The following is a 57,671-nucleotide window of genomic DNA, read 5'->3' as shown; positions in this document are numbered from 1 at the left end:
GCCGGGCGACGCTCAGGCGCGCAGCTGCGCCACGAAGGCCCGGATGAACGGCGGCAGCCCGTCGAGGTCGCGCAGGCACAGGGTCAGGTCGCGCCGCGCCCAGGAATCGGCGAGGGGCACCACCGCCAGGGCGAGGCCCTGGGCGGCGCGGGCGGCGGCGCTCTCGGGAAGGACCGCCAGCCCGACCCGTGCCTCGACGAGCCGGCAGACGGCGTCGAAGTCCCGCAGCTGCACCCGCAGGCGCATCGGCCGCCCCTCCCGCACCGCCTGGGCGACGAGGAACCGGCTGATGGCGCTGCGCCGGTCGAGGCCGACGAGGTCGTGGCCGAGCAGCTCGGCGAACGGGATCGTCCCGCGCGCCGCCAGGGGGTGATCCCGGGCCGCCACCAGCACGAACCGGTCCTCCCGGAACGGGAAGGTCCGCAGCGAGCCGGTATCCACCGTGCCGGACAGGATGCCGAGATCGGCCGCCCCCTCGGCCACCAGCCCGACGATCTCCTCGGAGGTGCGCTCGTCGATCTCGACGCCGATCCCGGGGTGATCGGCCAGGAAGGCCGAGAGCGCGTCCGGCAGGAACTCGGTCAGCGCGTTGGTGTTGGCCAGCACCCGGATCTGGCCGAAGGCGCTCCCCGAGAAGGCCGCCATCTCCTCGCGCAACCGCTCCACCCCGGCCAGGACCTCCCGGGCGTGGACGAGGAGGGCGCGCCCGGCCGGGGTCGGGCTGACGCCCTGCCGGCCCCGGGTCAGCAGCGCCGCGCCGAGGGACTCCTCCATCAGCCGGATCCGCGTCGAGGCGGCCGCCAGGGCGAGGTTCGCCCGCGCGGCCCCGTGGGTGATCGAACCGGCCTCGACCACGTGCCGGAACAGGCCGAGATCGGTGAGATCGAACCGCATCATCGCGCAGGCGCCTCCCGACACGCCATCTGCACCGGCGCGGCCCGGGCAGCCCGGAACCGGCCCTGGACCTGCCCTGCCCTGGCCCGGCTCTGGACGATTCCTGGCCCGGTCGCGCGTCGACGGCCCCGGCCGTCGCCGGGCCACGGTAGCGGGCGGCCGCCCGTCTGTCAGGAATTCCCACCGGCCGCGCCCCGGCATCGGCCCGAGCCCGAGCCCAGGGGGCGCTGCAGGAACGGCCGGGCGCGCCGGTCCCGGGCAGAGACGGACCAGTCCCGAGGTATCCGGCACGGTATAGCGCGCGATTTCACCGGTCTATCGACTTAGAAAATCCGGGTCAATTTCGGAACAATCCAAATATGGCCCTCGCAAAAGTCAATAATTCTGCAAATATCAGCAATCCTGTTTCAATTCAGATTTACCGGACGTTAACGCCGCATGTCTCAATGATCATCGAATAGTCTTGCAAGGCTTCGCGACGATGGCTTCTGCGTCAGAACATTGGATCGACCGGCCGTCCCGCGATCGCCTGCGGCGCTCCGGCTCCAATACGCCCGCGAACCGGTCCGGGCACCGCTGATGGACGCGCTCCTCGTCGACGACAGCGCCACCATGCGGATGCGCCTCCGCCGCCTGCTGGAGGCCAAGCCCGACATGTCCGTCACCGATCACGGCGACCCGGTCGCCGCGATGGTCGAGGCGCGGATGCGGGCCTTCGATATCGTCCTGGTCGACTGCCACATGCCCGGCATCGACGGGATCGCCTTCATCCGGCAGATGCGGACCATCCCGCATTACGCGCAGGTGCCGATCGTGATGATCACGAGCGACATCTCGGACGCGGTGCGGCTCGCCGCCCTGGAGGCGGGGGCGACCGATTTCCTCGACAAGTCCATGCAGGGCGTCGAACTCACCGTCCGGCTGCGCAACATGATCCGGCTCGCCCGGGCGGTGCGGCGGCTCGCCGAGCAGGCGGCTTGGCTCGACGGCGCGGTGGAGGCCGCCCTGCGCCACATGCGCGAGCGCGAGGAGGAGATCATCTTCCGCCTGGCGCTGGCGGTCGAGTACCGCGACAACGACACCGGCGATCACACATGGCGGGTGGCCCGCTACAGCCAGATCGTCGCCGAGGGGCTCGGGCTGGCGCCGGATTTCTGCCGCAACCTCTATCTCGCGGCGCCCCTGCACGATGTCGGCAAGGTCGGCATCCCGGACGGCGTCCTGCTCAAGCCCGGCCGGCTCGACCGGGACGAGTTCGACCTGATCAAGACGCATCCGGCGATCGGCCGGCGCATCCTGGGCGGGAGCGCCTCCGAACTGATCCGGCTGGCCGCCGAGATCGCCGAGTTTCACCATGAGAAATGGGACGGCGGCGGCTACCCGCACGGGCTCGTCGGCGCCGCGATTCCCCTCTCGGCCCGGATCGTCGCGGTGGCGGACGTGTTCGACGCCCTGACCACCGCGCGGCCCTACAAGGCTGCGCTGCCCTTCGACGCGGCCCTGGACTGCATCCGCGCCGACAGCGGCCGCCACTTCGACCCGGCCTGCGTGGAGGCCTTCTGCGCGCGCTTCCCGGACATCCGCATCGCCGGCGGGCAGAACCGGGCGGGGATGCGGCCGAATGCGGGGCCGGTCACCGAACCCTGGGCGCGGGTGCCGACCCTGCTCCGCGAGGTCGCCGCCCCGTCGCCGGCCCCGGCGGGATGGCGCGTCAGCAGCCCCGAGGCGCTCCTGACGCCATCGGTGAACCCGGGCTCGTCTGCGCCGTTGATCGCGGACTCGCACGGATCACGGACGGAGCCGCACCATGACCACGACCTGGAAGACGCTGCCGGAGATCGCCCTGGCCCGCCGGATCTCCCTGGACGCGGCCCGGCGCCTGGTCGACGGGGCGAAATGCCCCAAGGTGTTCCGCGCGGACGGCACCGTCTACCTCATCTGAGCGCGGGCCGGGCGGATGACGCATCCCCCGGGAGCCCCTAACCTTCCGGCATGCGCATCTTCCACACGCCCGATTCAGGCCGGCACGATCCCGAACGCTACCTGCGGCGCGGCACGCCGATCCCGCATCCCGAGCAGGCCGCCCGCTACGCGATCCTGCACGACGCGGCCCTGCGGGGCGGCCACGACCTCGGCGAACCGGCCGATCACGGCCTCGACCCGATCCGGGCGGTGCACGATCCGGACTACGTGGCGTTCCTGGCCGAGGCCTGGGCGCGCCGGGGCGAGATCCCCGACATCGGCGACGAGATCCTGACCGGATCCTTCGCCCGGCCGCAGATGCACCGGAGGCCCGCCGGCCTCCTCGGGCGGCTGGGCCTCTACACCGCCGACACCTCGACGCCGATCCGCGCCGGCACCTGGGCGGCGGTCTACGGGTCGGCGCAATGCGCGGTCGCGGCCGCCGACTCGGCCCTCGCGGCGGGACACGCCTACGCCCTGTGCCGCCCGCCCGGCCACCACGCCTATGCGGAGTCCGCCGGCGGCTTCTGCTTCCTCAACAACAGCGCCATCGCGGCCGAGCGGATGCGCGCCGCCACCGGCGGCCCGGTGGCGATCCTCGACATCGACGTCCATCACGGCAACGGCACGCAGGGGATCTTCTACGCCCGCGCCGACGTACTGACGGTCTCGGTCCATGCCGACCCGTCCGACTACTTCCCGTTCTTCGCCGGCTACGCCGACGAGACCGGGACCGGGGCGGGGGCGGGGTTCAACCGCAACCTGCCGCTGCCGCCGGGCTCGGGGGACGCGCCCTGGCTCGAGGCCCTGGAGGCGGGTCTCGCGGCTGTGGCCGCGCACCGGCCCCGGGCCCTCGTGGTGGCGCTGGGCCTCGACGCCGCCGCGGACGACCCGATCGGCGCCCTCGCGGTGACCCGGGCGGGATTCGTCGGGGCCGCGGAGCGGATCGCCCGGGCCGGGCTGCCCACGGCCCTGGTGCAGGAGGGCGGCTACCTCTGCGCGGCCCTGCCGGACAACCTCGCGGCCTTTCTCGCGGCCTTCGACGCCGCGCGCTGAGCCCCGCATCGCGTCCGCCCCCGCGGTGCAGGCGTGATGCGATCGTGATCGCCGGGGCGCCGGATCGGCTACCCGGATGTGGTCGACCCGATGCCACAACCGACCTATCAGGGCGGGGCGGGCGCCGCCGACGCGTCCCGGGCGGGAGGAACGGACGATGGGCGCGGGCGAGGTGGGCTTAGGCGAGGCGGCCAGCGCTCCGTGGTACGCGGGTCTCACCCGGCGCCACTGGCGGATCCTGTGGGGCAGCTATCTCGGCTGGATCTTCGACGGCTACGAGGCGGTGGCCCTGGTCTACGCCCTGCGTCCGGCGCTGGCCTCGATCCTCACCCCCGAGCAGGCCCAGGCGCCGGCCTCCTACGTGGGGCTCGCCATCGGCATCACGCTGCTCGGCTGGGGGATCGGCGGCCTCATGGGCGGGATCGCGGCCGACTATATCGGCCGCAAGCGCATGATGATGATCTCGATCCTCGGCTACGCGGTCTTCACCGGGCTGACCGCCTTCGCCGGGAGCTTCACGCAGCTCGCGATCCTGCGGTTCATCACGGGGCTCGCCATCGGCTCGGAATGGTCCACCGGCATCGCCCTGGTGGCCGAGACCTGGCCGAACCGGGCGCGGCCGAAGGGCTGCGGCTTCCTGCAATCGGGCTTCGGCGGCGGCGCGGTGCTGGCCGCCATCGTGTGGGCCGTGCTCGCGGCCACCGAGCCCCTGGGCCCGGAATCCTGGCGGATCCTGTTCGCGCTGGGTGCCCTGCCGGCCTTCGTCTGCCTGTACCTGCGGCGGGCGCTGGAGGAATCCGAGCAGTGGATGCAGGCGCTCAAGGCGCAGCGCTGGGCCGCCACCGCGGAGGATGCCGGCCACGCCCCGCGGGCCGCGCAACGCCCCTTCACCCTGGCGGAGATCTTTCGGGAGCCGGAGAGCCGGCGGCGGGTGCTGCTGGCCACCGCCATGTCGTTCGCCACCACGGTGGGCTGGTGGGCGGTCTCGTCCTGGCTGCCGGCCTACACGGAGGGGCTGGCCAAGGCCGCGGGCGAGCCGGCCAACCTCTGGGGCCCGCGCATGGGCATCATCTACAATGTCGGGGCGATCACCGCCTACGTGATCTCGGGCTTCGTGGCCGACGCGATCGGCCGCCGCGCCTTCCTGCTCGTCACCTATGTCGGCTGCATCGTCACGTCGCTCGCCTGCTACCTCTGGACCGGCGGGCTGGTGCCGTTCATGGGGCTCGCCTTCCTGAACGGGTTCTTCACCCTGGGCTTCGCCTTCTCGTGGATGGCGATCTACCTCGCGGAGCTGTTCACCCCGGCGGTGCGGGCGACGGCGGCGAGCGTGGTCTTCAACGGCGCGCGGCTGATCGCCTGGATCTTCCCGATCCTCGCCGGGCAGATCGTGACCGCCTTCGGGGGCGTCGCCGCGGCGGCTCTGACCCTGTCGAGCGTCTACGTGATCGGCCTCGTGGTGCCGTGGTTCATGCCGGAGACGCGGGGCCGGCCGCTGCCGGAATAGATCGATCCGCCGGGTCCCGCCCCGCCGGCGGCCGGCGGTCCCGGGCCCGGCCAGACGCAAAGCGGCCCCCGACTCCGGTGGAGCGGGGGCCGGATCCTGCGCAGGCCGCCTTGGGCCCGCCCGGCCCAGGGGGCAGGGCGGAGGCCGGTCCTAGTCCTCGTCGTCCTCGTCGTGGTGCCGGCCCTTGAGCTTGGCGAAGACCGAATCGGCATCGAGCCGCTCCTCGCGGCCGCCGTGATCGTCCGCGTGCTCCCGCTCGTCCGCCTCGCGGGCCGTGGAGACCTCCGTCGGCAGCAGCGAGGCGCCGGATTCGGCCGCCACCGCGGCCGGGCGGTCGGCCGCCGCGCGCTGGACCTCGAAGTCGAGGTTGATCTGGGTGGTGAGCCCGAGGGTCACCGGGTCCATCGGCTGGAGCGAGCCCGAGTTCCAGTGGGTGCGCTCGCGGATCTGCTGGATCGTCGACTTGGTGGTGCCCACCAGCCGGATGATCTGCGAATCCTTCAGCTCCGGGTGGTTGCGCAGCAGCCACAGGATGGCGTTCGGCCGGTCCTGGCGGCGGGAGAGGGGGGTGTAGCGCGGGCCCTTGGTGGTGCGCTTCACCTCCGGCAGCTTCACCTTCGAGACGGCCGGCTTCAGCTTGTAGTGCGGCGCCTTCTGGGCCTTCTCGATCTCGTCGCGGGTCAGCTGGCCGGTGGAGACCGGGTCGAGCCCCTTGATGCCGGCCGCGACCTCGCCGTCGGCGATGCCCTTCACCTCCAGCGGGTGCAGCTTGCAGAAATCGGCGATCTGCTCGAAGGCCAGCGAGGTGTTCTCGACCAGCCAGACGGCGGTCGCCTTGGGCATCAGCGGACCCTGGGACATGTCTCTCGTGCTCCGGCCTGGCGGGACGGGGGCCGGGCATCGGGCCGCGGGCTCCGGATGACCGATCCGGATGTCCCGTCTCACGCTGTCGAATGGGGATGAGGCACTATAGGCCCGGGCGGGGAGGGGCGCAATCACGGGTTCGGCGGTTCGGAGAGCCCGCCTGCGGATTCACCGGGGGCCGGGACGACCGGCCGCCCCTCAGCGCGGCCGCACCCCGTCGAGGAACAGCCGCACCGCCGCCTGCCGCCGCCGCTCCTGCGTCTCCGGATCGGTGGCGATGCCGTAGAGGGCCGCCTGGGACGACCGGCCCAGGACGAGGCTGAGGAACAGGTCGGCCGCGATCTCGGGATCCGCCACGGCGATCCGGCCGCGCCGGGCGAAGGCGTCGAGCAGCTGCGCCACGGCGCGCACGCCCCGCAGCCAGCCCTCCTCGTGGGCCAGCCGCGCCAGTTCGGGAAACTGCAGGGCCTGGGCCACGAGGTTGCGCTTGAGCATGGCCGCCCCCGGCGACTGCCCGTGGGCCAGCAGGGTGCGGCTGAGATCCTGCAGGGCGGTCTCGACGTCGTCGCTCCCGCCCTGCGCGGCCTGGGCCTCGGCGGCGGCGGAGAGCGGCGCCAGCCACGCGGCGATCCGCTCGCGCAGGACCGCCTCGAACAGGGCCCGCTTGTCGCGGTAGCGGGCATAGACCGTCGGCTTGCTCATCCCGGCGGCCTCGGCCACCGCGTCGATGGAGGTGGCGTCGAAGCCGCGCTCCAGGAACAGGGTGGTCGCCACGGCGATCAGGTGCGCCTCGCGCCGGACCGCCTCCGCGCGCGTCGGCCGGCCGCCCCGCCGCTGTCCCGCCTCCGCTCCCGCGATCTCCGTGACCGTCACCCGCGATTCTCCTTGCCCGAAGCCGTCCCGCGCATTATCAAAACGATACCGTACCGTTTTGATTCTGGCCAGACCCGATGGACGCACGTCGCAGCGACAGCTTCAAGAGTGCCGACCCGGTCGCGGGTGCCCCGGCGCTCGCCCCGGTCGCCGCCGCCGCGGTCCCGGCCCAGACCCAGACCCCGGCCCAGGTCCCTGCGCCGGCCTCCGCATCGGCACCGCGTCGCCGCCGCGCGCGGATCGTGCTGCCCCTCCTCGGAGTTCTCGCGCTGGGCGGCGCCGGAACCTACGGCTGGCACTGGTGGACCGTCGGCCGCTTCCTCGAGGTGACCGACGACGCCTATCTCCAGTCCGACAAGGTGACGGTGGCCCCGCGCATCGCCGGCACCGTCGCGGAGGTGCGGGTCGGCGACAACCAGCCGGTCAAGGCCGGGGACGTCATCGCCCGCCTCGACGATCGGTCCTACCGGGTCCAGCTCAAGCAGGCCGAGGCCGAGGTCGAGAAGGACAAGGCGCAGGTCCTGGGCGTCGCCGCCGCGATCATCCAGCAGCAGGCGCAGGTCGCCTCGTCGCGGGCCGACCTCGCCAATGCCGAGGCCGCGCTGACCTTCGCGCAGCAGGAATACACCCGCTACCAGAACCTGCTGCAGACCGGCTCCGGCACGGTGCAGCGCCAGCAGCAGGCGGATGCCGACCTGCGCCAGCGCCACGCCGCCCGCGACAAGTCCGCCGCCGCGCTCGACGCCGCGCAGAAGCAGATCGACAGCCTGAAGGCCCTGGAGGCCAGCACCCGGGCGAGCCTCGAAGGGGCGCGGGCGAAGGTCGAGGGGGTGAAGCTCGACCTCAGCTACGCCACCATCCTGGCGCCGATCGACGGCGTGGCCGGCGACCGGGCGCTGCGGATCGGGCAGGTGGTCTCCCCCGGCACCGGGCTCCTGACCCTCGTGCCGATGGGCCGCGACATCTACCTCGTGGCGAACTTCAAGGAGACCCAGACCGGGCACATGGTCGAGGGCCAGCGCGTCACCGTCACGGTCGACGCCTTCGGCGACCATGCATTCGAGGGCCGGATCGAGAGCTTCTCCCCGGGCACCGGCTCGCAATTCGCGCTGCTGCCCCCGGAGAACGCCACCGGCAACTTCACCAAGGTGGTGCAGCGCGTGCCCGTGCGCGTCGCCCTCGATCCCGCCGACCCGCTCGTCGGCCGCCTGCGCCCCGGCCTGTCGGTGGAGGCGACGGTCCACACCGCCGACCCGGTGGAGCCGGTGGATCCCGCCCGCCGCAGGCCGAAGCCCGCCCCGGCGCTGGTCAGCGAGGCCCTGCCCCGATGAGCCCCGTGCCGGCCGTGGCCGGGCCCGAGGCAAAGGCGAGCGCCCGGGACTGGCTCGCCGTGTTCGGCGCGATCCTCGGCGCCTTCACGGCGATCCTCGACATCCAGATCACCAACGCCTCGCTCGCCGACATCCAGGGGGCGCTCGGCGCCTCCACCGAGGAGGGGAGCTGGATCTCCACCGCCTACCTGATGGCCGAGATCATCGTGATCCCGCTCACCGGCTGGCTGTCCTCGGTGATCGGCCTGCGCCGCTACCTCGCGGTGAACACCCTGCTGTTCACCGCCTTCTCGCTGGCCTGCGCGCTCTCGACCAGCTTGAGCCAGATGATCCTGTTCCGGGCGGGCCAGGGCTTCACCGGCGGCGTGCTGATCCCCACCGCCATCGTGATCGTGCGCACGCGGCTGCCGAAGAGCCAGCAGGCGGTGGGCATCGCGCTGTTCGGCCTGACGGCGACCTTCGCGCCGGCCATTGGCCCGACGGTGGGCGGCTGGCTCACCGACAACCTGTCCTGGCACTACATCTTCTACCTGAACCTGATCTTCGGGCCGATCGCCGCGGCGATCCAGCTCGGCGCCTTCGAGGCCGCGCCCGCCCGCTGGGGCGAGTTGCTCAAGGGCGACTGGATCGGCATCGGCCTGATGGCGACCGGGCTGCCGGCCCTGACCTTCGTGCTGGAGGAGGGGCAGCGCAAGGACTGGTTCGGCTCGCCCGTGATCGTCGAGGCGAGCTGGCTGGCCGTCGCCGGGATCACCGGCTTCATCGTCCGCGAGCTGACGGCGGCCAAGCCCTTCATCAACCTGCGGGTCCTGGCCAACCGCTCGGTCGGGGGCGCCTGCGTGCTGATGACCGTGCTGGGCGCGGTGTCGTTCGGGTCGATCTACATCATCCCGGTCTATTGCGCGCAGATCCAGGGCTACAATGCCGAGCAGATCGGCACCGTGGTGATGTGGTCGGGCCTGCCGCAGCTGGTCCTGTTCCCGATGATGCCCCTGCTCATGCGCGCCGTCGACGCCCGGCTGCTCGTGGTCACCGGGACGCTGTTCTTCATCGCGAGCTGCTGGATCAATGTCGGCCTGACCCACGATGTCGGCGCCGACCAGCTGATCCTGCCGCAGCTCATGCGGGCCATCGGCCAGCCGCTTTTCACGATCCCGCTCTCGCAGCTCTCCACCGTGGGCCTCGGCCCGCGCGACACCGCCGACGCCTCGGCGCTGTCCAACATGATGCGCAACCTCGGCGGCTCGATCGGCATCGCCCTGCTGTCGACCATGATCGACCGGCGTGAGCACTTCCACTTCTCGGTGCTGGCGGAGGCGATCACCGTCAACGCGACCCGCACCCAGGACCGGCTCGCGGCGCTCGCCGCCGGGATGCACGCCCGCATCGCCGACCCGCTGGCCGCCAAGGGCGCGGCTCTGGGCATGCTGGCGCAACAGGTCCGCCGCGAGGCCACCGTCATGGCCTACGCGGACGGGTTCTGGCTGGTGGGGGTGAGCCTCGTGGCGAGCCTCGCCGTGGTGGCGATCCTCAAGAAGCCCCAGCGCGCCGCCGGGCCGGTGGAGGCGCATTGACGGGCCGATGCGACGCCGGGGGCTACTTCCCCGGCAGGTTGTGGACGATCGGGAAGAACGTGTCCTTCCAGTCCTTGGGCTCGGCCTTGATGGTCTTCATCGCGTAGAAGTGCCGGGCCTGGAGCATGATCCCGTAGGGGGTGGTGGAGAAGTTCGTGCCCGGCTCCTTCATGATCGCGACCAGGGTCTCGGGGGGCGTCTTCTCGTTGGTGGCCGCGACGTAATCCTTGGCGGCCTGGAGCGGGTCCCGGGCGATCGCGGCATTGGCCTCGTCGATCGCAGCCACGATGGCGGCGGCGAGCTTGGGGTTTCGGGTGTACCAGCCGGTCCGGGCGTAGAGGATCGCGTTGCTCACCGGCTCGCCGACGAGTTCGAAGGAGTTCAGCACCGTGTGGATCGCCGGATCCTGCAGCTCGCGCTGCTGGAACGGCGGCAGCGAGAAGTGGCTGTTGATCTCGTTGTGCGGGCTCGCCAGCGCCGCCACCGCGTCGGGATGGCCGAGCTGGACGGTGAGCGGGTCGAGCTTGGTGGCGTTCTCGGGCCCGAAGGCCTTCTTGGCGGCGATCTGGAGCAGCACCGCCTGCGAGGAGACCTTCACGGAGGGCAGGGCGATCTTGTCCTTGCCGGAGAAGTCGCCGAGGGTCTTCACGTCCGGGTTGCGGGTGAGCAGCAGCATCGGCGTGGTGCCGACGCCGCACAGGCCCTTCACGTCGCCCCGCGTCCGGTCGTTGAGCAGCAGCATGTTGGTGGAGCCGCTGTCGACGATGTCGATATTGCCCGAGAGCAGCGCGTCGTTGCCGGCGGCACCGCTCGTCAGGTTGACCCACTCCACCGCGACGTCCCCGAGGCCGGCGGCCTTGGCGTGCTTCTCGATCAGCTTGTGCTGCTCGGCGAGGACGGCGGGCAGGTAGACGAAGCCCGGCTGCCGGCTGATCCGCACCTTGGCGTCGTCGGCCCGGGCGGGGGAGGCGAGCGCCAGCCCGGCCAGCAGGAGGGCCGGTCCTGCCCGCAGGAGCCGGCGGCAGCCCAGCAGCAACGCGCCCGTCCGCGACGTACCCACCATGACGCATCTCCCTGTGACCCCGGCGGATTCGTGTCCGATCCGGATGTGTCGTTGGGCGCGAGTGGACAGGTTCGGGTCGGCGCGCGCAAGGCCCCGCCGCCCCGATCCGCCGATTCCGGCGCGGCAACGTCCCCCGATGCGCGACCGGCGCGGCCGACGATCGGGCAGGCTCCGCACCGCCGGACGCAGCGCCCGCGCCGGGGCCGCCACCGTCGCGGGCACTCAGCCCGCCGAGAAGCCCCGGACCGCCGCCCGCACCAGCGCGTCGATCATCGGCCGCACGTCGTCCACGCCGAGGGGCCCGAGGCTGCCGAGATCGGCGAGATAGGTCATGCCGTGGACGCTGGACCACAGCGCCCGCGCCATCACGGGGATCTCCGCCTCGGCGAGGCGGCCGCCGTCGCGCAGCACCCCCTCCAGGATCCCGAACAGGGCCGCGATGTCGGCCTGCACCGAATCCGGCGCCGCCACGGTGCGGCGCTCGAAGATCGCCGCCCAGGCGGCATGGTGCCCCGCCGCGAAGGCGAGATACGCATCGGCCAGGCACAGGAGCCGCGCCTCCGTCCCCCGCGACGGACAGGCCGCCAGCGCCTCCGTGAGGGCGTCCCGGAGCCGCCGCATGGTGACGGCGTTGGCCTCCAGCCGCAGCACTTCCAGGCTGTCGAACTGCGTGTAGACCGAGCCCACCGCCGTGCCGGCCTGCTCCGCGACGCCGCGGGCGGTCAGCGCCGCCGCGCCGCCCGCGTTCAAGATCGCCACCGCGGCTTCGATCAGGGCCCGGCGATCCGCCGCGCGGTCGCCCGGCTCCTTCCGCGGCCGTCCGCGCACTTTTTTATGAACCTCGTTCATTTTATCCCTTGCGACGCGGCGCGCCGCGTGTTTTACCTGTTTCATGAACGACGTTCAATAAATTACGGATGCGATCCGGCCCGTCGTTCTTCGCGAGGTGAACCGTGATGAGGACCCTCTCCTTCCTGATGCGCGGCGTAATCGCCGACAACGCCCAGGCGATCCACGACGCCCATGCCGTGACGATCCTGCGCCAGCAGATCCGGGAGGCCGCCGGAGCCCTGGCGGCCGCCCGGCGGGAACTGGCCGTCGCCCTGGCCTACCACGCCGCCGAGATGCGCGCCCTCGACGCCATCGGGACCCGCATCGACACCCTGTCGGACGGGGCGCGGCGGGCGCTGGCCGACGGCCGCGAGGATCTCGGGACCGGGGCGGCGATCCACATCGCCGCGCTGGAGGACGAGCGGGCCGACCGCCGGGCCGCCGCCGAACGCTTCGCCGCCGAGGTCGAGCGGCTGAAGCGCCTCGTCGCCCAGGGCGGCGAGCGGCTGCGGGATCTCGACCGCGGGCTCCAGACCGCCCGCACCACCGAGGCGCTGCGGCGGGCCGGCCTCGAGGGCCGCCGGGTCACGACCCTGTCGGCGGGGGCCCTCGGGGAGGCCGAGCGGACGCTGGCGCGCCTGCGCGAGCGGCAGGCGGCCGAGGCGGACGTCGCCGCCGCGCTGACCGAGCTCGAGGCCGATCTCGAGGCCGGGACCGCGGGCGGGATCGAGGCCGATCTCGAGGCGGCGGGCTACGGCCGCCCCCGCACGGACCCGCGGGCGGTGCTGGACCGCCTCAGGGCCGGGGCCTGACCGGCGCCGCACGAACCCCCGTCCGATCCTTCCTCAGGAGACCGCACCATGACACCGCAGATGCCCCATACCGGCGCCTGGAAGACCTTCACGCTGGTCAGCTTCGCCGCCGCCGCCGCCATGCTGACGATCGGCATCTTCTTCCTGCCCGCGGATATCTGGATCAAGGGCTACCTCGCCATGGCGTCGCTGTTCCTCACGGGCACGACCTTCACCCTGGCCAAGACCCTGCGCGACGAGCACGAGGCGAAACGGCTGATCAACAAGATCGAGGACGCCGCCACCGAGCGCGTCCTGCGGGAGGCGGTGCCGGGCCGGCTCTGAGCCGATCCCCGAGGTCGGCGCCGCTCAGTCCGCAGCCTCCAGGAACGCGGCGACCACCCGGGAGAATTCCGGGGTCCGCAGGTAGCCGTAGGATTTGTGCCGGTTCTCGGCGCCGTCCGGCCTCCGGTAGGCGTTGATCACCGGCACGTCCCGCACGCGCACGCCGGCGGCATTCGGCGCGTAGAGGGCCGCGAGGTCGTCGCCCACCGTGGCGATGTCCTGGCGGTCCATCAGGTTGGTCCAGGCGGTGAGCGCCGCCGGCACCCGGAGGTCGCCGTGCGCGTCGGCGAGCTTCAGCTTCAGCTCGGCGAGGCCGAGGGGCGCGCCGAGGGTGACCAGGGCGCAGCGGGGCATCGGCGTCCCCTCCGCCTCGGCGGCGCGCAGAACGTCGTAGGCGATCAGGCCGCCCATCGAGTGCGCGGCGATCAGCACGGTATCCGCCGCGGCCGCCGCCAGGACGTCGCGCAGGCGCGCCCGCGCCGCCGCCCGGAAGGCCGCGTCCTCGTGGTAGCCCCAGAGATCGTCGAGACGGTATTCCAGGATCAGGTCATCCACCGGCGTCAGCCCGGCGGCCTCCTGCAGGTGCGACAGGCCGCGATAGATCCGGTCGGTGAGGGTCGGCTCGGCGCGGTCCGGCTCCCCCGCCGGGGAGGGGAACGGCCCGAGGCCGTGATCGGGGCGGTAGGGCTCGCGGTTGCGGTCGCCCGCGAGCGGCTGCGGGTAGCGCAGGTCCGCCCAGTAGACGAAGGTGAAGGGCAGGTCGGCCTCCGCCACCCGGAGCCCGCGATTGCGGTCGAGCCCCTCGCGGATCGCGGCGCGCCACCAGGCGGCCTTCTCATCCCGGGGCGGCTTGTTGGCGAGCCCGTGGATGCCGATGATGTGCGCCCGACCCAGTGTCCGCTCCCAGACCGACGCGAATGCCAGCGGCTCAAGATAGGGCCGCCCCGCACGGACGGAACTGCGGCTTAGTTTCCGCGCGCCCGTCGCCCCCGCGCGTCAACCCGTTCGTCGACCCAGTCGTCGACCCATTGCCACCCGGCCGCTCCGCCATAGCTGCGCTGCGGGAACCGGATCGGGCCCGGGGCCTTCTCCCACGACAGATGATCCTGCCGCGCTTGCATCCCGGTGCGCGCGGCCAATGACGAGGACGGTGGCCCGATGCGGCGCGCCCACAGCATGGATTTCGGGGCCGAGATGGTCGAGGGCGGCGTCCGCTTCGCCCTCTGGGCACCCACCGCCAAGAGCGTCGCGCTCGTCGTCGACGGCGCCGATCACCCGCTGCCGGAATCCGGCGGCGGCTGGCGCCGCACCGTCCTGCCCGGGGTGAAGCCCGGCGCCCGCTACGGCTTCCGCATCGACGGCGACCTCGTGGTGCCCGATCCCGCCTCCCGCTTCCAGCCGGACGACGTCTCGGGCCTCAGCGAGGTGATCGACCCGCGGGCCTTCGCGTGGTCCGACGCGGACTGGACCGGGCGGCCCTTCGAGGAGGCGGTGATCTACGAGTGCCATGTCGGCACCGCGACGCCGGAGGGCACCTATGCCGGCCTGCAGGCCCGGCTGCCCGACCTCAAGGCGCTCGGCGTCACCGCCATCGAGCTGCTGCCGCTCGCCGACTTCAAGGGCGCGCGCAACTGGGGCTACGACGGCGTCCAGCCCTACGCCCCCGACGGCGCCTATGGCCGCCCGGACGACCTCAAGCGCCTGATCGACGCCGCCCACGGGCTCGGGCTGATGGTCTATCTCGACGCGGTCTACAATCACTTCGGTCCGGCCGGGAACTACCTCCACGCCTACGCCAAGACCTTCTTCACCGAGCGCCACCAGACCCCCTGGGGCGCGGGCATCAACTTCGACGGCAAGGAGAGCGGCGCCACCGTGCGCCAGTTCTTCATCCAGAACGCCCTCTACTGGCTGGAGGAATACCGCTTCGACGGCCTGCGCTTCGACGCCGTCCACGCGATCCTCGACGATTCGCCCCGTCATTTCCTGGCCGAGCTCGGCGAGACGGTCCGGAAGACCTTTCCGGACCGTCAGATCCACCTGATGCTGGAGAACGAGGCCAACCAGGCCCGCTGGCTGGAGCGGGACGCCGCCGGGCGCCCGAAGATGCACGATGCCCAGTGGGCCGACGACCTGCACCATTGCTGGCACGTCCTGCTCACGGGCGAGGACGCCGGCTACTATAAAAGCTTTGCCGACAAACCGGTCGCGCACCTCGCCCGCTGCCTCGCGGAGGGTTTCGCGTATCAGGGCGAACCGTTCGCCACGCTCGACAACCATCCGCGCGGCGAGCCCTCCGGGCACCTGCCGCCCTCGGCCTTCGTGACCTTCCTCCAGAACCACGATCAGGTCGGCAACCGGGCGCTGGGCGAGCGGTTGAACCACCTCGCGGATCCGAAGAAACTCGATCTCGCCCGGGCCGGGCTCCTGCTGGCGCCGCAGATCCCGATGCTCTGGATGGGCGAGGAATGGTCGGCCTCGGCGCCGTTCCTGTTCTTCGTCGACTTCGCGCCGGACGAGGACCTGAACAAGGCGGTCCGCGACGGCCGCCGCCGGGAGTTCAAGAGCTTCGCGGCGTTCGCGGACGACACCTCCAAGATCCCCGACCCGACCGAGCGCGAGACCTTCGCGGCCTCGAAGCTCGACTGGTCCGAGCGGGAGCGCTCGCCCCACCGCGAGGTGCTGGCGGAGACGACGCGCCTCCTGGGGCTGCGCCGCGACGTGGTCGTGGCGCTGGCGAAGTCCGGCTATGACGGCGCCGCCGCCACGATGCCGCGCGCCGACGTGGTCGACTGCACGTGGCGCTTCGGCGCCGGCACCCTGCGCTTCGTCGCCAATGTCGGGACCGAGGCCTTCGCGGTCGATCCGGGCGGTGCCCGGCCGGTCTGGACCAACGCCCCCGACGGGGCCGGACGCGATCTCCCGTCCTGGACGGGCGTGTTCCTGACGGAGTCCCACGCGTGAGCCCCCTCGAAAGACTCGCCGACCTCGTCGGCGTCGCCGCCGGCTACACCGACGCCTTCGGCAAGCCCGTCGAGACGCCGCTGGCGGTGCGCCGCGGCCTGCTGGCGGCCCTGGGCTTCGCGGTCCAGGACGAGGCGTCGATCGCCGGGAGCCTCGCCGAGGTCGAGCGCCTGCGCCGCGGCCTGATCCCGCCGCTCCTGCCGGTGGAGGCCCGCCGGGCCGCCCGCGTTCCGGTCCGGCTGCAGGACGGGGCGCCCCACACCCTGGTCTGGCGCCTCGTCGACGAGCGCGGCACCGCCCGGGAGGGACGGGCCAACCCGCAAGGGTCCGATCCCGGCTTCGAGCTGCCGCCGCTGACCCCGGGCTATCACCGCCTCATCGTGCAGGCCGGCCAGAGCCGCACCGAGGCCTGGGTGATCGCCGCGCCGCAGCGCTGCTGGCGCCCGCGCCCCTACACGGATGAGGGGGCCTCCGATTGGGGGCTCGCCGCCCAGCTCTACGGCCTGCGCTCGGCGACCAATATCGGCATCGGCACCTACGCGGATGCCGGCGAGGCCGCCCGCGAGGCGGCCCTGCGCGGGGCGGCGTTCTTAGGGCTCAGCCCGGTCCACGCCCTGTTCGGTTCCGACCGGACCAAGATCTCCCCCTACTCGCCCTCCTCGCGCCTGTTCCTGGAGACGCTGTTCATCGCCCCGCGCAGCCTGCCGGGGCTCGCCGGCTCCCGGGCCGAGGCGCTGCTCGATGCGCGCGCGGACGCGATCACGGCGCTCCGCGAGGCGGCGCTGGTCGACCACCAGGGCGTGCACGACGTGCTCGACCCGGTGCTCCGGACCCTCTGGGAGGACTCCCCCGCCCGGGCCGGCACGGACGCGGATTTCGCGCGCTTCCGGCAGGCGGGCGGCGAGGATCTCGAATCCCACGCCCTGTTCGAGGCCCTGTCGGAGCATTTCCGGGGGCAGGGCGCGCATTGGCTGGGCGACTGGCCGGACGCGTACCGCCGGGCCGGCACGGAGGCGGTGCGGGCCTTCGCGGCGGAGCATGCCGAGGCGGTCGGCTATCACGCCTGGCTGCAATACCTCGCCGACCGGCAGCTCGAAGAGGCCTCCGCGGCGGCTCTGGGCGCCGGCATGCGGGTCGGGCTGTACCGCGACCTCGCGGTCGGCGCCGACCGGGGCGGCTCCGAGATCTGGTCCCATCCCGAGCGGTTCGCCGACAAGGTGTCGATCGGCGCGCCGCCGGATCTGCTGGCGCCCAAGGGCCAGAACTGGGGCCTGCCGGCCTTCGACCCGCTGGAGATGGAGCGCGACGGGCTCGCCGCCTTCCGGACCCTGGTCCAGGCCAACATGCGCCATGCCGGCGCGATCCGGATCGACCACGCCTTCCAGCTCGCCCGCCTGTTCCTGATCCCGCTGGGCGCGGGCGCCCAGGCCGGGGCCTACGTGGCCATGCCGTTCGAGCCGATGCTGGCGGTGCTGCGGCTGGAGAGCCACCGCAACAAGTGCCTCGTCATCGCGGAGGATCTCGGCACCGCCCCGGAGGGCTTCTCGGACGCGCTGATGCGGGCCGGGGTGCTGAGCTACCGGATCCTCGCCTTCGAGCGGGAAGGCGACGGACGGTTCAAGGCGCCGTCGGCCTATCCGCGCGACGCGCTCACCGCCATCACCACCCACGACCTGCCGACCTTCGTGGGCTGGTGGCGCGGGGTCGACACCGACACCCGCCAGTCGCTCGGCCTCTACGACCAGGAGCGGGCCGAGAGCGAGCGGGCCGAGCGCGTCGTCGAGCGCCGCCGCCTCGCCGAGGCGCTGGCCGGCGAGCAGCTGCTCCCCTCGGCCGAGCCCCCGGATGCCGCGCCCTTCGAGGCCGCCGCCCGCTACCTCGCCCGGGCGCCCTCGATGCTGACCGCCGTGCAGTACGAGGACGTGGTCTCCGAACTCGCCCAGGCCAACGTGCCGGGCTCCACCGAGGGCTACCCGAACTGGCGGCGCAAGCTCGACCGGGAGCTGGCGGACATCGCCGCCCCCGGCGGGCCGCTGGCCAAGCTGGCCGCCGCCCTGTCGGCGGAGGCACGGGGACCGCGCTCGGGGGCCGCGCGGCTCGCCGCGCCGCCGCCGCGCTCGACCTACCGGCTGCAGTTCCACAAGGACTTCACCTTCGCGGATGCCGGCCGGATCGTCCCCTACCTGCATCGGCTCGGGATCAGCCACGTCTACGCCTCGCCGCTCCAGACGGCACGGCCCGGCTCGACCCACGGCTACGACATCGTCGATCACGGGGCGATCAACCCGGAACTCGGCGGCGAGGCGGGCTTCGTCCAGCTCTCCGAGACGCTCCACGCCCACGGGATCAAGCTGCTCCTCGACATCGTCCCGAACCACATGGGCGTCGGCGGGTCCGACAACCCGTGGTGGCTCTCGGTGCTCGAATGGGGCTCGCTCTCGCCCTTCGCCGACGCCTTCGACATCGACTGGCAGCGGCTCGGGGCCGGGCGCAACCTCGTGATCCCGTTCCTGGGCGAGCGCTACGGCGAGGCCCTGGAGCAGGGCACCCTGGTGCTCAAATTCGATCCCGAGAAGGGCGCCTTCAGCGTCTGGCACTACGAGCACCAGCTGCCGATCCGGCCGCTGAGCTACCCGACCATCCTCAACCGGGTGATCGCCGCCATCGGGGCGGTGGACGACGACACCACCGCGGAGCTGCTCGCCATCTCCGAGCGCCTGCGGGCTATGGCGATCGACACCGACGAGACCCGCCGCAAAGGCTTCCCCGAGGAGGCCGAGGGGCTGAAGCGCCGGCTCGCCGAGATCCACGGCGTCTCGCCGCTGATCCAGGAGGCCACCGCCAGCACGCTGGCCCTGCTCAACGGCTTCAAGGGCCGCCCGGACAGTTTCGGGCCGCTGCACCGGCTGCTGGAGGCGCAGGCCTACCGGCTCGCCCATTGGCGGGTGGCGTCGAGCGACATCAACTACCGCCGCTTCTTCGACGTGAACTCGCTCGCCGGCCTGCGGGTCGAGCTGTCCGACATCTTCCACCGCTCGCACGAAACCGTGTTCCGGCACATCCGCGAGGGCCGGATCGACGGCTTGCGCATCGACCATATCGACGGGCTGGCCGACCCGCTGGGCTACGCAAGGGCGCTCCAGGCGGCGGTCGGGCCGGGCTTCTACGTGGTCGTGGAGAAAATCCTGGAGCCCGGGGAGCGGCTGCGGCCCTGGCCGGTGGCCGGGACCACGGGCTACGACGTGCTCAACCAGCTCGACGGGATCCTGGTCGACAAGGGGAAGCGCGGCAAGGTCGAGCGCCTCTACACCTGGGCCACGGGCTTCGACGAGCCCTACGGCTTCCAGCTCCGTGCCGCCAAGGCCGAGATCCTGGAGATCAGCTTCGCGAGCGAGCTGGAGGTGCTGACCACCGACCTCAAGGAGGTGGCCGATTCCGACCGGCGGACCCGCGACTTCACCGTCAACGCGCTCCGCCGGGCGCTGATCGAGATCATCGCGCGCTTCCCGACCTACCGGAGCTACCTGCCGCCGGAGCTGGAGGAGGGCGAGGTCGAGCCCGAGGACGTGCGCCTGATCGAGGGCGCCGTCGCCAAGGCCAAGCGCTGGTCGAGCCTGCCGGACCGCTCGGTCCACGACTTCGCCGCCGACGTCCTGCTCGGCCGGATCGAGACCGCCGGGGCGGGCCGGCCGGATCCGCGGGTTGCCTTGCGCTTCCGCCGCCGGTTCCAGCAGCTCACCGGCCCGGTCATGGCCAAGAGCCTGGAGGACACGCTGTTCTACCGCTACGCGTGCCTGCTCGGCCTCAACGAGGTCGGGGGCGATCCGGGCGAGTACGGGATCGACGCGGAGCACTTCCACGACCTCCAGATCGCCCGCGCCCGGGACTGGCCGAGCGCCATGATCACCACGGCGACCCACGACACCAAGCGGGGCGAGGATGCCCGCACGCGGCTGCTCGCCCTCTCGGAGATCCCGGAGGAATGGGCCAAGGCCTGGGACCTGTGGCAGCGCACCGCCGGCCCGCACCTCGCCCGCATCGACGGCGAGCCGGCTCCCGACGCCAACGACCAGTGGATGTTCTTCCAGGCCATTCTGGGCGCCTGGCCGCTGGAGCTGCTGGAGCGGGACGAGGCCGGGGCGATCGAGGATTTCCGCGACCGGCTGATCGCCTACGGCGAGAAGGCCATGCGCGAGGGCAAGCGCCGGTCGAGCTGGGTCAATGTCGACGCGGTCTACGAGGGCGCGGTCAAGAAGCTGTTCACCGCGCTGATCGCCCCGGGCTCGGACTTCCTGGCGCAGCTCCGGCCCTTCGCCCGGCGGCTCGCCCATCTCGGCATGCTGGCGAGCCTCGGCCGGACGGTCCTGAAATGCACCCTGCCGGGCCTGCCCGACACCTACCAGGGCACGGAGATCTGGGACTTCTCCTTCGTCGATCCCGACAACCGCCGCCCGGTGGACTACCCGGCCCTGGGGCGGATGCTGGACCAGGGCGGCGTGCCCGCGGAGCTGCTGGCGCACTGGCCGGACGGGCGGGTCAAGCAGGCGACCCTCGCGGCGCTTCTGGCCGAGCGGGCCGAGCGACCGGACTTCTACGCGAGCGCCGCCTACGAACCCGTCCCGGCCACCGGCGCGCGGGCCGGGCACGTGATCGCCTACCGTCGGACCGACCCCGGCCAGGAGGGCGGCGACCTGTTCGTGGCGGTACCGCGGCTGGTGGCGGGCTTCGTCGGGGAGGCGGTCTGGCCGGGTGAGGCCTTTAATGGGACCCGGGTCGATCTCGGAGCGGGGACCCGCTGGCGCGACCTCGCCTCGGGGCGGATCGTGGCGGGGGAGGGGGCCGATCTCGGCGAACTCCTGCGGGATCTGCCCTACGCGGTGCTGCGGCGGGAGCCGTGAGGGGAGCGGCCGGATCCGTGGATCGTCCTCCCCCCTCCGCGGGGGAGGGTGGGCCGGCCGTCAGGCCGGGTCGGGAGCGGGGAACCCGGCTTCCGAAAAGGGCGGAGCCGGCATGAAGGCCGCCGCCTTCTCCGGCACCGTCGCGCCCCCGTCACGGGACTTCGGGGACCACCCTTCCCCGCAGCGGCGGGAGGGAGCGTGCGCGGGTCCGTCCCTGCCACGAAGACCATGTCGGCAGGTCCCTCGCGGTCCTGTCATGCGAATCTGCTGAGAGGCGGACGGCGCGGACCTGACAATCCCCGCCGTCCCACGCGAAGGCACGCCCGGGCGGTTCGGGCGTTACGACACAGGAACGGGAGCCAGAAGCCAGCATGAACGCACCGACCAAAGCCGCTGCGACGACCGGGGCCGAGGCCGTCCTGCCGGCCGCGCTGGCGCCCCGGGCCGAGGGGCCGCGGATCTACAACCTGTTCCCGCTCCTGGTCGGGCGCGTCGCGGACTGGACCGCCGAGCTGCCGCGGATCGCCGCGCTCGGCTTCGACTGGATCTACCTGAACCCGTTCCACCAGACCGGCGGCTCCCGGAGCCTCTACGCGGTGGCCGATCCCGAGCGGCTCGACGAGCGGTTCCGCGACCCGGACGGCACGCCGGACGACGCGCAGATCCAGCGCTTCTGCGCGGCCGCGCAGTCCCTCGGCCTGTCGGTGATGACCGACCTCGTGATCAACCACACCGCCGACAACGCCCGCCTTGCCACGGAGCGGCCCGACCTGTTCATGAAGGAGGCCGACGGCTCGATCATGCACCCGGCGGCGGTGGATCCGGACGATCCGTCGATCCGCACCGTCTGGGGCGACCTGGCCGAACTCGACTACCACACGCCGGCTGCCCGGGATGAGCTGACCCGGATCTGGGGCGCCTACGTGGCCCGGCTCCAGGACCTCGGCGTGGCGGGCTTCCGCTGTGATGCGGCCTACAAGGTGCCGCCGGAGACCTGGCGCGTCCTGATCGGGGAGGCCAAGGGGCGCGATCCCGCCTGTCTCTTCGCCGCCGAGACCCTGGGCTGCACCTTCGAGGAGGCCCGGGCCACGGCGGGCGCCGGCTTCGACTACCTGTTCAACTCCTTCGCGTGGTGGGACCTGAAGAAGCCCTGGGCCCTGGAGCAGTACGAGCGCCTGCGGGTGCTGGCGCCCTCCATCGCCTTCCCGGAGAACCACGACATGACGCGGCTCGCCGCCGGGATCGGCGGCGGCCCTGAGGCGGTGGCGGCCCATCTGCGCACCCGCTACGCGCTAGCCGCCTTCTTCTCGGCCGGCGTGCTGATGCCGATCGGCTACGAATGGGGCTACCGCCGGGCGCTGCACGTGGTCGAGACCACCCCGGGCGACCGCGAGCACGAGACCGGCATCGACATCTCCGGCTTCATCCGGGCGGTCAACGCCCTGCGGGCGGAGCTGCCCGCCGCCAATGTCGAGGGCGCGCAGATCCGGATCTCGTCCCCCGACAGCGACTGCGTGGCGCTCGCCCGCTTCGACACCGGCCACCCGGCCTCGGCCCGGCACGGGCTGATCGTGCTCTACAACCCGACCGACAAGCCGGTGCCGGTCGAGGCTGGGTCGCTCATCGCCCGCACCGGCGGCATGCTCGGCACCTTCGTCGACCGGACGCCCGACGCCGAGCCGATCGCGTTCCATCCCGGCAGCGCCATCGACCTGATGCCGGGCGAGCTGCGCATCCTGGCGGCCAGCGCCCAGGAGGTCGCCCGGCTCCCCGAGCGCGGCACCCCGGACGGGGAGGGGCGGGTGGTGATCGAAGCGGTCAGCCCTGAGCTCGACGGCGGCCGCTCGCCGGTGAAGCGGATCGTCGGCGAGTCCCTGCGGGTCGAGGCCGACATCTTCTCCGACGGCCACGAGATCATCGACGCCGCGATCCTGTCGCGGGTCGCCGGCAGCGACGCGTGGCGCGAGGACCCGATGGTCTTCGTCGACAACGACCGCTGGGCCGGGCACTTCCCCCTGGAGCGCAACGCCCGCTACGAGTTCACCCTGATCGCGTGGCGCGACGCCTTCTCGTCCTGGGTGCGCGACACCCTGAAGAAGCGCGCCGCCGGCGTCGATGTCCGCCTGGAGACGATCGAGGGCGTGGCCCTGGTCGGGACCGCGGCGTCGCTCGCCCGGACCCGCGGCGGCCGCGACGCCGAGCGCCTCGCCGCGCTCGTGGCGGCGCTCGCCGCCGAGGAGACCGGCTCGGCCGCCCAGCTCGACCGGATCCTCGACCCCGAGGCGTCGCGCCTCGTGCGCCGGAACGCCGAGCGGGTGAACCTCACCCGCTATCCCGTGACCCTGCCGGTGATCGCCGACCGCCTCGCGGCCCGGTTCTCCGCCTGGTACGAGATCTTCCCGCGCTCCCAGTCGATGGACGTGAACCGCCACGGCACCTTCGACGACGTCATCCGGCGCCTGCCCGAGATCCGCGAGCTCGGCTTCGACGTCCTCTACTTCACCCCGATCCACCCCGTGGGCCGGACCAACCGCAAGGGGAAGAACAACACCCTCACGGCCGAGCCCGGCGATGTCGGCTCGGTCTACGCGGTGGGCGCGGCGGAGGGCGGCCACGAGGCCGTGCATCCCGACCTCGGCACCCTTCAGGATTTCGAGCGGCTGGTTGCGGCGAGCCACGCCTACGGGATGGAGATCGCCCTCGACTTCGCGATCCAGTGCTCGCCCGACCATCCCTGGATCAAGAACCATCCGGAATGGTTCGAGTGGCGCCCCGACGGCACGCTGAAATTCGCCGAGAACCCCCCGAAGAAGTACGAGGACATCTCGAACGTCCACTTCTACGGCGGCGCCCTGCCCGGGCTGTGGATCGAGCTGCGCGACATCCTGCTCGGCTGGTGCGCCCGGGGCGTGCGCATCTTCCGGGTCGACAACCCCCACACCAAGCCGATCCCGTTCTGGGAATGGGTGATCGGCGAGGTCAACGGGCGCTATCCGGACGCGATCTTCCTCGCCGAGGCCTTCACCCGGCCGAAGATGATGAAGAAGCTCGCCAAGGCGGGCTACCAGCAGAGCTACACCTACTTCACGTGGCGCAACACCAAGCAGGAGCTGACCGACTACGCCCTGGAGCTGGCCGGCGAGATGGGCGAGTACTACCGCCCGAATTTCTTTGCGAATACGCCCGACATCAATCCCTACTTCCTTCAGACCAGCGGACGCGCCGGCTTCGTCATCCGCGGAACCCTGGCCGCGACCCTGTCGTCGGTCTACGGCATCTACAACGGCTTCGAGCTGTGCGAAGCCGCGCCGTATCCGGGCAAGGAGGAGTACCTGAACTCGGAAAAATACGAGCTGAAGGCCTGGGACTACGACCGGCCGGGCAACATCCGCGAGCACATCGTCAAGCTGAACACGATCCGGCGCGAGAACCCCGCCCTCTGGGATTTCCGCAACGTCGTCTTCACCGGGGCCTTCAACGACCAGATCATCGCCTACGCCAAGGCGACGCCGGAGCGCGACAACTGCATCTTCACCATGGTCAACCTCGACCCGAAGAACCGCCAGGAATGCACCTACGAGGTGCCGCTCTGGCTGTTCGGCCTGCCCGACGACGGCGCCGTCGAGGTCGAGGACCTGCTCCAGGGCTACACGTTCGAGTTGCGCGGCAAATCCCACCGCATCGCCCTCGATCCGGCCGAGCGATCCTGCGTCATCTGGCGCCTGCGGGCGCCGCGGCGGGTTGCGGGCTGAGGCCACCCGTGGCACCTGACCGTGGCACCTGACCCCGGCGGCGGGCCTCCCCGTCGCCGACCATTGCACCCGCGCGGCGGTCGTCCGCCCGCTCCCGGCCGGTTCCCACCGCCGGTCCCGTCAGATTCGACCGATGAGGCAGCGACGCGATGATCGATCGCAGCGACCCGCAATGGTACCGTGACGCCATCATCTACCAGATCCACGTCAAGTCGTTCTTCGACTCGAACAACGACGGGATCGGCGACTTCGAGGGCCTGACCCAGCGCCTCGACTACGTCCGCGATCTCGGCGTCACGGCGATCTGGCTGATGCCGTTCTATCCCTCGCCGCTCCGCGACGACGGCTACGACATCGCCGATTACCGGGACATCAACCCGTCCTACGGGACCATGGAGGCCTTCAAGGCCTTCGTGGAGGCGGCGCACGCCCGGGGCCTGCGGGTCATCACCGAACTCGTGATCAACCACACGAGCGACCAGCACCCCTGGTTCCAGGCCGCCCGCGAGGCGCCCCCCGGCTCGCCGGAGCGCAACTTCTACGTCTGGTCGGACACCGACGAGCCGTACCGGGACACGCGGATCATCTTCCTCGATACCGAGGCGTCCAACTGGACCTGGGACCCGGTGGCCAAGCAGTATTTCTGGCACCGGTTCTACAGCCACCAGCCGGACCTGAACTTCGACAACCCGGCGGTGCTCGAGGCCGTCATCGAGGTGATGCGCTACTGGCTCGACATGGGCGTCGACGGCCTGCGCCTCGACGCGATCCCCTACCTGATCGAGCGCGACGGCACGAACTGCGAGAACCTCGCCGAGACCCACGACGTCATCAAGAAGATCCGCGCCGCCCTCGATGCCAGCTACCCCGACCGGATGCTTCTGGCCGAGGCCAACCAATGGCCGGAGGAGACCGCCCAGTATTTCGGCGACGGCGACGAATGCCATATGGCGTTCCACTTCCCGCTGATGCCGCGGATGTACATGGCGATCGCCCGGGAGGACCGGCACCCGATCACCGACATCATGCGCCAGACCCCGGAGATCCCGGAGGGCTGCCAATGGGCGATCTTCCTGCGCAACCACGACGAGCTGACGCTCGAAATGGTCACCGCCGAGGAGCGTGACTACCTCTGGTCGTTCTACGCCGCAGAGCGCCGCGCCCGGATCAATCTCGGCATCCGCCGCCGCCTCGCGCCGCTCCTCGAGAACGACCGGCGCAAGATCGAATTGATGAAGTCCCTCGTCCTGTCGATGCCCGGCACGCCGGTGCTCTACTACGGCGACGAGATCGGCATGGGCGACAACATCTATCTGGGCGACCGCGACGGCGTGCGCACGCCCATGCAATGGTCCCCGGACCGCAACGGCGGCTTCTCCCGGGCGAACCCCCAGAAGTTGTTCCTGCCGGCGATCCAGGACCCGATCTACGGCTTCGACGCCATCAACGTCGAGGCGCAGACCCAGGCGCAGACGAGCCTGCTGAACTGGACGCGGCGCATGATCGCGATCCGCAACAACAGCGTCGCCCTCGGGCGCGGCACGATCCAGTTCCTCTATCCCAGCAACCGGAAGGTTCTGGCCTGGATCCGCGAGCACGAGGACGAGCGGATCCTGTGCGTGGCGAACCTGTCGCGGGCGCCCCAGGCGGTGCAGCTCGACCTGTCGGAACTGCGCACCGCGGTGCCGATCGAGCTCACCGGCGGCACCGAGTTCCCGCCGATCGGCGATCTGCCCTACCTGCTGACCCTGCCGTCCTACGGTTTCTACTGGTTCAGCTTGAGCGCCGCGCGCTCCGGGGTGGTCGGCCCGCAGCAGGAGCCGCCGGAGCTGTTCACCCTGGTGCTCACCGGCGGGATCGAGACCCTGATGAGCGGGCGCGAGCGCGTCGCCTTCGAGCGCACGGTGGTGCCGCCGTTCCTGACGAGCCGGCGCTGGTTCGGCGCCAAGGGCTCGCGGATCAAGGCCACGAAGGTGGTCGACTGCGCCGCCCTGAAGGACGTCGACGGGAGCGCGCGCTTCCTGCTGCCGCGGCTGCAGGTGCAGCTCGCCAACGGCGAGAGCCATGAGTACTTCATGCCGGTCGGCGTCGAGGAGGGCCGCGAGGACGAGGCGCTGATGCCCTTCGCGGTGGCGCGGGTGCGCCGCGGCCCGCGGACCGGGCTGCTCTACGGCGCGGCCGGCTCCAACGACTTCGCCGCCTGCCTCATCGACGACATGCGCCAGGGCCGTGTGATCCCCACGGAGAGCGGCCGCCTCGTCTTCGCCGTCACCTCGGCCTTCGACCCGGAGGTCACGGTCGACGTGGCCGATATCCGCCGGCTGTCGGCGGAGCAGAGCAACACCTCGATCGCCGTCGGCTCCAAGATGATGCTCAAGCTGCTGCGCCGCCTGCAGCCGGGGCTGCATCCCGAGATCGAGGTCGGGCGCTTCCTCACCGAGCAGGCGGGTTTCTCCAATACCCCCGCCCTGCTCGGCACGCTGGAGCACGTCGCCGAGGACGGGACCCGGACGGCCCTCGCGATCCTTCAGAAATTCGTCGTGAACCAGGGCGATGCCTGGACCCTGATGCTGGAGGGCCTGCGCCGGGACTTCGAGACCGTCGTGCTCACCCCCGAGAGCGAGGCCGCCAGCCCCGAGGAGGCGTTCCAGGCCCACCGGCCCTGGGCGGATCTGCTCGGGCGGCGCACCGCCGAGCTGCACGCGGCGCTGGCGATCGAGACCGACGATCCGGCCTTCGCGGCCGAGCCGTTCACCGGGGACGATCTCGCGGTGCTGGCGCGCGACGCCCGCCACCAGGCGGAGCGTGCCTTCCGGGCGCTCAAGGGCCTGGCCGACCGGGGGCTCGATGCCGGCAAGCCGGCCTGCGCGGAACTCGGCCAGCGCCGGGGCGAGGTCGAGGCCCTGATCGCCGCGCTCACCGCCGAGCCGGTCCGGGGCGCCCACAAGACCCGCATCCACGGTGACTACCACCTGGGACAGGTGCTGGTCGCCGAGAACGACCTGATCATCGTCGACTTCGAGGGCGAGCCCTCGCGTCCGGCCGACGAGCGCCGGGCCAAGTCGATGCCCCTGCGGGACGTCGCCGGGCTGATGCGCTCCTTCGCGTACGGCGCCGAGACGGTGATCCGGGAGATCACCGCCCGGTTCGCCGATTCCGAGGGGCGGGCGCGGGATGCCGCCACGGCGTGGCGCGGCATGATCGAGGCGGCGTTCCTCGCCGGCTACGAGTCCGCGGTGGAGGGCTCGCGCGCCGCCGTGACCGACCTGGGAAGCCGGGCGCGGCTGCTGCGCCTCTGCCTGCTGACCAAGGCCCTGTACGAGGTCGATTACGAGGCCAACAACCGGCCGGACTGGATCGAAATCCCCGCCCGTGGGGTTCTGACCATTCTGGACACGGACGGACACGAGCCCGGAGCATTGGAATGACGGCGATCGACGAGACCTTCGCACGACGGGCCGCCCCGGAAGCGGGGACGGCGCGGAACGCGGATGTCCCGGGCTCCGGCGTCGCGCAGCCGCCGAGCGTCCATCCGGACGCGATCGCGGCCCTGATGGCGGCCAATCACGGCGACCCGTTCTCGGTGCTGGGCCCCCACCGGGTCGGGCCCAAGGCCTGGGAGGTGCGCGCCGTGCTCCCCGAGGCGCGGGCCGCCACCCTGGTGATGGACGGTCGCACCGTGCCGTTCGAGAAGCGCCATCCGGACGGATTCTGGGTCGCGCGGGTCGAGGGCGAGCACCGGCCGCTCTACGAGATCGAGGTCGAGTCCTGGGACGGCACGAAGCGCCGCCGCTACGACCCCTACGGTTTCGGCTCCTCGATCGAGCAATACGACGTGGCGACGCTGCGCGAGGTCGGCACCAACCTCGTCTACCGGATGCTCGGTGCGCAGTCGGGCCAGCTCGACGGCATCGACGGCTTCCGCTTCGCCGTCTGGGCACCCAACGCCCGCAAGGTCAGCGTCGTCGGCGACTTCAATGACTGGGACGGGCGCCGCCACCCGATGCGCCTCTGGCAGGACGGCGGCATCTGGGAGCTGTTCGTGCCGGGCCTCAAGGCCGGCGTGCGCTACAAGTTCGAGATCCGCGGCCCCGACGGCGCCCTGGTGCCGCTCAAGGCCGACCCGGTCGCCTTCGCGGCCCAGCACCCGCCGGAGACCGCCTCGGTCACCCACGGGTCGGGCGAGTTCGACTGGCGCGATTCGGGCTGGATGAGCACCCGCGGCGCCAAGGACCCGCGCCACGCGGCGATCTCGGTCTACGAGGTCCATCTCGGCTCCTGGGCGCGGGTGCCCGAGGAGGGGAACCGCTACCTGACCTACCGGGAGCTCGCCGAACGGCTGATCCCCTACGTCAAGGATCTGGGCTTCACCCATATCGAGATGCTGCCGATCACCGAGTTCCCGTTCGACGGGTCCTGGGGCTATCAGCCGGTCTCGCTGTTCGCCCCGACGAGCCGCTTCGGCACGCCGGAGGATTTCGCCGCGTTCGTGGACGCCGCCCACGAGGCCGGGATCGGCGTGCTGCTCGACTGGGTGCCGGGCCACTTCCCCCTCGACGCCCACGGGCTCGGCCAGTTCGACGGCACCCACCTCTACGAGCACGCCGATCCCCGCCAGGGCTTCCACCAGGATTGGGGCACCTACATCTACAATTTCGGGCGCACCGAGGTCGCGACGTTCCTCGCCGCCAACGCCCGGTTCTGGCTGGAGCACTACCACCTCGACGGCCTGCGCGTGGATGCCGTCGCGTCGATGCTCTACCTCGACTATTCCCGCCGCCAGGGCGAGTGGATCCCGAACCGCTACGGCGGCAACGAGAACCTCGACGCCATCGACTTCCTGCGGAAGACCAACGAGGCGACCTACAGCCACGCCCCCGGGACGATCACGGTGGCGGAGGAATCGACCTCCTGGCCCGGCGTGTCGCACCCGACCTATACGGGCGGTCTGGGCTTCGGCTTCAAGTGGAACATGGGCTGGATGCACGACACCCTGCATTTCATGCAGGAGGATCCGATCCACCGCCGCTACCACCACCACAACCTGACCTTCGGGCTGCTCTACGCCTTCTCGGAGAATTTCGTCCTGCCGCTCTCCCACGACGAGGTCGTGCACGGGAAGGGCTCGCTGCTCGGCAAGATGCCGGGCGACCGCTGGCAGAAATTCGCGAACCTCCGGGCCTATTACGGCTTCATGTGGGGGCATCCCGGCAAGAAGCTGCTGTTCATGGGCGGCGAGTTCGGCCAGGAGCGGGAGTGGAACCACGACACCAGCCTGGACTGGCACCACCTCGACGACCCGCTGCACAAGGGCGTGCAGAGCGTGGTGCGCGATCTCAACCGGCTCTACGTCTCGACTCCGGCCCTCTACAGCCGTGATGTCGAGCATACCGGCTTCCAGTGGCTGGTGGCGGACGATCAGGACAACAGCGTCATCGCCTGGGCCCGCAAGGGCGCCAAGCCCGGCGAGGTGGCGATCGTGGTCTCGAACTTCACGCCCGTGCCGCGCGAGGGCTACCGGATCGGCGTGCCCGCGGCGGGGTTCTATCGCGAGGCGTTCAACTCGGATGCCGGCGTGTATGGCGGGTCCAACCTGGGCAACCAGGGTGGCCGCCGCACCGAGGATCAGGCGAGCCACGGCCAGGGGCAGAGCCTGTCGCTGACCCTGCCGCCGCTCGCCACGATGATCTTCCTGCTGGAAGGGTGAGGGGAGCCCCCCTCCCCCCTCTGGGGGAGGGGGTGAGGCGGCTGCGTCCGCGAGAAGGCTCTACGCGGCCCGCCAGCGCAGCGCGGTGCTGTTGCCGATGGCCCGGCCGTAGAGCCCGGCATAATTGTTGGCGGCCTGATCCCAGCCGAAGCGGGCCGCCATGGCCCGCCGCCGCATGGCGTTGAGGCGCTTCTTCTGGCCGAAGGCCTCCAGCGCCCGGCGGACCGCCGCCCCGAAGGACGCGGCCGAGGCCTCCGCGAAGGTGAAGCCCGTCACCCCGTCCTCGACCGTGTCGGCGAGGCCCCCGGTGCGGCGCACGATCGGCAGGGAGCCGAAGCGCTGCGCGTACATCTGGGCCAGCCCGCAGGGCTCGAAGCGCGAGGGCATCAGCAGGAAGTCGCTGCCCGCGAACATCCGCCGGGCCTGCGCCTCCTCGAAGCCGACATGCACGCCGACCGCCTCGGGATGGCGCTTGGCCAAGCCCCGGAGCGCCTGCTCGAACCGGCCCTCGCCCTGGCCGATCACCACGAGCTGGCCGCCCTCGGCCACGATCGCCTCGGCGGCCTGCAGGCTCAGGTCGATGCCCTTCTGGTGGACGAGGCGCGACACGATGGCGAAGAGCGGCCCGCGGGAAACCGCAAGGCCGAATTGCTGGCGTACCGCCTCGGCATTGGCCCGCTTGCCCTTCCAGTCGTCGATCTCGAAGCGCGTGGCGAGGTGCGGGTCGGTGCTCGGGTCCCAGGTCTCGTCGATGCCGTTGAGGATGCCGGCGAGCCGGCCCTGACCGGCGCGGGTGCGCAGCAGCCCGTCGAGGCCGCAGCCCAACTCGGGGGTCTGGATCTCCCGCGCGTAGGTCTCGCTCACCGTGGTGACCTGCGAGGCGTAGAAGATGCCGGCCTTCAGGAAGGACAGCTGCCCGTAGAATTCGGCGCCGTCGACCTGGAAGGCCGCCTCCGGCACGCCGAGCCGGGGCAGGGCGTCCCGGGGGAACAGGCCCTGATAGGCGAGGTTGTGGATCGTCAGCACGCTCGGCACCCGCCGGCCGCGCCAGGCGAGATAGGCCGGGGCCAGGGCCGCCTGCCAGTCGTTGAGGTGCAGGAGGTCGGCCGCCCAGTCGGGGTCGGCGCCGGCGGCGAGGTCCGCCGCCGCGAGGCTGAGGCGGGCGAAGCGCAGGTCGTTGTCGCCGAAATCGCCGTGCTGGTCGCCGTAGGGCGTGCCGTCGCGCTCGTAGAGGTCGGGGCTGAGCAGCACGTAGATCCGCAGGCCGTCGGCCGCCTCGACCAGGCCGAGGTCGCAGGCCGGAACCCCCGCGAAACCCTCGAGACGGGCGACCACCGGAATCTCGGGGAACGCCGCGCGGACCTGCCGGTAGCCCGGGATCAGCACGCGGATGTCGTAGTGCGGCACCAGCGCCCGGGGCAGGGCGGCCGAGACCTCGCCGAGGCCGCCGGTCTTCACGAAGTCGGCCATCTCGGGCGTGGCGTAGAGGATGCGGCGGCGCAGCGAGGCCGGACGGGCCGGCACCGGAACGGATACGACGCCGTCCCCCTCGCCGGACGACCACTCGGCGAAGGAACCACCACGGCGCGTATCGAGCATCAGCATTGATCCTGGCCGGGCGGAATGCCCCGGTCTGGCAGACGATCGGGCAGGCACGGCTGTCGCGATCTCAACCACGGCTAATACTCCTCCGTCGCGACGGTTCCGCTGCGACGCACAAAATAGGCCACCGTGAGAATTAAGCTTCACTTACCTATGTGGCGTCGCAGCACGAAATCGTGGCGGCGCGGCAAGTTTCGGCGGGCCGGGCGGCTTCCGGGATGGGGCGGCATCGGCCCGACGTCGATGCACAGGGCCGCGCCGCAGCGGCACCGCCCTATCCCGAATCACGTTCTGCGCGCCTGGACCGTGTCCGGCTGGGGGCTTCGGCCCTGCCGTCTCTGCGAGCGGAGCGAGGCCATCCACCCCGCGCCCGACGGCCGACGGCGCGCAGCCCTGAGGCACCGCACCGCCGCGCGCGCGTGATGACGGTCGAGGGCCGCAGCAGCCAAAGGCTCCGGCCGCAAGCCATGTCGTGCCCCCGGCTCGGACCATGAGGCGCCGCCGGGCCGTTGGACCGGCGCCCGCGCCGAGGCGCCGCGCCCGGATGGGCGGATCCGGTCCGGCTCACCCGCCGCGGCGCAGGATCACCCCCTCGGCGGGTCCGAGCGCCAGGGTGAGGCCGACCGTCTCGCCCGCCCGCCCCGCACGGGTCGAGAGCAGCACGGTCCAGTCGCCCTCGGGCAGCGGCAGATCCTGCGACGCCGCGCCGAAGTTCAGGAGCACGCGCAGAACGGCATCGTCGGCGAAGCGCTCGTAGGCGAACACCGCGGCGATCCCCAGCGGCACCTCCCGGTAGCCGCCCACGGCGAGCGCCGCGTGGTCGCGGCGCAGGGCGAGCAGCCGCCGGTACAGGGTGAGCATCGAGCCCGGATCCGAGCGCTGGCTCTCGACGTTGCAGGCTGCCCAATCCTCCGCCAGCGGCAGCCAGGGTTCGGCCGTGGAGAAGCCGGCCTGGGGATTGTCGTCCCACTGCATCGGGGTGCGCGCCGGGTCGCGGCCGTGCCCGGGCTCGTTGTACTCCCAGGGATCGCGGGCGCGCTCCGGCGGGATCGGAACATGGCCGAGCCCGATCTCGTCGCCGTAATAGAGGGTCGGCGTGCCCCGCAGGGTCAGCAGCAGCATCGCGGCGATGCGGGCCTGCGCCTGCCCGACCCGGGCGGCGATGCGCGGCTGGTCGTGGTTGCCCAGCACCCAGTTGGGCCAGCCGCCCTCGGGCAGGGCCGCCTCGTAATCGGCCACGAGTTCGGCCACGGCGTCGGCCCGCCACGGGGTCTGGATCAGCTGGAAATTGAACGGCAGGTCGGCGCCGGTGAGGTCGGGGCCGTAATAGGCGACCAGCCGCTCCACCGGCAGGTAGATCTCCCCGATCAGGACGCGCTCGCCGTAGTCGCGCAGCACCGCCCGCATGCCGGCGATCACGTCGAAGATCTCGGGCCGGTCGGCGGAGTAGACCTGGGTGAAGCGGTTGATCTCCGGGGAGCCCGGCGCGTAGTCGGGATTGGCCGGGTTGTCGCGGAACCCCGCATCCTTCATCAGGTGCCAGATCACGTCGACCCGGAACCCGTCGACCCCGCGCTCCAGCCAGAAGCGGAGCACGTCGTGCATGGCCGCCCGCACGGCGGGGTTGCGCCAGTTCAGGTCCGGCTGCTCCGCCAGGAAGGCGTGGTAGTAGTACTGGCCGGTGGCCTCGTCGCGCGTCCAGGCCGGGCCGCCGAAATTCGACAGCCAGTTGTTGGGCGGCCCGCCGTCGGGGGCGGGATCGCGCCAGATGTACCAGTCGCGCTTCGGGCTCGTGCGCGACGACCGGCTCTCGGCGAACCACGGATGCGCGATCGAGGAATGGTTCGGCACGAAGTCGAGGATCACCTTCAGCCGGCGCCGATGGGCCTCCGCCACGAGGGCATCGAAGTCGGCCAGCGTGCCGAACAGCGGATCGATCCCGCAGTAATCGGCCACGTCGTAGCCGAAATCCGCCATGGGCGAGGGATAGACGGGCGAGATCCAGACGGCGTCGACCCCGAGCCAGGCGAGGTAGTCCAGCCGCGCCGTGATGCCGGGCAGGTCGCCGACCCCGTCGCCGTTCGTGTCGTGAAAGGAGCGGGGATAGACCTGGTAGACGGTCCCGCGCTTCCACCAGACAGTGTCGGTCATGCTGCCCCTCCCGTTGGCGGCCCACGCTTAACCGCTGACCGGCGTGCTGGCGACCGGCGACGGATGCGCTTCGGGCGCGCTCCGGGCGCGTGCCGGGCGGGCGCCGGCGGGCGCGGATCGGCGCGCCCGACACGGAGCGCCCGTCGAGAACCGCGTCCCGGGCATGACCGTGAGCCGCATCGCCGGCGTGCATGACCTTCGCGCAGCGCCGTCGCGCAGATCTGTGCCTGGAATGTCACGCCGCCGCGCCATATGTCTCTCAGCGTACCCGCGGGCTCCGATCGAGCGGCGCTGCCACGACTTCGCCGGAAGCCGACCGCATCGTCGGATGCTTCGGGGCACGGATCGTCCGTCCGTTCATGCGGCGGCAATCCATCAAAAGAGATAATCCGCCCACGATACCCCCGGCGCTAGAATCCGGGGCGACGACTTTGGGGGACCCGCACGTGTTGAACGATGTTCTGACCCGGCCTGTGCCACAAGATGTCGCGCGCGACGAGCGCGCTCCCGAGGCCCCGGCCGCAGGCTCCTGGACCGCCCCGGTGCTGTCCGCAAGTGGTGACGCGGGGGTCGACCTGCGGGAGTCGATCCGCGCCAAGCTCACCTTCGCGCTGGGCCGCACGCCCGAGACCGCACGCCCGCGCGACTGGTTCGCGGCGACCGCCCTGGCCCTGCGCGAGCGGATCGTGGCGGCCGCCCTGGCCGCCGAGCGCAGCGTGCCGAACAAGCGCGTCTACTATCTGTCGCTGGAATTCCTCATCGGCCGGCTGATGTCGGACGCGATGAACAACCTGGGCCTGACCGAGACCACCCGCGCCGCCCTGCGGGAACTCGGGGTCGACCTCGACGCCGTGCAGGAAGCCGAGCCCGACGCGGCTCTGGGCAATGGCGGCCTCGGGCGGCTGGCCGCCTGCTTCATGGAGAGCATGGCGAGCATCGGCATCCCGGCCATGGGCTACGGGATCCGCTACGACCACGGCCTGTTCCGCCAGTCCTTCGAGGACGGCTGGCAGCGCGAGGCGCCAGAGACCTGGCTCGCCGAGGGCAATCCCTGGGAATTCGCCCGGCCCGAGGCGACCTATGCCATCGGCTTCGGCGGCACCGTGACCATGTCCTCCGCGGAGGAGGGGGTGATCCGGCGGCACTGGCAGCCGGCCGAGACCGTGCGGGCGGTGGCCCACGACGTGCCGGTGGTCGGCTGGCGCGGGCGCCACGTCAACGCCCTGCGCCTGTGGAAGGCCGAGGCCGGCGAGCCCGTGGACCTCGCCCGGTTCAACGGCGGCGACCATGTCGGCGCGGTGGCGGCGCGGATGCGCGCCGAGGCGATCTCCCGGGTGCTCTATCCGAGCGATTCCTCGGCCGAGGGCCAGGAGTTGCGCCTGCGCCAGGAATACTTCTTCACCGCGGCCTCGATCCAGGATCTCGTGGCCCGCCACGTGGCCGAGCGCGGCGACGTCCGGTCCCTGCCGGACCACGCCGCGATCCAGCTCAACGACACGCACCCGGCCATCGCGGTGCCGGAGCTGATGCGCATCCTGATCGACGCGCACGGCCTCTCCTGGGAGGATGCGTGGCACGTCACCACGCACACGCTGCACTACACGAACCACACCCTCCTGCCCGAGGCGCTGGAGACCTGGCCGGTGGAGCTGATGGAGCGGCTGCTGCCGCGCCACATGCAGATCATCTACCTGATCAACTGGATGCATCTGGAGGAGCAGGCCAAGCACGCCCGCCAGGACACCGCCTCCGACAACGCCGCCTACCTCGCCTCGATCTCGCTGATCGATGAGTCGCACGGGCGGCGGGTGCGCATGGGGCATCTCGCCTTCCATGGCGCGCGCCGGGTCAACGGCGTCTCGGCGCTCCACACCGACCTGATGCGCTCGACGGTCTTCTCCGACCTGCACGCCCTCGACACGGACAAGATCGTCAACAAGACCAACGGCATCACCTTCCGCCGCTGGTTCCACAACGCCAATCCCGGCCTCACCCGGCTCGCCGTGGAGACGGTGGGCGCCGGCGTGCTGGACAATCCCGAGCTGCTGCGGGGCCTGGAAGCCCATGCCGAGGACCCGGTCTTCGTGGCGCGCTACGCGGCCGTGCGCCGGGAGCGCAAGGAGGCCCTGGCCGACCTCATCGCCGAGCGCACCGGCATCGACGTCGATCCGGCCGCGCTGTTCGACGTGCAGGTCAAGCGCATCCACGAGTACAAGCGCCAGCTTCTCAACATCCTCGAGACCGTGGCGCTCTATCAGGCGATCAAGGCCGAGCCGCACCGGGACTGGACGCCCCGGGTGAAGATCTTCGCCGGCAAGGCGGCGCCGAGCTACGTCCAGGCCAAGCTGATCATCAAGCTCGCCTGCGACGTCGCCAAGGCGGTCAACGACGATCCCGAGGTCGCGGGCCGGCTGAAGGTGGTGTTCCTGCCGAACTACTCGGTGAGCCTCGCCGAGGCGATCATCCCGGCCGCCGACCTGTCGGAGCAGATCTCCACCGCTGGGCTGGAAGCGTCGGGCACCGGCAACATGAAGTTCGCCCTCAACGGCGCGCTCACGGTGGGCACCCTCGACGGCGCCAACATCGAGATCCGCGACCATGTCGGGGCGGACAACATCTTCATCTTCGGCCTGGAGGCCGACAGGGTGAAGGCCCGGCAGGCCGAGCCGGACTACGCGGCCAAGGCGATCCAGGCCTCGCCGCGGCTGGCGGCGGCCCTCGACATGATCGCCGCGGGGCGGTTCTCGCCGGAGGAGCCGGGCCGGTTCCGGCCGCTCACCGACGACCTGCGCCGGCGCGACCAGTACCTGCTCACCGCCGATTTCGACGATTACTGGCGGGTACAGCGCGCCATCGACGCCGCATGGCGCGATCCGCGCGGCTGGTGGGCGAAGGCGATCCGCAACACCGCCCGCATGGCGTGGTTCTCCTCCGACCGGGCGATGCGCGAATACGCCGAGGAGATCTGGCGGGTCCGCCTGGGCTGAGCCGTCGGCCGCCCGACCCGCTCCCATGCGGAAGCGGGTCGGCGCGGGGCCTGCCCGCTCCGGAAGGCTCCGGCCCTCAGGCGGCGCGAACGCCGACCAGGAAGCGGTCCATCTCCGCCGACAGCCGCTCCGACTGGCGTGACAGGGCCGTGGCGGCCGCGAGCACGTGATCGGCCGCCACGCCCGTGCGCTCCGAGGCCTCGGCCACCCCGACGATGGTGCCGGTCACCGCCGTGGCACCCCGGGTCGCGTGGGCGATGTTGCGCACGATCTCCTGGGTCGCCGCGCCCTGCTCCTCCACGGCCGCCGCGATCGCGATCGCCACGCCGTTGATCTCGCGGATCCGGTCGATGATCCCGCCGATCGCGCCGACCGCGGAACCGGTCACGCCCTGGATCCGGCCGATCTGGGCGGCGATCCCGTCGGTCGCCTTGGCGGTCTTCTCGGCCAGGGCCTTCACCTCGGCCGCCACGACCGCGAAGCCGCGCCCGGCATCGCCGGCGCGCGCCGCCTCGATGGTCGCGTTGAGCGCGAGCAGGTTGGTCTGCTCGGCGACGGACGCGATCAGCCGCACCACGTCGCCGATCTCGGAGGCCGCCTGCTGCAGTTCGGCCACGAGGCCGGCGGTCTGGTCGGCCTCGCCGACCGCCTGCTGCGCGAGGTCGGACGAGCCGCTCGCCTGATGGCCGATCGCCTGGATGGCGCTGCCGAGCCGCTCGGTCGAGGCCGCCACCGCGTTGATGTTGGCCGCCGCCGCCTCGGCCGCCGCCGCAACCGCGCCGGACTGGCTGGCCGTCTCCTGGGCGGTCGTCGTCATCTGGTGGGCGGTGCCCTCCAGTTCTCCCGCGGCCGACGAGACCTGCTCGACGATCCTGGCCACCGCCTCCTCGAAGGTCCGAGCGAGGTCCATCGTGGCCTCCTTGCGCACGGCGGCGGCTTCGGCGTCCGCCCGCCGTCGGCGCTCGGCCTCCGCGGCGGCGTTGCGGGCGACCATGGTCCTGATCGCCTCGACCGCCCGCCCGACCATCCCGATCTCGTCGCCGCGCTGCGCCTCGACGATCGCGGCCTCGACGTCGCCCTGCGCCATGCGCCGCAGGACGGCGACGAGGCGCTGCAGCGGCCGCGTCGCGCCGAAGACGACGATCACCGCGGAGAGGCTCAAGGCGGCGAGCAGGCCCGCCAGGGCGGAGCCGATCAGGACCGTCCGCGCCTGCTCGGCCTCCTGCCGGGACGCGCGCCTCGCCTCGCGGAGGCGGGCCGTCGCCTGCGCCTCGTAATCCTGGGCCGCCCTGTCGAACTGCGCCCGGACCTCACGGCTCGCGACGACGCCGACCTGGATCGCCGCAGACCGGTCGTTCCGGAGGGCGAGGTAGTTGGAGCGGTCGAGCAGGTCGAAATAGTCCCGGGCGATCGTCCCGATCTGGCGCTGCATCGCCGCGATCTCCTCGCGCCGCGAGCCCTCGGCCAGCGTCTCGATGCCGTCGGCCACGGCCTTGACGTCCTCGTCGTAGCGCCTGCGAAAGAGCGGGAGGTCCCCTTCAGGGCGGCCGATGATCAAATTGCGATTCATAAGCGCGGCATCGACGAATTTTTCGCGAACTCTCGCGAATATCTCGAGCCTAGCAAAATAATAATCGACCAGATATATGTTTCTTTCCTCCATATATTTGAGACCAGAAATCGAATAAAATACGACCCCCGCAGTGACGATCACCATGAACACGATGGGAACGGACATTTTTACATGCAGGCTTGCATTCCGTAGAAACCGCATATCGTCCGATCCCTTCCCGAACTCCGAATGTCTCTTAGCATACATCCGCGACAGGGATACACGCGTCGCCACGATCGTCTGGCAAATGGACATCGCCAGAAGAACACGCCGAATATTTTCTCAGATGAAAATACTGATGACTTTGAAGAAATACATCAGCGCCATTGAACCGATCGAGCGGTGTGGGCGCGCGTCCGGGAGCGCTTGGCCGATCCGGGTCGGGGATGGAGCGGTCTCGCCGGCGGGCGCGGGCGGGCGCTGTGAGGCCCGGCGTCTCCTTCGCGCCCGGCCCGGGCCGGAATCTCAGGCCCCGCGGACGAGGCCGACCCGCGGCCCGAGGCGGCGCAGGCCGCGCCGCAGCCGGTGCAGCAGGCGCGCGGCGCGCTGGGCGAGGCTCAGCCTGCGCCGGCAGACGACATGCGACACGCGCCCGATCCGCGGGCCCGGATCCGGCGCGCCCTTACGCAGGGCGATGTCCGGCCGCTCCGCCGACTGCGCGATCGTCAGCGCGCGCGCCGCCGGGAGGGTGACGCTGCGGAACATCGAGCGCGTGTAGTAGGAGAACTCGTCGTAGGCGACGAGATCGTGCCCCCGTCCCTTCGCCGGGTCCTGGACCGTCAGCGTGCCCGCCTGGGGGCCGTAGGTCACGAGGAGACCGATCACGTCGCGGGGCCGCCCGAGGGGGACGGTGACGCGGGTGCCCTCGGGAATCTCCAGGAAGTCCAGCGGGATGCCGTTGCGGCGCAGGGCGAACCCGCAGGTCAGACCGGGGAGGGCGCGCAGCGGCACGGCCTCGAACCGGCCCGGCAGGGTCCGGAACCGGTCGATATAGGCGCGGCCCGGGGGCGGCGCGCGCAGGAAGCTGTAGACCAGGGTGCCGTAGAGGTCGGCGCCCACCGGCGTGACGTGGGTCGCATCCGTCAGGAGGTAGGTGATGTCGCCCGCGCCCGCGGCCGCCACCGGGGCGGCGATGTCGAGATAGGGGATCCCGTAGAGGGCGCGGTACTCCGCCAGCAGGCCGGCGACGGGCTCGGCCGCGTAGTCGACGCCGCCCTGGTGGAGGTTGAGGAAGGCGACGGGCAGGTCCCGCCGGGCGGTCGCCGCGAGGATGTCGTCGAGATAGGCCCGCATCGTCGCGCCGTCGAAGTAGCGGACGTTGCCGGTGAACAGCTCGAGGAGGACGCCGTCGCAGGGGAGCGCGTCCAGGATCTCGTCGATCAGGGCGGCGATGGAGGGCAGGGAATGGCCGCCCCAGCCGCTGCGGAGGAAGGTGACCGGACGCCCCTCGGCCTCGGCCAGGGCGTTGGCCCGCTCGACATAGCCCGGCAGCTCCGTGACGCTGTAGCCGAGGCAGAGGACGCGGACCATCGGGGCTCGGATCGGGCTCAGGATCGGCCCCGTGCGGCCGGCCCGGCGCCGGTAGCAGCCGGACGCCGCCGCGTCGAGGCGACGGCGGTCAGTCGATCACGATCGGGTAGCAGCGGGCGCCCACCGCGGCGGCGAGCACCTGCACGGCGCCGACCGTCGAGACGTCGCCCGCCACGTGGACCACGTCGGTGGCGCGCAGGCTCGGCAGGTGGGCGCTGAGCGGGCCGGAGCGCACGTCCGGCGGCCGCTGGCCGCCGCGATCGGCGCAGAGCACGATCCGGCCGACGCCGGTGCGGCGCAGCCAGTCCAGGCTCTCGCGCATGTAGAGGTCCAGGGCGTCGCGGGCGCCGACGGCCAGGGCCATCTCGCGGGCGGGCTCGACGTAGCGGGCCGCCCGGGCGATCGCCCAGATCGCGCCGAAGCCGGCGCCGGCCGCCACCAGCACGAGGCGCCCGCCCCCGGGGCGGTACTGCCCCCGGCCGACCGGCCCCTTGAGGCGCACCGGCTGGTCGAGGCGGAGCGCGTCGAGGGGATCGCCCTCGGGGTCGCGGGCGACGTGGAACACCACGTCGTTGATCTCGGTCGTGCCGTCGACCCGCAGGGTCGGGGACAGCGTCAGGGTGGGCAGCCCCGCGAAGGTCACCAGCGCTTGGTGGCCCGGCTCGCCGGTGGGGCGCCGGGTCAGGGTCGCGACGACCTCGAGGATTCCGGGGCTGAGCCGGCGGATTTCCGTGACCGTGCCCTTGCGGACGGCCACGGGCGGCGGCGCCGCCGCCTCCTGGCCCTGGATCGGGGCGCCGGGAAGGGCCGGGCGCAGGGCCTCGGCCCTGGCCCGGCGGGCCGGATGACGGCGACCGGACGGTGCGGCGCTGCCCTGAGCGAGGCCCTGGCCGGCGAGCAGGTTGCCGGGCTGCGCCTGGAGCGGGGCGATCATGCCCTCGGCCAGCGCGGCCTCCAGCGGCGTATCGCCGGTCGAGACACGCACCGACCGACCGTTGACGACGAGCGAGCAGCGCGCCCCCATGGCTCTCCCCCGCATGCGCTTGTGACGGATCAGCGGGCGCGGATCAGGAGCGAGTCGACCAGGGCCGCCCAGCGCTCGCGGGTCGCGCGGACATCGTCGGTCGGGGCCGAGTCGGTGAGGAGCTGGCGCTGCGCCCGCAGCGACTCGACCTCCTGCCGCTGGGCCCGGAGCACCGCCTTCATCACCTGCAGCTCGGTCTCGAGGCGGGCGATCTCGTCGGCCTCGTCCAGCGCATCCGACGGATCGTCGAAGGCCTCGGGGGATGGATCGGCATGGCGGGGATCGCGGAGCGGCATCCGGGTCCGGGCCTGCTGCTCCAGCCGGACCGGCCGGGCCATCAGGCGGCGCACGAGGTCGGAGCCCCCTGCCTGCTGGTAACGCCGTGCCGCCTCGGCCATCCGACCATCCCCTTCCCGGGCGCTGAAGGGCCCGTCCATCCACAGGAGCTTGGTCGAACATGGTTAAAGGTGGCTTAAGCCGATCGACGGCTTTCGCCGTTTCGGCCTTCAGGCCGCGTCCGCCTGCAGTATCGCGCGGGCGGCCAGCGCGTCGGTCTCGGTCCGGGCCTCCCGGACCTCCGGGGTGAAGTCCGCGCCGAGGTCCTGTTCCAGGGGCCACGGCAGGGCCGCGCCCACCGGCGCGCAGGGGGCGTCCTGCGTGTCGGCCACGGGCCTTGCGTCCGAAGCCTGGAGCGCCGGCGCCGCGGTCTCCGGATGGTTCGGGCTGGCCACCGCCGGCCCGAGCATGGCCGTCGGCGTCAGCGTCTGCTCGGTCCTGTCCGCGGGGAAGCGGGGATGCGATGCGCCGGCGGGGCGACCTCGAACAGGCGGCCTCAGGGCAGGTCGGCCGTCCCGGCCATGGGCCGCACCTTCGCGAAGCCGTCCCGCACGAGCCTGACGTGGTCCGGAGGCATCGCATCCCCGGCCGCGATGGTGTCGGTGGCCGGCAGCACACCTGTCGGCCCCGCAGGAGGGATCTCAGGCCGCCTCAGGCGCCGCGCCGACGATCTGGCGGGCCTGCAGCATGGTCATCGGCTCGCCGAAGGCGGGGCCCAGCGCGTATTCGCAGCCGAGCCCGGCCAGCGCCTGGGCGTCGGCTTCCGATTCGCAGCCCTCCGCCACGATGGCGAGGTTCAACTCGCTCGCCATGCGGACGATGGAGCGCAGGATCGCGGTCTGCCCGGTGCCGATCTGGCGCACGAAGGTCGCGTCGACCTTGATCGTGTCGAAGGGGAAGCGCTGGAGATAGGAGAGCGCCGAGTAGCCGGTGCCGAAATCCGACAGGCACAGGCCGGCGCCGAGGTCGTGGATCCGGGCCAGCATCTGCGCGGCGTATTCCGGATTCTCCATCACGAGGCTCTCGCTGAATTCCAGCTTGAGCGAGCCGGGCAGGGCCCCGGAGCGGGCCAGCACGGTCTTCACGTCGTGCAGGAGGTCGTGGCGCAGGAGCTGGCGCGAGGACAGGTTGCAAGCCGCGAAGATCGGCGGCTCGACCTCCAGGGAGCGCTGCCAGGCGGCGAGTTCCAGCGCGGTGCGCTCCAGGGCGAAGATGCCGAGATTGACCACGAAGCCGCTCTCCTCGGCGAGCGGCATGAAGGTCGAGGCCGGGATGCGGCCGAGCTTCGGATGGTCCCAGCGCAGGACGGTCTCGAACCCCGCCACCGTGCGGTCCTCGAGGCGGACCACCGGCAGGAACAGCACCCGCAATTCGTTGCGCTCGATCGCCTTGCGCAGATCGCTCTCCAGCATCAGCCGGTCGGAGCGGTCGGTGCGCATATGGGCGCGGAACACCTCGATGCGGTCGCCGCCGTTGCGCTTGGCCTGGATCATGGCGATCTCGGCGCTCTTGAACACCTCGTCGCGCTTCAGGTTGGCGCCGGCCTCGTAGAGAGCGAGCCCGATCGAGACGGTCAGAAAGATCTCCCGGTCCGCGTAGGTGATCGGCGTGGCGATCGCCCGGCGGATCATCTCGGCGAAGGCCAGGATCCGGTCGGGGTCGCGCTCCGACAGGAGGATCACCGCGAACTCGTCGCCCGCGACCCGGGCCAGGGTGTCCTGCGGCCGCAGCAGCCGGCCGAGCCGGCGCGACAGGGTCAGCAGGATCGAATCGCCGGCCGACAGGCCGATGGCGTCGTTGATGCCCTTGAACCGGTCGACGTCGAGCACGATCACGGTGGGCTTGAGGCGCTGGTCCTGGCCGGCGAAGGCGAGCGCCGCATCGAGCCGGTCGCCGAACAATTCGCGGTTCGGCAGGCCGGTGAGGCTGTCGTGCACGGCGTCGTGGAGCAGGCGCTCCTCGGCGGTCTTCACCTCGGTGACGTCCGCGATGGTGCCGACCACCCGAATCACCTCGCCGTCGGCGCCGATCACGGGCCGCGCCTTCAGCCGGTACCAGAAGAACGCGCCGGCCTCCGAGCGCAGGCGGAAATCGTGGACGATGCGGCCACGCCGCTCCTCGATCACCGTGTCGAGGGCCGCCGAGTAGCGCTCCACGTCGAAGGGGTGGAGCGCGCCGAGCCAGTTGGTGGCCGGTCCCTCCAGCGTCCCCCGGGCGAGGCCGAGCTGGCCCTCGATCTCGGGGCCCACGAAGACCCGGTCGGCGGGCACGTCCCAGTCGAACACCACGTCGCCGGCGCCGGTCAGCGCCAGCGCACGCCGCTCCGTGTCGGACACGAGGGCGTGGCTGAGCCCGCCCCCCGCGAAGGCGTGCTGGAGCACCGTGAAGCCGATCAGCATCACGATCAGCACGAGGCCGCCGATCAGCGCCGGCTGCACGAGGTCGCTGCCGATCTGGCCGGTGACCGCGAAGCCCGCCGCCGTCACCCAGACGACGAGGAGCAGCCAGGTCGGCACCAGCAGGATGGCGCGGTCGTAGCCGTTATGGGCGGCGAGGTAGACGATCAGCAGCAGGCCGATGCCGGCCACCGCCGCGATGGAGATCCGGGCCACGCCCGCCGCCACCGGCGGGTCGAACACCGCGAGCCCCACGAGGCCGGCCAGGAAGGCGAGCCAGAAGAACGCCACATGGCTGTAGCGCACGTGCCAGCGGGCGAGGTTGAGATAGGCGAACAGGAAGACCAGCAGCGTCGCCCCGAGCACCGCCTCCGCGGAGGCCCGGTAGACCCGCTCGGCCAGTTCGGTGACCGGGAAGACCCGCTGCAGGAAGCCGAAATCGATGCAGGCATAGGCGAGCACCGACCACGCGAGCGCGGCGGCGGCCGGGAAGATGATCGCGCCCTTGACCACGAACACGATGGTCAGGAACAGGGCCAGCAGGCCGCTGATCCCGATGATGATGCCCTTGTAGAGGGTCAGGCCTGCGGCCTTCCGGCGGTAGGCGTCCTGGTCCCAGAGGCGGAGCTGGGGGACGTTGGAGCCGCGCAGTTCGGCCACGTAGGTGACGGTGGCGCCGGGATCCAGCGTGATGGTGAACTGGTCGGCTTCCGGGTTCTCGTCGCGCTCCGGGCGGATGCCCTGGCTCGCCGTGATGGCGGCGATCCGCGAGCCGCCGAGATCGGGCCAGATCACCCCGGAATCCACCAGCCGGAAATGCGGGGCGACGAGGATGCGGTCGATCTGCTCGTCGGTGTCGTTGGTGAGCGCGAACACGATCCAGTCGGGCCGGGCGCCGGCGTCGCGGGCCTTCACGACGATGCGGCGGACGATGCCGTCCTTGCCGGGCGCCGTGGAGATCTGGATCAGGTCGCCGTCGGAGCGGTAGCGCTCGATCGCGGTGGTCAGGTCGATCACCGGCGCGTCGAGGGTGACGCGGACCGCTTCCACGGCCCGGGCCGGCCCCCCCAGCGCGAGGGCACCGACGAGACCGCCGACCAGAGACAGGAGGAGGGCGAGGATGCGCAAGGGTGTCTTGACTTCCGGCCGTGCGAGGTTCGGCGTCAGCCGCCCGGGCGGCCTTGATCGATAGGGGTGGGCCTCACCTGGGGCAAGGTCGCCCCGGGGCCGGTCCACCGCCCGCGGATCGCGCCCCTTTGCGGCCAAATCAAGTTGGGCGGGGCGGGGGGCGGCTCCGCGGCAAGATTCTGAGCATCTCGGAACCGGTCCATTCCACACGCCCCCGCAGCCTGCGGTGCCCGCGTCGGCGGGCGCCTCGGGATGCGGGGGAGCCGGATCCCTGTTCGCGGAGATCCGACCGCCTCTCAGGCCGCTCGGAGCGCACCTGCGATCTTGTCGAGGGCGGGCAGCTTGCGGATCGGGCCGATCGCCGCCAGCGTCGGCGTGCCCTGCAGCATCGCGGCCGCCGCGGCCCGGACATCCGCCACCGTGACGGCGTCGACCTTGTCGATCACCTCTCCGGCGGGGATCACCCGGCCCCAGGCCAGGATCTGGCGGGCGTTGCGCTCGATGCGCCCGCCCGGCGTCTCCAGCGCCGAGAGCAGCGAGACCTTGAGCTGCGCCTTGGCGCGGGCGATCTCGACGGCGTCGAGGTCGCGGGCCGCCCGGGCGGTGGCCGCCAGCGTCACGTCGACGAGTTCGGGCAGGTCCGCCCCGGCGGTGCCGGCGCCGATCCCGAACAGGCCGCAATCCGAGAAGGGCCAGTGGAAGGCCTGGATCTCGTAGGCGAGGCCGCGGGTCTCGCGCACCTCCTGCCAGAGCCGCGAGGTCAGGCCTCCGCCCAGCACCTGCGCGAACATGTGCAGCGCGTAGTAGCGGTCGTCCCGGAAGGAGAGGCCCGGCAGGCCGATCACCACGTTGGCCTGCTCGAGCTTGCGCGGCATCCGCCGCTCGCCGCCGCCGTAGACGCCCGGCACGGAGGCGGGGGCGGATTTGGCGGGCCGCCCCCCGAAATGGCGCTCGGCCGCCGCCACGATCGCCTCGTGGGTCACGGCCCCGGCGCCGGCGACGACGATGCGGTCCGGCGTGTATTCCCGGTCGAGATAGGCGCGGATGCCGGCCTCGTCGAAGCTCCGGATCGTCTCGGGCCGCCCGAGGATCGGCCGGCCGACCGGCTGGTCCGGGAAGGCGGCCTCCGTGAACGCGTCGTAGACCACGTCGTCGGGGGTGTCCTCGACGGCGGCGTATTCCTGCAGGATCACGCCCTTCTCCCGGGCGAGCTCGCCCGCGTCGAACACCGAATCGGTGAGGATGTCGCCGATCACGTCCAGGGCGAGGCCGGCATCCTCGCCCAGGACCCGGGCGGTGTAGCTCGTCCCCTCCGTGGAGGTGGCGGCGTTGATCTCGCCGCCGACATTCTCGATCTCCTCGGCGATCTTCTGCGCCGAGCGCGTCCGCGTCCCCTTGAACGCCATGTGCTCGATGAGGTGGGACAGGCCGGCCTCGTCGGCGCGCTCGTTGCGCGAGCCGGCCCCGACCCAGACGCCGAGGCTGGCGGTGGCGACCCCGGGCATCGGCTCGGTGACCACCGTGACGCCGTTGTCGAGCCGCGTGGTGCGCAGGGACGGCGAGGCGGCGTGCGTAGAGAAGTGCTGGTTCATCGACGGCTCGTCGCGAAGGGGGCCGGATCGGGCGCGGGTCCCCTCTCCCGTGCGGGAGAGGGGGCTCGTCGCGCGACTCGCGCCAAGCTCACGCCCCCCTCGTGATGCGGGCGCGCTCGCGGATGAGCGTCTCCAGAGCGGCCTGGTCGTTGGCCACCCGGGTCAGGCGCTCGGGCCGGTCCATCAGGTCGGCGAGGTGCGGGGGCAGGGCGGGGCGCAGGCCGCCCGTGGCCTTGGCGACCGCGTCCGGGAATTTGGCGGGATGCGCGGTGGCGAGCGCCACCACGGGGGTCGCCGGATCCTGCTCCAGGAGCCGCCGCCCGGCCCGCACGCCGATGGCGCTGTGGGGGTCGAGCACCACTCCGGTGGCGGCCTGGGTCAGGGCGATTTCTTCCATCACGTCAGGCTCCGGCACCGCGACGGCGTCGAAGTCCGAGCGGACCGTGGCGAGAACCTCGGGGCTCAGCGAGAACCCGCCGGACTGCTTCAGCCCCGCCATCAGCCGCGACAGGGAGGAGGAATCGCGCCCCAGCGCCTCGAACAGCAGCCGCTCGAAGTTCGACGAGATCTGGATGTCCATGGAGGGCGAGGTGGTGGGCACCACGCCGCGCAGCTCGTAGGCGCCGTGCTCCAGGGTGCGCACCAGGATGTCGTTGGCGTTGGTGCCGATCATCAGCCGCCCGACCGGCAGGCCCATCTGCTTGGCGACCCAGCCGGCGAGCACGTCGCCGAAATTACCGGTCGGCACCGCGAAGGAGACCGGGCGGTGCGGCGAGCCCAGCGCCACCGCGCTGGTGAAGTAGTAGACCGCCTGCGCGGCGACCCGGGCCCAGTTGATCGAGTTGACGCCCGACAGCCGCACCGCGTCGGCGAAATCGGCGTGCTGGAACAGGGCTTTGACGAGGTTCTGGCAATCGTCGAACGTGCCGTCGACGGCCAGCGCGTGGACGTTCTGCGCCGGCACCGAGGTCATCTGCCGCCGCTGGACCTCCGAGACCCGCCCGTGCGGGTAGAGGATGAACACGTCGACCCGGTCGAGTCCGCCGAAGGCCTCCACGGCGGCCGAGCCGGTATCGCCCGAGGTCGCGCCCACGATGGTGGCACGGGCGCCGCGCTGGGTCAGCACGTGGTCCATGAGCCGCCCGAGCAGCTGCATCGCCACGTCCTTGAAGGCGAGCGTCGGCCCGTGGAAGAGCTCCAGCAGGAACAGGTTGTCGTCGAGCTGGGTCAGCGGGCAGACCGCCGGGTGGCGGAACGTCGCGTAGGCCGCGTCGATCATCCGGTCGAGGTCCGGACCGGCGACGTCGCCGTCGATCAGCGGGCGCAGCACGCACTTGGCGGCCTCCGCGTAGGGGCGGCCCGCCAGGGCGGCGATCTCCGGACGGCCGATCTGCGGCCAGGTCTGCGGCACGTAGAGCCCGCCGTCGCGGGCCAAGCCCGCCAGGAGCGCGTCCGAGAAGGAGAGCGGCGCGGCCGCGCCGCGAGTCGAGACGTGGAGCACAGGGTCCTCCGAGGGAAGGCGCTCCCTCTACACGATGCGGGCGGGCCTGTCGAAAGCTCCGGACGACGCGGCCGGTCCGCCCGGGGGGCCCGGCCTTTAACCGGGGCTGAACGGGCCGGTTCAGGGCCGGTTTCCCGGGCACGCCCTAGAGCCGGCGCACCCCGCGGCGCCCCAGCCGGCGGGGCGGATCGAGCCTCGGAGAGAGCCGACATGACCCGACTCATCGCCCTCGCGGGTGCCGCGGCGCTGCTGTGCGGCACCGCCGCCTTCGCGCAGGCCCCACCGCCGCCGCCCGGCGGCCCGCGGCCCGGCCCCGAGGCCGGCGCGCCACCCCCGCCGCCGCCGCCCGGCGACCCGAGGCGCGGCCCCGGTCCCGACGGGCCCCCGCCGCCACCTCCGCCGCCGCCACCGCCGTCGCGGGCCGCCCATATCGTGCTGGAGCGCGGCGACGCGCGCCTCGACGTGAAATGCGCCGACGACGATTCGACGAAGGCCTGCGCCGACGTCGCCCTGCAGATGCTCGACAGGCTCGCGGCGTTCCGGCCCTGAGGCCGACAGGCCCGTGCCCGCCGCGACGGTGGCGGGCACCCCTCAGGCGCGCGCGCCGGGTGCCTTGACCAGGCGGCAGCCGGTGATGCGCCACTGCCCGTCCGCGTCCCGGGCGAGGCTGTACTCGGCCGTCCAGTCGATGCCGTACTCGTCCTGGATCGCCACCGACTGGACCACGCCCGCCTCGTCCGTGTCCCGCGCCTCGCCGAACACGAAGCTGCGGTGGCGGTAGACCGGACGATACTGGTTCCGGACCATGCCGATGAACAGGTCGGCATTCGGGAACAGGTCCCGGATCCCCGGCGCGGCTTGCTCGTAGGCGGTCTGCGCGTCGTCGCGGCCCAGCGCCTGCTCCTGCTTGGCGATCACCGCCCGGGCCGCCGCGCGCGCCGCCTCGTCGGCCACCGCCGGTCCCCCGAGGCCGAGGACGAGGAGCAGGACGGGCCACACGCGCATCGATGTCACTCCGGCAGGGTCGGATCGAGATTTATCATTGTCGTGTGAAGATGGTCTCCGCTCCGTCGACGGCAATCGATGCCCGACATCGCCGGTAATCTTGCCGCACGAAAGCTTGTCTCGGCGGGTCGGCGCGGCCGGACGGGACGCGCGCACGGGTTGAGCAGACATCGCGCCTCGGTTGTGCAAGCCGCTGGAAAGATAGGCATTTTCGCGCCGCACGGGCGCCGCGGGTTTGACCCTCCGCCGCGGTTTTGCGAGCCTCCGCGCGTCGACTCGGTTCCGGCGGAACCGACCGGACGGAGCGTGGGACGATGATGCAGAGCCATGCGGACGATCGCGCCGGCCCTCGAACCGGGCCGCCCTTGGACGCGATCCCGGACGCGATCCCGGACGCGGCCGCTCCGGACCGTGGAGCCGGGCCGGTGCCCGGAGCCGGGCTGGCGCCCGGAGCGGGGCCGGCGCCCGGAGCCGGGCCGGCCATGAGCGTCGGGGTGTTCATTCCGATCGGCAACAACGGCTGGCTGCTCTCGGAGAACGCCCCGCAGTACCGCCCGAGCTTCGCGCTCAACAAGGCGGTCACCCTGAAGGCGGAGGGCTACGGCCTCGACTTCGCCCTGTCGATGATCAAGCTGCGCGGCTTCGGCGGCAGGACCGAGTTCTGGGACCACAACCTCGAATCCTTCACCCTGATGGCGGGGCTCGCCGCCGTCACCACCCGGATCCGGCTGTTCGCCACCGCGGCGACCCTGTGCCTGCCGCCCGCCATCGTCGCCCGCATGGCCGCGACCATCGATTCGATCTCGGACGGGCGCTTCGGCCTGAACCTCATCACCGGCTGGCAGAAGCCGGAATACGACCAGATGGGCCTCTGGCCCGGGGATGAGTATTTTGCGAAGCGTTACGACTATTTAGCGGAGTATGCTCAGATTCTGCGCGATCTGTGGGAGACGGGTGTCAGCGACCGCAAGGGCGCGTTCTTCCAGATGAACGATTGCCGGCTGAGCCCCCGTCCGCAGGCCCCCATGAAGATCATCTGCGCCGGCCAGAGCGGCGCCGGCCTGGCCTTCACGGCCCAGTACGCGGACTACAATTTCTGCTTGGGGAAGGGGCTCAACACGCCGACCGCCTTCGCCCCCGTGGTGGAGAAGCTGGCGGAGGCCAGCGCGCGGACCGGGCGGCGGGTGACGGCCTTCGCCCTGTTCATGATCATCGCCGACGAGACCGACGAGGCGGCGATGGCCACCTGGGCGCACTACAAGGCGGGCGCGGATTCCGAGGCGATCGCGTGGCTCGGCCTCCAGGGCGCGGCCGACACCAAGTCCGGCGGCGACACCAACGTGCGCCAGCTCGCCGACCCGGCCTCGGCGGTGAACCTCAACATGGGCACCCTGGTGGGCAGCTACGCCGGCGTGGCCGCGATGCTCGACGCCGTCATGACCATCGACGGGGTGGAGGGCGTGCTGCTGGTCTTCGACGACTTCCTCAAGGGCCTCGACGCCTTCGGGACGCGGATCCAGCCGCTGATGCGGTCGCGCCGGCACGTGACGGCGGCGCCGCTGCCCGAGGTGGCCTGATGGACGCCCCCGCCGGATATCGCGACCCGAACGGCCGCCACGGCGGCGTCATCCTGCCGGCCCGCCCGGAGCCGATCGCCTTCGATCCCGCGACCACGGTCCTGATCGTCGTGGACGTCCAGAACGCCTATGCCAGCCCGGGCGGCTATCTCGACCGGGCCGGCTTCGACGTGTCAGGCACGGGCCCGGTGATCGCCCGGATCGCCCGGGCGGTGGCGGCGGCCCGGGCCGCCGGCATCCCGGTCCTGTGGTTCCAGAACGGCTGGGACCCGGCCTATGTCGAGGCCGGAGGCCCGGGCTCGCCGAACTGGCACAAATCCAACGCCCTCAAGACGATGCGCCGGAATCCTGAAGCGAACACGCAGCTTCTCGCCAAGGGATCCTGGGACTACGCGCTGGTGGACGCCCTGAGGCCGGAGCCCGGCGATATCGTGATGGGCAAGCCGCGCTACAGCGGTTTCTACAACACGCCCCTCGACAGCACCCTGCGGGCCCGGGGCGTGACCACGCTGGTCTTCACCGGCATCGCCACCAACGTCTGCGTCGAGTCGACCCTGCGGGACGGGTTCCACCGGGAGTATTTCGGGATCGTGCTGGCCGACGCCACGCACCAGGCCGGGCCGGAGAGCCTGCACCACGCGGCGCTCGCCAATATCGAGACCTTCTTCGGCTGGGTCTCGGACGTCCCCGCCTTCGAGAGAGCACTCGGGGCGCCTTCACCCGCTGCGGTTGACGCTGCCGGCGTCGACCTGGCCGGATAAGTGCATCGCGCATCCGGCCGGTGACCGGCAGGGTGCCCGAACGCCGCCGCGCTGCGGCCTCCCGCGCAGCCTGCAAGGGCCGGCCGACAGGTCGCGTGCGGGAGGCGCAGGGGAATGCCCAAGCAGGTCGTGATACCGCCGGGAACCGGCAAGCCGCTGGCCCCCTACGTGCCGGGCACGCTGGCCGACGGGGTCCTGTACGTCTCGGGCACGCTGCCGCTGGATGCGGATGCCCAGGTGGTCCATGTCGGCGATGCGGCGGCTCAGACCCGCCACGTGCTGGAGACCATCAAGGGTGTGGTGGAGGCCGCGGGCGGCACGATGGCCGACGTCACCTTCAACCACGTCTTCCTGGCGGACTGGGCCGACTATGCGGCGATCAACGCCGTCTACGCGGAGTATTTTTCGGGCGAGAAACCGGCGCGCTACTGCATTCAGTGCGGCCTCGTGAAGCCCGAGGCCCGCGTGGAGATCGCCTCCGTCGCCCATATCGGCCGCTGATGGCCAGGCGCGCGGCGGGGGCGGCCTCCCTCCATCACGCGGTGGCGGGCCCGGCGGACGGGCGGCCGGTGCTGCTCTCGCCGGGGCTCGGCGGCGGGGCCGGCTATTTCGCGCCGCAGATGGCGGCCCTGACCGCGCGGTTCCGGGTCGTCACCTACGACCATCGCGGCACCGGGCGCTCGCCCGGCCCCCTCGGGCCGGACCACGACATCCCCGCCATGGCGCGGGACGCGTGCGCGGTGCTGGACGAAGCCGGGATCGATCGGGCGGACGTGGTCGGCCACGCCCTGGGCGGCCTGATCGCCCTCCAGATGGCGCTGGACGCGCCCGACCGGGTCGGGCGGATCGTGGTGATCAACGGCTGGGACGCCCTGGACCCGGCCACGCGCCGCTGCTTCGCGGCCCGCCGGGCGATCCTGGCGGGGGGCGGCCCGGAGGCCTTCGTGCGGGCCCAGGCGATCTTCCTGTACCCGGCGCCCTGGCTCTCCGCGCAGGCCGAGCGCGTCGCCCGCGACGAGGCGCAGGCGCTGGCGCATTTCCCCGGCGCCGAGACCGTGCTGGCGCGCATCGCCGCCCTGGAGCGCTTCACGGTGGCGGAGCGTCTCGGATCGATCGGCCACGAGACCCTGGTGATGGCGGCCCGGGACGACGTGCTGGTGCCCTACACGCGGTCCGAGCGGCTGGCGGCGGCGCTGCCCAAGGCCCGGCTCGCCCTCGCCCCCGACGGCGGCCACGCCCACAGCGTCACCCGGCCCGAGGCGTTCAACCGGGCACTCTTGGACTTCCTCGACCGGGACTGAGCGTTTCTCCTACGGCCGCAGCGCGATCATCGGCAGCGCCACCGCGTCGAGAGCGGCGGCCAGCACCACGAGCAGGGCCGGCCAGCGCAGGGCCGCCGCGGTGCCGATCCGCCCCCGGGCGAAGGCCAGAATCGGCATCGGCGCCAGCGGCAGCAGGTCTCGGATCTGCAGCCCGCCGGGGCCGCCCGCCGGGGCGAGGGCCTGCGCCCCGACCATCAGCCAGAGGCCGAGCAGCGCGCCCCCCGAGAGCCACAGCCGCTCCGCCCGCGGGGGCAGGGGGCCGCGCCGCAGCGCGACCAGCGGCACCAGCAGCGCGACGGCCCAGAGCCCGAAGAGGAAACCGGGCAGCGGGACGGGCAGGGCCATGGGCCCGTGCCCGGCTCCGGCGGGGTGCGGCGTCCCGAGGCTCGCAGCCGAGAGGGCCGGCAGAAGGGCGGGCAAGAGGGCGATTGCGGCGAGGGGCAGCCGCTCCCGGCAGGTGCGGGCAAGCCGTCCCGGCGGCGGGAACGGCACCAGCAGCATCCCGGCGAGGGGGGCGCAGGCCGGCCGCGCCAGCACCACCAGGGCGATCGCCAGCGTCGCTCCGGCGAGGCGCGCAGGCCTGTACCGGCCCGTCATCGGCCGGGGGCTGAGCAGCGCGGCGGCGAGGGCCGCCAGCGCGAGGACGAGCCCGTCCGGACCGGAGGCGGCCGCGAGGGAGGCCGGCCAGCACAGCAGCGCGAACAGCGCGGCCCGTCCCCGGGTCGCCACGGCCAGGGCGGCGAGACCCAGGCTCAGGAACGCGGCGATGCGGGGGAGCCGGACGAAGGCATCGAGGGCGGACGGGGTCTCGCCGGGTAGATCGATCCAGGCCAGCGCGAGGCAGACCGGCAGGCCGAGGCCCAGGAAGGCGCAGGCCCAGAACCGGCCGTCCCCGGCGAAGGTCAGGTTCACGGCCGCATCCGGTGCGGCGCCGCGGCCCCGGCCCGGCCGATGAGGCGGCCGGCGGATGTGAGCGGGGATGCGCGGAGGGCGCTTCGGGTCGCGTGCGGCATCGCCATCCCGCTCAGCCGGCGGCCCGCGCGCGCGCGGACCCCAGGAGGTCCGGCACGAGCCCCGGCAGCGCCGCGGCCAGGAGGCCCGCCGCCCGCAGGACCTCCGCGGCCTCCCCGGGGGAGCGGCGGGCGAGGGCCAGGGCGAGCCGCAGGGGCACCTGCGCGCCGAAGCTCGCCGCCGTCAGGGCGAGGGCCGCGGCGACGCCGTGGTGCTTGCCGGCATAGAGGATCTGGCTGCGCAGGAAGTAGAACAGCCGCCGCGCCCGCACCTGCCGGGTCGTGCCCTGGCCGAGATGGCGGGCGACCGCCCCGGCCACGTGCCGCACGGAAAAGCCCGCCGCCCGGGTTCGGGCGCAGAGGTCGGCATCCTCCCAGTAGACGAAGAAGCGCGGGTCGAAGCCGCCGAGCATCCGGAACAGGTCGCGGCGGATCATCAGGAAGGCGCCCATCACCTGGTCGACGGCGCGGTCCGCGGCATGGTCCCATTCGAGGAGGAAGTGCGGCCGCAGGAGGCCGAGGCGGTCCAGCGCCAGGGCGCGGCCGAGGAGGCCCAGCGCCGAGGGGGTCCGGGCGCAGGAGCGCGCGGTCCGCCCGTCGGGTTCGACGAGGCGCGCGCCGACGATCCCGGTCCGCGGGTCGGCCATCAGCGCGGCCAGAGCCACGCTGAGCGCGTCGGGCGCGACCTGCGTGTCCGGGTTGAGGAACAGGATCGCGGGGGCGTCGCCGGCGGCGGCGCCCTGGTCGCAGGCCCGGCCGAAGCCGAGATTCGTGGCGTTCCGGATCAGCCGGAGCGGGCGGGGCAGGGCGGGCAGGGTCTCGATGGAGCCGTCCGTCGAGGCGTTGTCCACCACGGTGACCTGCACGGCCGCGGCGTCCTGCGCGGCCGCGAGGCTCGCGAGGCAGGCGCGCAGCAGCCCGCCGCCGTTCCAGTTGACGATCACCACGTCGAGGGCAGGGCGGTCGGTCACGGCAGATCTCTCGGCTCATCTCTGGGCAGATCCCGGGGCGGCCCGAGGCGCCCGAGGGCGCCGTCGCGGGCGGCCGCGAGGAGCCTGAGCAGCACGGCGGGCCGCCAGCCCGAATCCGCCCAGTACAGCCCGGCCTGGAGCGGCAGGTAGGCGGCCTGGGCGAGCTTCCAGCGCAGCGGCACGTGCGGCAGCCGCCACGCGTAGATCGCGTTGCGCAGATAGGTCCCCATGCGGAACAGGGGCTGGCGCGGCATCGCGATCCCGAAGGCCCGGATCGTCCCGCCGCCGACGCGGTGCGGGATCGCGACGGCGCGGGTCTGGTAGCAGCCGTAGCCGAGGCTCCAGGCGCGAAAGCACCATTCGAGCTCGACCCCGTCGATGAAGAAGTCGCCGCGGAAGGGCCCGACCCGGGCGAAGGCGGCGAGGTCGACGAGCGAGCCCGAAGTCGCCAGGAACTGCACCGGGGCGAGGTCGCCATGCCCCGGCGCGCCGGGACGGGGCGGGTAGGCGGGCGCCTTGTGGCCCGGCGCCGGGGCCGGGGCCGGGCCCACCACCGCCGCCGGGATCCCGGCCGCCCGCAGCCGGTCCTGGGCCGTCAGCAGCGCGGCGGCGAGATCTCCGGGCGGTTCGGCATCCTGGTCGAGGAGGAGGAGGGCCCCGGCGCCCGCGGCCTGGGCGGCCGCGGCGATCCGGTTGAGCGCCTCGGCGATGCCGAGATTCGTCCCCTCCGACAGCAGCGTGACGCCGGCCCGGGCGAGGCGCTCCGCCGCCCCGGCCGGGAGGCCGCCATTGTCGAAGGCGATCACCGCCGCGAAGCCGGCCGAGGCCAGGGCGCACAGGCGCTCCACCTGTTCCGGACCCGGCCGGAACAGGGTGACCCCGAGCATGAGGCGGCTGAGCCGCGGGTCAGGCACCGGTCGCGTCCCGGCGGCGATCGCGATCCCTCACGCCTGTTCCACCGCGGCGGTCGCCGCCTCCAGCGCGGCCGTGACGGCGGCGGCCTGCTCGGCGCTGAGCGGACCGCGGGCGAGCCGCATCTGCAGGGCGAGCTTCAGACCCTCCTGAGCGCGCACCACCGAGGGCGGCGGACCGTCGCCCCGGGCGGCCTCGGCCTCCGCCATCCGGGCGAGGATCGCGTCGAGGACCGGGCGGTTGCCGTCCAGGACGGACTGCCCTTCCGGCGTGATCGTGTGCAACCGCTTGGTGCCCTCCCCAGGGGTGACCGTGACGTGCCCGAGCTCCTCCAGCAGGGTGAGCGTCGGGTAGACCGTCCCGGGGCTCGGGCTGTAGGCGCCCCCGACCCGCTCCTCGATCGCCTTGATGATCTCGTAGCCGTGACGCGGCTTCTCGGCGATCAGGTGCAGGATGACGAGGCGCAGGTCGCCGTGGGCGAAGAAGCGCGCGAGGTCGCCCCGGCCGCCCCGGCCGAACATCCGGCGCTCCCCGGGTCCGCGACCGTGGTGGCCGTGCGGACCGTGCCGCCCGCGGGGATCGGCCCCCATCGGGCCGCGATGGGCACGGACGCGGAAGGCATCGAAGGGATCGGCGTGCAGGACATCCGGGCGGTGTGGGTGCATGATTTTCGACTCGATTTCGATATGTCTAAATATAAGATATATCGAAAACCGGATGCCCGCAAGGCGCCTGCCTCCGACCCGCGACGCCGCCATCCTGGGCGGACGGTGCCGGCGACCCACGGTTTACGGATTCCGCCGGTTCCGTTAGTGCGACAGGTGTCCGACAGGATGACCGCTCCCGCGCCGCCTTGCGCCCCCGACGCTGCCCGCCAGCTGCCGCCCATGACCCGATCAGAGCCCCGCGCCTCGACCGCGCCCGCCCGGCGGGCGGCCGATGGATGCCGCGCCTCGTGACGGCCCGCGGCGAACGCCCCTCCGCAGAGTCCTGAGATGCGCCGCGGCTCCGACGGGACCGGCCGGACCTCGGCCCTGACGCGGATGCGGCGCCGCCTCGGCCGGCTGCGCGATCCGCTGGCCAAGCCGGCGGCGCTGCACCGCCGCTGGGCCGGTGCGGCGACCGGTGCGGATCTCGAGGCGCGCCTGATCGGCGCCCTCGCCCCGCATGTCGACGCGGCCTTCTACGCGAGCTGGTACGGGATCACGGCCGATCCGGTGCGCGACTACCTCGTCCACGGCTGGCGTGAGGGCCGCGACCCGCGCCCCGACTTCGACTCCGCCGCCTACCTCGCCGACCGCCCCTACCTCGCCCGGGCCGGCATCAACCCGTTCCTGCACGCCCTCACGCGCCGGCGCGCCCGGGCCGGCGGCGAGGGCGGGGCGGCCGGCGCGGCCGGCGCGCCCCTGCCCAAGCCCGACACGGCCCAGGCCGAGCGCCTCGCCCGCCGCCTCGTGGACGGGGCCTTCTACCTGGCCAACAACCCCGACCTCGCCGCCGCCGGCGTCGATCCGGTCGACCACTACATGGCCTCCGGCTGGCGCGAGGGCCGCGAGCCGGCACCGCAGTTCGACACTCTGGCCTACTGCCTCACCCGCGGCCTCACCTTCGCCACCCAGAACCCGCTGGTGCACTACGTCCGCAACGGCGGACCCGCCCGGCCCGACCCGGACGCGGCGCTGGCCCTGCGGATGGAGACCCTCGCCCCCTACTTCGACGCCGCCCATTACCGGCAGCGCCTGCCCGGCCCCCAGGCCGAGGCGCTGGCCGGGGCCTCGGACGCCGCGCTGCTGCGCCACTACGTGGCGGAGGGCTGGCGGGCGCGGGTCAGCCCGCGGCCGG

Annotated in this window: 39 protein-coding genes and 1 pseudogene; 19 read left to right on the top strand and 21 right to left on the bottom strand. The window is 72.3% G+C overall.

Annotated elements, in window-relative coordinates:
- Positions 1–12: 12 nt before the first annotated feature.
- Complete coding sequence (locus BM396_RS00205) at positions 13–897, bottom strand: LysR family transcriptional regulator (protein ID WP_081948571.1); 885 nt, start codon at positions 895–897, stop codon at positions 13–15.
- A 576-nt stretch (positions 898–1,473) separates the two neighbouring features.
- On the opposite strand from BM396_RS00205, the gene BM396_RS00200 reads away from it, so the two are divergent.
- The 3 genes from BM396_RS00200 to BM396_RS00190 all read left to right on the top strand — a co-directional run bounded on the left by BM396_RS00200 (position 1,474) and on the right by BM396_RS00190 (position 5,419).
- The gene (locus tag BM396_RS00200) at positions 1,474–2,877 is read left to right on the top strand and encodes an HD domain-containing phosphohydrolase (RefSeq protein ID WP_051975948.1); all 1,404 of its coding nucleotides are present in this window, start codon (positions 1,474–1,476) and stop codon (positions 2,875–2,877) included.
- Positions 2,878–2,886: 9 nt separating this feature from the next.
- Positions 2,887–3,912, top strand: a complete 1,026-nt coding sequence (locus BM396_RS00195; protein ID WP_043379716.1) for a histone deacetylase family protein — start codon at positions 2,887–2,889, stop codon at positions 3,910–3,912.
- Between the two features lie 157 nt (positions 3,913–4,069).
- A complete protein-coding gene (locus BM396_RS00190; RefSeq protein ID WP_043379718.1) occupies positions 4,070–5,419 on the top strand; it encodes an MFS transporter in 1,350 nt (449 codons plus the stop codon).
- Positions 5,420–5,569: 150 nt separating this feature from the next.
- Here the strand turns inward: BM396_RS00190 and BM396_RS00185 are convergent, their stop codons facing one another.
- Together BM396_RS00185 and BM396_RS00180 are read right to left on the bottom strand one after the other, a co-directional pair.
- Entirely contained in the window at positions 5,570–6,280 is a 711-nt protein-coding gene (locus tag BM396_RS00185; RefSeq protein ID WP_043352024.1) for a DUF1013 domain-containing protein, read from the bottom strand.
- 201 nt (positions 6,281–6,481) lie between these two features.
- Positions 6,482–7,156 (bottom strand): TetR/AcrR family transcriptional regulator, encoded by a 675-nt coding sequence (locus BM396_RS00180; RefSeq protein WP_051044827.1) that lies wholly within the window; start codon positions 7,154–7,156, stop codon positions 6,482–6,484.
- Positions 7,157–7,233: 77 nt separating this feature from the next.
- Here BM396_RS00180 and BM396_RS00175 point away from each other — a divergent pair, with 77 nt between their 5' ends.
- Both BM396_RS00175 and BM396_RS00170 read left to right on the top strand, forming a co-directional pair.
- Positions 7,234–8,487: an HlyD family secretion protein gene (locus BM396_RS00175; protein ID WP_043379719.1), complete on the top strand. Its 1,254-nt coding sequence runs from the start codon at positions 7,234–7,236 to the stop codon at positions 8,485–8,487.
- Entirely contained in the window at positions 8,484–10,061 is a 1,578-nt protein-coding gene (locus BM396_RS00170; RefSeq protein ID WP_043357661.1) for a DHA2 family efflux MFS transporter permease subunit, read from the top strand. Before BM396_RS00175 ends, BM396_RS00170 begins: the two co-directional genes overlap by 4 nt.
- Before the next feature lie 22 nt (positions 10,062–10,083).
- Here BM396_RS00170 and BM396_RS00165 read toward each other — a convergent pair whose 3' ends face one another.
- The gene (locus BM396_RS00165; RefSeq protein WP_051975949.1) at positions 10,084–11,124 is read right to left on the bottom strand and encodes an ABC transporter substrate-binding protein; all 1,041 of its coding nucleotides are present in this window, start codon (positions 11,122–11,124) and stop codon (positions 10,084–10,086) included.
- A 222-nt stretch (positions 11,125–11,346) separates the two neighbouring features.
- Positions 11,347–11,973 carry a TetR/AcrR family transcriptional regulator gene (locus tag BM396_RS00160; protein WP_051975950.1) on the bottom strand — a complete coding sequence of 209 codons (627 nt, stop codon included), beginning with the start codon at positions 11,971–11,973 and terminating at the stop codon, positions 11,347–11,349.
- Positions 11,974–12,080: 107 nt separating this feature from the next.
- On the opposite strand from BM396_RS00160, the gene BM396_RS00155 reads away from it, so the two are divergent.
- On the top strand, positions 12,081–12,767 hold the full coding sequence (locus BM396_RS00155; RefSeq protein ID WP_043357652.1) for a PspA/IM30 family protein: 687 nt from the start codon (positions 12,081–12,083) through the stop codon (positions 12,765–12,767).
- 48 nt (positions 12,768–12,815) lie between these two features.
- Positions 12,816–13,091, top strand: a complete 276-nt coding sequence (locus BM396_RS00150; RefSeq protein WP_043357650.1) for a YiaA/YiaB family inner membrane protein — start codon at positions 12,816–12,818, stop codon at positions 13,089–13,091.
- A 24-nt stretch (positions 13,092–13,115) separates the two neighbouring features.
- On the opposite strand, the gene BM396_RS00145 is transcribed toward BM396_RS00150, so the two are convergent.
- Positions 13,116–14,015, bottom strand: coding sequence for a lipase family protein (locus tag BM396_RS00145; protein ID WP_078946935.1), 900 nt, complete (start codon positions 14,013–14,015; stop codon positions 13,116–13,118).
- A gap of 234 nt (positions 14,016–14,249) precedes the next feature.
- On the opposite strand from BM396_RS00145, the gene treZ reads away from it, so the two are divergent.
- The 5 genes from treZ (at position 14,250) to glgB (ending at position 30,412) form a co-directional block, all read left to right on the top strand.
- A complete protein-coding gene (treZ, locus tag BM396_RS00140) occupies positions 14,250–16,055 on the top strand; it encodes a malto-oligosyltrehalose trehalohydrolase (RefSeq protein WP_043379847.1) in 1,806 nt (601 codons plus the stop codon).
- On the top strand, positions 16,052–20,953 hold the full coding sequence (locus tag BM396_RS00135) for a malto-oligosyltrehalose synthase (protein ID WP_043379724.1): 4,902 nt from the start codon (positions 16,052–16,054) through the stop codon (positions 20,951–20,953). The genes treZ and BM396_RS00135 overlap by 4 nt, the downstream gene beginning before the upstream one ends.
- 371 nt (positions 20,954–21,324) lie before the next feature.
- Positions 21,325–24,705: a maltotransferase domain-containing protein gene (locus BM396_RS00130; protein WP_043379726.1), complete on the top strand. Its 3,381-nt coding sequence runs from the start codon at positions 21,325–21,327 to the stop codon at positions 24,703–24,705.
- A gap of 149 nt (positions 24,706–24,854) precedes the next feature.
- Complete coding sequence (treS, locus tag BM396_RS00125; RefSeq protein WP_043379728.1) at positions 24,855–28,133, top strand: maltose alpha-D-glucosyltransferase; 3,279 nt, start codon at positions 24,855–24,857, stop codon at positions 28,131–28,133.
- The gene (glgB, locus tag BM396_RS00120) at positions 28,130–30,412 is read left to right on the top strand and encodes a 1,4-alpha-glucan branching protein GlgB (RefSeq protein WP_043379730.1); all 2,283 of its coding nucleotides are present in this window, start codon (positions 28,130–28,132) and stop codon (positions 30,410–30,412) included. The genes treS and glgB overlap by 4 nt, the downstream gene beginning before the upstream one ends.
- Before the next feature lie 60 nt (positions 30,413–30,472).
- Here the strand turns inward: glgB and glgA are convergent, their stop codons facing one another.
- Positions 30,473–32,011, bottom strand: a complete 1,539-nt coding sequence (glgA, locus tag BM396_RS00115) for a glycogen synthase GlgA (protein WP_043379850.1) — start codon at positions 32,009–32,011, stop codon at positions 30,473–30,475.
- A gap of 567 nt (positions 32,012–32,578) precedes the next feature.
- The gene (locus BM396_RS00110) at positions 32,579–34,165 is read right to left on the bottom strand and encodes an alpha-amylase family glycosyl hydrolase (protein WP_043379732.1); all 1,587 of its coding nucleotides are present in this window, start codon (positions 34,163–34,165) and stop codon (positions 32,579–32,581) included.
- A gap of 359 nt (positions 34,166–34,524) precedes the next feature.
- Here BM396_RS00110 and BM396_RS00105 point away from each other — a divergent pair, with 359 nt between their 5' ends.
- Positions 34,525–37,152: a glycogen/starch/alpha-glucan phosphorylase gene (locus tag BM396_RS00105; RefSeq protein ID WP_244538776.1), complete on the top strand. Its 2,628-nt coding sequence runs from the start codon at positions 34,525–34,527 to the stop codon at positions 37,150–37,152.
- A 76-nt stretch (positions 37,153–37,228) separates the two neighbouring features.
- Here the strand turns inward: BM396_RS00105 and BM396_RS00100 are convergent, their stop codons facing one another.
- From BM396_RS00100 to thrC, 8 genes are all read right to left on the bottom strand, one after another.
- A complete protein-coding gene (locus BM396_RS00100) occupies positions 37,229–38,815 on the bottom strand; it encodes a methyl-accepting chemotaxis protein (protein WP_081948572.1) in 1,587 nt (528 codons plus the stop codon).
- 414 nt (positions 38,816–39,229) lie between these two features.
- Complete coding sequence (locus tag BM396_RS00095; protein WP_043379735.1) at positions 39,230–40,294, bottom strand: hypothetical protein; 1,065 nt, start codon at positions 40,292–40,294, stop codon at positions 39,230–39,232.
- A gap of 88 nt (positions 40,295–40,382) precedes the next feature.
- Entirely contained in the window at positions 40,383–41,318 is a 936-nt protein-coding gene (locus BM396_RS00090; protein WP_091994629.1) for a ferredoxin reductase domain-containing protein, read from the bottom strand.
- A 29-nt stretch (positions 41,319–41,347) separates the two neighbouring features.
- A complete protein-coding gene (locus BM396_RS00085; protein ID WP_043352571.1) occupies positions 41,348–41,716 on the bottom strand; it encodes a hypothetical protein in 369 nt (122 codons plus the stop codon).
- 108 nt (positions 41,717–41,824) lie between these two features.
- The gene (locus tag BM396_RS33190) at positions 41,825–42,064 is read right to left on the bottom strand and encodes a globin family protein (RefSeq protein ID WP_244538775.1); all 240 of its coding nucleotides are present in this window, start codon (positions 42,062–42,064) and stop codon (positions 41,825–41,827) included.
- A gap of 231 nt (positions 42,065–42,295) precedes the next feature.
- Positions 42,296–45,172 (bottom strand): EAL domain-containing protein, encoded by a 2,877-nt coding sequence (locus BM396_RS00075; protein WP_236952982.1) that lies wholly within the window; start codon positions 45,170–45,172, stop codon positions 42,296–42,298.
- A gap of 302 nt (positions 45,173–45,474) precedes the next feature.
- On the bottom strand, positions 45,475–46,770 hold the full coding sequence (locus tag BM396_RS00070) for a M16 family metallopeptidase (RefSeq protein ID WP_043379741.1): 1,296 nt from the start codon (positions 46,768–46,770) through the stop codon (positions 45,475–45,477).
- An 88-nt stretch (positions 46,771–46,858) separates the two neighbouring features.
- Complete coding sequence (gene thrC, locus BM396_RS00065) at positions 46,859–48,271, bottom strand: threonine synthase (protein WP_043379743.1); 1,413 nt, start codon at positions 48,269–48,271, stop codon at positions 46,859–46,861.
- Positions 48,272–48,481: 210 nt separating this feature from the next.
- On the opposite strand from thrC, the gene BM396_RS31775 reads away from it, so the two are divergent.
- Complete coding sequence (locus BM396_RS31775; RefSeq protein WP_043379745.1) at positions 48,482–48,820, top strand: hypothetical protein; 339 nt, start codon at positions 48,482–48,484, stop codon at positions 48,818–48,820.
- Positions 48,821–48,862: 42 nt separating this feature from the next.
- Here the strand turns inward: BM396_RS31775 and BM396_RS00055 are convergent, their stop codons facing one another.
- Complete coding sequence (locus tag BM396_RS00055; protein ID WP_043379747.1) at positions 48,863–49,276, bottom strand: DUF4864 domain-containing protein; 414 nt, start codon at positions 49,274–49,276, stop codon at positions 48,863–48,865.
- Positions 49,277–49,758: 482 nt separating this feature from the next.
- Here BM396_RS00055 and rutA point away from each other — a divergent pair, with 482 nt between their 5' ends.
- The 4 genes from rutA to rutD all read left to right on the top strand — a co-directional run bounded on the left by rutA (position 49,759) and on the right by rutD (position 52,915).
- Positions 49,759–50,853, top strand: coding sequence for a pyrimidine utilization protein A (rutA, locus tag BM396_RS00050; RefSeq protein ID WP_043379750.1), 1,095 nt, complete (start codon positions 49,759–49,761; stop codon positions 50,851–50,853).
- Positions 50,853–51,614 carry a pyrimidine utilization protein B gene (gene rutB, locus BM396_RS00045; protein ID WP_043379752.1) on the top strand — a complete coding sequence of 254 codons (762 nt, stop codon included), beginning with the start codon at positions 50,853–50,855 and terminating at the stop codon, positions 51,612–51,614. Before rutA ends, rutB begins: the two co-directional genes overlap by 1 nt.
- A 114-nt stretch (positions 51,615–51,728) precedes the next feature.
- Positions 51,729–52,115, top strand: a complete 387-nt coding sequence (rutC, locus tag BM396_RS00040; RefSeq protein ID WP_043379755.1) for a pyrimidine utilization protein C — start codon at positions 51,729–51,731, stop codon at positions 52,113–52,115.
- Positions 52,115–52,915 (top strand): pyrimidine utilization protein D, encoded by an 801-nt coding sequence (rutD, locus tag BM396_RS00035; protein WP_043379757.1) that lies wholly within the window; start codon positions 52,115–52,117, stop codon positions 52,913–52,915. Before rutC ends, rutD begins: the two co-directional genes overlap by 1 nt.
- A gap of 9 nt (positions 52,916–52,924) precedes the next feature.
- On the opposite strand, the gene BM396_RS00030 is transcribed toward rutD, so the two are convergent.
- The 4 genes from BM396_RS00030 to BM396_RS00015 all read right to left on the bottom strand — a co-directional run bounded on the left by BM396_RS00030 (position 52,925) and on the right by BM396_RS00015 (position 56,494).
- A complete protein-coding gene (locus BM396_RS00030) occupies positions 52,925–53,848 on the bottom strand; it encodes a hypothetical protein (protein WP_043379759.1) in 924 nt (307 codons plus the stop codon).
- Between the two features lie 112 nt (positions 53,849–53,960).
- A complete protein-coding gene (locus tag BM396_RS00025; protein WP_043379762.1) occupies positions 53,961–54,917 on the bottom strand; it encodes a glycosyltransferase family 2 protein in 957 nt (318 codons plus the stop codon).
- On the bottom strand, positions 54,914–55,831 hold the full coding sequence (locus BM396_RS00020; RefSeq protein ID WP_244538774.1) for a glycosyltransferase family protein: 918 nt from the start codon (positions 55,829–55,831) through the stop codon (positions 54,914–54,916). Before BM396_RS00020 ends, BM396_RS00025 begins: the two co-directional genes overlap by 4 nt.
- Before the next feature lie 30 nt (positions 55,832–55,861).
- The gene (locus tag BM396_RS00015) at positions 55,862–56,494 is read right to left on the bottom strand and encodes a PadR family transcriptional regulator (RefSeq protein WP_043379768.1); all 633 of its coding nucleotides are present in this window, start codon (positions 56,492–56,494) and stop codon (positions 55,862–55,864) included.
- A gap of 330 nt (positions 56,495–56,824) precedes the next feature.
- Here BM396_RS00015 and BM396_RS00010 point away from each other — a divergent pair.
- Positions 56,825–57,671, top strand: a pseudogene (locus tag BM396_RS00010) (glycosyl transferase); the annotation flags it as partial.

Origin of the sequence: Methylobacterium sp. UNCCL125 (genome assembly GCF_900116795.1) — a bacterium.
Taxonomy (GTDB): Bacteria; Pseudomonadota; Alphaproteobacteria; order Rhizobiales; family Beijerinckiaceae; genus Methylobacterium; species Methylobacterium fujisawaense.
The sequence above is the reverse complement of the archived record's forward strand: the minus strand, read 5'-3'. Positions and strand labels throughout refer to the sequence as shown.

What these genes read in the sequence shown, in the direction of transcription:
- BM396_RS00205 (WP_081948571.1), bottom strand. Translation starts at nt 897, where the DNA reads ATGATGCGGTTCGATCTCACCGATCTCGGCCTGTTCCGGCACGTGGTC.
- BM396_RS00200 (WP_051975948.1), top strand. Translation starts at nt 1,474, where the DNA reads ATGGACGCGCTCCTCGTCGACGACAGCGCCACCATGCGGATGCGCCTC.
- BM396_RS00195 (WP_043379716.1), top strand. Translation starts at nt 2,887, where the DNA reads ATGCGCATCTTCCACACGCCCGATTCAGGCCGGCACGATCCCGAACGC.
- BM396_RS00190 (WP_043379718.1), top strand. Translation starts at nt 4,070, where the DNA reads ATGGGCGCGGGCGAGGTGGGCTTAGGCGAGGCGGCCAGCGCTCCGTGG.
- BM396_RS00185 (WP_043352024.1), bottom strand. Translation starts at nt 6,280, where the DNA reads ATGTCCCAGGGTCCGCTGATGCCCAAGGCGACCGCCGTCTGGCTGGTC.
- BM396_RS00175 (WP_043379719.1), top strand. Translation starts at nt 7,234, where the DNA reads ATGGACGCACGTCGCAGCGACAGCTTCAAGAGTGCCGACCCGGTCGCG.
- BM396_RS00170 (WP_043357661.1), top strand. Translation starts at nt 8,484, where the DNA reads ATGAGCCCCGTGCCGGCCGTGGCCGGGCCCGAGGCAAAGGCGAGCGCC.
- BM396_RS00165 (WP_051975949.1), bottom strand. Translation starts at nt 11,124, where the DNA reads ATGGTGGGTACGTCGCGGACGGGCGCGTTGCTGCTGGGCTGCCGCCGG.
- BM396_RS00160 (WP_051975950.1), bottom strand. Translation starts at nt 11,973, where the DNA reads ATGAACGAGGTTCATAAAAAAGTGCGCGGACGGCCGCGGAAGGAGCCG.
- BM396_RS00155 (WP_043357652.1), top strand. Translation starts at nt 12,081, where the DNA reads ATGAGGACCCTCTCCTTCCTGATGCGCGGCGTAATCGCCGACAACGCC.
- BM396_RS00150 (WP_043357650.1), top strand. Translation starts at nt 12,816, where the DNA reads ATGACACCGCAGATGCCCCATACCGGCGCCTGGAAGACCTTCACGCTG.
- treZ (WP_043379847.1), top strand. Translation starts at nt 14,250, where the DNA reads ATGCGGCGCGCCCACAGCATGGATTTCGGGGCCGAGATGGTCGAGGGC.
- BM396_RS00130 (WP_043379726.1), top strand. Translation starts at nt 21,325, where the DNA reads ATGAACGCACCGACCAAAGCCGCTGCGACGACCGGGGCCGAGGCCGTC.
- treS (WP_043379728.1), top strand. Translation starts at nt 24,855, where the DNA reads ATGATCGATCGCAGCGACCCGCAATGGTACCGTGACGCCATCATCTAC.
- glgB (WP_043379730.1), top strand. Translation starts at nt 28,130, where the DNA reads ATGACGGCGATCGACGAGACCTTCGCACGACGGGCCGCCCCGGAAGCG.
- glgA (WP_043379850.1), bottom strand. Translation starts at nt 32,011, where the DNA reads ATGCTCGATACGCGCCGTGGTGGTTCCTTCGCCGAGTGGTCGTCCGGC.
- BM396_RS00110 (WP_043379732.1), bottom strand. Translation starts at nt 34,165, where the DNA reads ATGACCGACACTGTCTGGTGGAAGCGCGGGACCGTCTACCAGGTCTAT.
- BM396_RS00105 (WP_244538776.1), top strand. Translation starts at nt 34,525, where the DNA reads ATGCGGCGGCAATCCATCAAAAGAGATAATCCGCCCACGATACCCCCG.
- BM396_RS00100 (WP_081948572.1), bottom strand. Translation starts at nt 38,815, where the DNA reads ATGGAGGAAAGAAACATATATCTGGTCGATTATTATTTTGCTAGGCTC.
- BM396_RS00095 (WP_043379735.1), bottom strand. Translation starts at nt 40,294, where the DNA reads ATGGTCCGCGTCCTCTGCCTCGGCTACAGCGTCACGGAGCTGCCGGGC.
- BM396_RS00090 (WP_091994629.1), bottom strand. Translation starts at nt 41,318, where the DNA reads ATGGGGGCGCGCTGCTCGCTCGTCGTCAACGGTCGGTCGGTGCGTGTC.
- BM396_RS00085 (WP_043352571.1), bottom strand. Translation starts at nt 41,716, where the DNA reads ATGGCCGAGGCGGCACGGCGTTACCAGCAGGCAGGGGGCTCCGACCTC.
- BM396_RS33190 (WP_244538775.1), bottom strand. Translation starts at nt 42,064, where the DNA reads ATGCTCGGGCCGGCGGTGGCCAGCCCGAACCATCCGGAGACCGCGGCG.
- BM396_RS00070 (WP_043379741.1), bottom strand. Translation starts at nt 46,770, where the DNA reads ATGAACCAGCACTTCTCTACGCACGCCGCCTCGCCGTCCCTGCGCACC.
- BM396_RS31775 (WP_043379745.1), top strand. Translation starts at nt 48,482, where the DNA reads ATGACCCGACTCATCGCCCTCGCGGGTGCCGCGGCGCTGCTGTGCGGC.
- BM396_RS00055 (WP_043379747.1), bottom strand. Translation starts at nt 49,276, where the DNA reads ATGCGCGTGTGGCCCGTCCTGCTCCTCGTCCTCGGCCTCGGGGGACCG.
- rutA (WP_043379750.1), top strand. Translation starts at nt 49,759, where the DNA reads ATGAGCGTCGGGGTGTTCATTCCGATCGGCAACAACGGCTGGCTGCTC.
- rutB (WP_043379752.1), top strand. Translation starts at nt 50,853, where the DNA reads ATGGACGCCCCCGCCGGATATCGCGACCCGAACGGCCGCCACGGCGGC.
- rutC (WP_043379755.1), top strand. Translation starts at nt 51,729, where the DNA reads ATGCCCAAGCAGGTCGTGATACCGCCGGGAACCGGCAAGCCGCTGGCC.
- rutD (WP_043379757.1), top strand. Translation starts at nt 52,115, where the DNA reads ATGGCCAGGCGCGCGGCGGGGGCGGCCTCCCTCCATCACGCGGTGGCG.
- BM396_RS00015 (WP_043379768.1), bottom strand. Translation starts at nt 56,494, where the DNA reads ATGCACCCACACCGCCCGGATGTCCTGCACGCCGATCCCTTCGATGCC.